The organism is Jatrophihabitans fulvus (assembly GCF_054781375.1).
On record NZ_BAAGUN010000004.1, the window covers coordinates 188,096 to 245,059 of the forward strand.

The 56,964-nt window shown below is 73.2% G+C and carries 52 protein-coding genes and 2 tRNA genes (2 of these 54 only partly in view); 39 read left to right on the forward strand and 15 right to left on the reverse strand.

All coding sequences use genetic code 11. The features are described 5' to 3' along the window. The 7 genes from ACYVP9_RS15105 to ACYVP9_RS15135 all read left to right on the forward strand — a co-directional run. Positions 1-139, forward strand: partial view of a ferredoxin reductase gene (locus ACYVP9_RS15105; protein WP_460605728.1) — the 3' end only. 971 nt of this gene lie to the left of the window's left edge; 139 of the gene's 1,110 nt are visible here — the last part of the coding sequence; its start codon lies off the left edge, out of view; the stop codon is at positions 137-139. A gap of 32 nt (positions 140-171) precedes the next feature. Then, on the forward strand, positions 172-1,320 hold the full coding sequence (locus ACYVP9_RS15110) for a fatty acid desaturase family protein (RefSeq protein ID WP_460605729.1): 1,149 nt from the start codon (positions 172-174) through the stop codon (positions 1,318-1,320). 41 nt (positions 1,321-1,361) lie between these two features. After that, positions 1,362-1,598, forward strand: coding sequence for a hypothetical protein (locus ACYVP9_RS15115; RefSeq protein ID WP_460605730.1), 237 nt, complete (start codon positions 1,362-1,364; stop codon positions 1,596-1,598). 87 nt (positions 1,599-1,685) lie between these two features. Further along, positions 1,686-3,218 (forward strand): catalase, encoded by a 1,533-nt coding sequence (locus ACYVP9_RS15120; protein WP_460605731.1) that lies wholly within the window; start codon positions 1,686-1,688, stop codon positions 3,216-3,218. 225 nt (positions 3,219-3,443) lie between these two features. After that, positions 3,444-4,112, forward strand: coding sequence for a hypothetical protein (locus tag ACYVP9_RS15125; RefSeq protein ID WP_460605732.1), 669 nt, complete (start codon positions 3,444-3,446; stop codon positions 4,110-4,112). A gap of 56 nt (positions 4,113-4,168) precedes the next feature. Next, entirely contained in the window at positions 4,169-4,684 is a 516-nt protein-coding gene (locus ACYVP9_RS15130; protein ID WP_460605733.1) for a CinA family protein, read from the forward strand. After that, positions 4,681-6,735, forward strand: a complete 2,055-nt coding sequence (locus ACYVP9_RS15135) for a glutamine-dependent NAD(+) synthetase (RefSeq protein ID WP_460605734.1) — start codon at positions 4,681-4,683, stop codon at positions 6,733-6,735. Before ACYVP9_RS15130 ends, ACYVP9_RS15135 begins: the two co-directional genes overlap by 4 nt. Positions 6,736-6,749: 14 nt before the next feature. Here ACYVP9_RS15135 and ACYVP9_RS15140 read toward each other — a convergent pair. Beyond that, a tRNA-Arg gene (locus tag ACYVP9_RS15140) sits at positions 6,750-6,822 on the reverse strand. 181 nt (positions 6,823-7,003) lie between these two features. Here ACYVP9_RS15140 and ACYVP9_RS15145 point away from each other — a divergent pair. Both ACYVP9_RS15145 and ACYVP9_RS15150 read left to right on the forward strand, forming a co-directional pair. Continuing rightward, the gene (locus tag ACYVP9_RS15145; RefSeq protein WP_460605735.1) at positions 7,004-7,519 is read left to right on the forward strand and encodes a single stranded DNA-binding domain-containing protein; all 516 of its coding nucleotides are present in this window, start codon (positions 7,004-7,006) and stop codon (positions 7,517-7,519) included. A gap of 486 nt (positions 7,520-8,005) precedes the next feature. Beyond that, positions 8,006-8,725 (forward strand): transglycosylase family protein, encoded by a 720-nt coding sequence (locus ACYVP9_RS15150; protein ID WP_460605736.1) that lies wholly within the window; start codon positions 8,006-8,008, stop codon positions 8,723-8,725. Positions 8,726-9,139: 414 nt separating this feature from the next. On the opposite strand, the gene ACYVP9_RS15155 is transcribed toward ACYVP9_RS15150, so the two are convergent. Further along, the gene (locus ACYVP9_RS15155; protein ID WP_460605737.1) at positions 9,140-9,526 is read right to left on the reverse strand and encodes a VOC family protein; all 387 of its coding nucleotides are present in this window, start codon (positions 9,524-9,526) and stop codon (positions 9,140-9,142) included. Position 9,527: 1 nt separating this feature from the next. Further along, positions 9,528-10,112, reverse strand: coding sequence for a DinB family protein (locus ACYVP9_RS15160; protein WP_460605738.1), 585 nt, complete (start codon positions 10,110-10,112; stop codon positions 9,528-9,530). Between the two features lie 70 nt (positions 10,113-10,182). Here ACYVP9_RS15160 and ACYVP9_RS15165 point away from each other — a divergent pair, with 70 nt between their 5' ends. The 7 genes from ACYVP9_RS15165 to ACYVP9_RS15195 all read left to right on the forward strand — a co-directional run bounded on the left by ACYVP9_RS15165 (position 10,183) and on the right by ACYVP9_RS15195 (position 17,430). After that, positions 10,183-10,833: a TetR/AcrR family transcriptional regulator gene (locus tag ACYVP9_RS15165; protein ID WP_460605739.1), complete on the forward strand. Its 651-nt coding sequence runs from the start codon at positions 10,183-10,185 to the stop codon at positions 10,831-10,833. 30 nt (positions 10,834-10,863) lie between these two features. After that, a complete protein-coding gene (locus ACYVP9_RS15170) occupies positions 10,864-12,027 on the forward strand; it encodes a MalY/PatB family protein (protein ID WP_460605740.1) in 1,164 nt (387 codons plus the stop codon). Positions 12,028-12,086: 59 nt separating this feature from the next. Further along, positions 12,087-13,769: an ABC transporter ATP-binding protein gene (gene ettA / locus ACYVP9_RS15175; RefSeq protein ID WP_460605741.1), complete on the forward strand. Its 1,683-nt coding sequence runs from the start codon at positions 12,087-12,089 to the stop codon at positions 13,767-13,769. Between the two features lies 1 nt (position 13,770). Further along, complete coding sequence (locus tag ACYVP9_RS15180; protein ID WP_460605742.1) at positions 13,771-14,175, forward strand: acyl-CoA thioesterase; 405 nt, start codon at positions 13,771-13,773, stop codon at positions 14,173-14,175. Then, positions 14,172-14,807, forward strand: coding sequence for a hypothetical protein (locus tag ACYVP9_RS15185; protein ID WP_460605743.1), 636 nt, complete (start codon positions 14,172-14,174; stop codon positions 14,805-14,807). Before ACYVP9_RS15180 ends, ACYVP9_RS15185 begins: the two co-directional genes overlap by 4 nt. 62 nt (positions 14,808-14,869) lie before the next feature. Next, entirely contained in the window at positions 14,870-15,451 is a 582-nt protein-coding gene (locus ACYVP9_RS15190; protein WP_460605744.1) for an RNA polymerase sigma factor, read from the forward strand. Next, positions 15,448-17,430: a beta-propeller domain-containing protein gene (locus tag ACYVP9_RS15195; protein WP_460605745.1), complete on the forward strand. Its 1,983-nt coding sequence runs from the start codon at positions 15,448-15,450 to the stop codon at positions 17,428-17,430. Before ACYVP9_RS15190 ends, ACYVP9_RS15195 begins: the two co-directional genes overlap by 4 nt. On the opposite strand, the gene ACYVP9_RS15200 is transcribed toward ACYVP9_RS15195, so the two are convergent. Further along, complete coding sequence (locus ACYVP9_RS15200; protein WP_460605746.1) at positions 17,431-19,011, reverse strand: glycoside hydrolase family 13 protein; 1,581 nt, start codon at positions 19,009-19,011, stop codon at positions 17,431-17,433. It lies immediately after the preceding gene. A gap of 47 nt (positions 19,012-19,058) precedes the next feature. Between ACYVP9_RS15200 and ACYVP9_RS15205 the strand changes: the two genes are divergently transcribed. Continuing rightward, a complete protein-coding gene (locus ACYVP9_RS15205; RefSeq protein WP_460605747.1) occupies positions 19,059-20,351 on the forward strand; it encodes a hydroxyacid-oxoacid transhydrogenase in 1,293 nt (430 codons plus the stop codon). Positions 20,352-20,355: 4 nt separating this feature from the next. On the opposite strand, the gene ACYVP9_RS15210 is transcribed toward ACYVP9_RS15205, so the two are convergent. Beyond that, positions 20,356-21,231 (reverse strand): hypothetical protein, encoded by an 876-nt coding sequence (locus tag ACYVP9_RS15210; protein ID WP_460605748.1) that lies wholly within the window; start codon positions 21,229-21,231, stop codon positions 20,356-20,358. 90 nt (positions 21,232-21,321) lie between these two features. Further along, positions 21,322-21,735, reverse strand: a complete 414-nt coding sequence (locus tag ACYVP9_RS15215; RefSeq protein WP_460605749.1) for a globin — start codon at positions 21,733-21,735, stop codon at positions 21,322-21,324. Positions 21,736-21,757: 22 nt separating this feature from the next. Here ACYVP9_RS15215 and ACYVP9_RS15220 point away from each other — a divergent pair, with 22 nt between their 5' ends. Next, positions 21,758-23,161, forward strand: coding sequence for a dihydrolipoyl dehydrogenase family protein (locus ACYVP9_RS15220; RefSeq protein WP_460605750.1), 1,404 nt, complete (start codon positions 21,758-21,760; stop codon positions 23,159-23,161). Between the two features lie 17 nt (positions 23,162-23,178). Here the strand turns inward: ACYVP9_RS15220 and ACYVP9_RS15225 are convergent, their stop codons facing one another. Further along, positions 23,179-24,162 carry a mechanosensitive ion channel family protein gene (locus ACYVP9_RS15225; protein WP_460605751.1) on the reverse strand — a complete coding sequence of 328 codons (984 nt, stop codon included), beginning with the start codon at positions 24,160-24,162 and terminating at the stop codon, positions 23,179-23,181. Positions 24,163-24,260: 98 nt separating this feature from the next. Between ACYVP9_RS15225 and ACYVP9_RS15230 the strand changes: the two genes are divergently transcribed. The 3 genes from ACYVP9_RS15230 to ACYVP9_RS15240 are packed head-to-tail and all read left to right on the forward strand — an operon-like array spanning position 24,261 to position 25,494. Continuing rightward, positions 24,261-24,815 carry an HNH endonuclease gene (locus ACYVP9_RS15230; protein ID WP_460605752.1) on the forward strand — a complete coding sequence of 185 codons (555 nt, stop codon included), beginning with the start codon at positions 24,261-24,263 and terminating at the stop codon, positions 24,813-24,815. Positions 24,816-24,833: 18 nt separating this feature from the next. Continuing rightward, positions 24,834-25,076 (forward strand): aa3-type cytochrome oxidase subunit CtaJ, encoded by a 243-nt coding sequence (ctaJ, locus tag ACYVP9_RS15235; protein ID WP_460605753.1) that lies wholly within the window; start codon positions 24,834-24,836, stop codon positions 25,074-25,076. Continuing rightward, on the forward strand, positions 25,066-25,494 hold the full coding sequence (locus ACYVP9_RS15240; RefSeq protein WP_460605754.1) for a DUF5130 family protein: 429 nt from the start codon (positions 25,066-25,068) through the stop codon (positions 25,492-25,494). The genes ctaJ and ACYVP9_RS15240 overlap by 11 nt, the downstream gene beginning before the upstream one ends. Before the next feature lie 161 nt (positions 25,495-25,655). On the opposite strand, the gene ACYVP9_RS15245 is transcribed toward ACYVP9_RS15240, so the two are convergent. Next, positions 25,656-27,167 (reverse strand): lytic transglycosylase domain-containing protein, encoded by a 1,512-nt coding sequence (locus ACYVP9_RS15245; RefSeq protein ID WP_460605755.1) that lies wholly within the window; start codon positions 27,165-27,167, stop codon positions 25,656-25,658. A gap of 120 nt (positions 27,168-27,287) precedes the next feature. Further along, on the reverse strand, positions 27,288-29,858 hold the full coding sequence (gene pepN, locus ACYVP9_RS15250) for a M1 family aminopeptidase (RefSeq protein ID WP_460605756.1): 2,571 nt from the start codon (positions 29,856-29,858) through the stop codon (positions 27,288-27,290). Positions 29,859-29,991: 133 nt separating this feature from the next. On the opposite strand from pepN, the gene ACYVP9_RS15255 reads away from it, so the two are divergent. Both ACYVP9_RS15255 and ACYVP9_RS15260 read left to right on the forward strand, forming a co-directional pair. Next, complete coding sequence (locus ACYVP9_RS15255) at positions 29,992-30,444, forward strand: peroxiredoxin (protein WP_460605757.1); 453 nt, start codon at positions 29,992-29,994, stop codon at positions 30,442-30,444. A 26-nt stretch (positions 30,445-30,470) separates the two neighbouring features. Next, positions 30,471-31,106, forward strand: coding sequence for a thioredoxin domain-containing protein (locus ACYVP9_RS15260; RefSeq protein WP_460605758.1), 636 nt, complete (start codon positions 30,471-30,473; stop codon positions 31,104-31,106). Here the strand turns inward: ACYVP9_RS15260 and ACYVP9_RS15265 are convergent, their stop codons facing one another. After that, positions 31,107-32,024 carry a Rossmann-fold NAD(P)-binding domain-containing protein gene (locus ACYVP9_RS15265; RefSeq protein WP_460605759.1) on the reverse strand — a complete coding sequence of 306 codons (918 nt, stop codon included), beginning with the start codon at positions 32,022-32,024 and terminating at the stop codon, positions 31,107-31,109. It lies immediately after the preceding gene. Positions 32,025-32,132: 108 nt separating this feature from the next. Between ACYVP9_RS15265 and ACYVP9_RS15270 the strand changes: the two genes are divergently transcribed. Together ACYVP9_RS15270 and ACYVP9_RS15275 are read left to right on the forward strand one after the other, a co-directional pair. Continuing rightward, on the forward strand, positions 32,133-32,819 hold the full coding sequence (locus ACYVP9_RS15270) for a TetR/AcrR family transcriptional regulator (protein ID WP_460605760.1): 687 nt from the start codon (positions 32,133-32,135) through the stop codon (positions 32,817-32,819). Then, positions 32,816-33,154: a DUF952 domain-containing protein gene (locus ACYVP9_RS15275; RefSeq protein ID WP_460605761.1), complete on the forward strand. Its 339-nt coding sequence runs from the start codon at positions 32,816-32,818 to the stop codon at positions 33,152-33,154. Before ACYVP9_RS15270 ends, ACYVP9_RS15275 begins: the two co-directional genes overlap by 4 nt. Here the strand turns inward: ACYVP9_RS15275 and ACYVP9_RS15280 are convergent. Then, on the reverse strand, positions 33,138-34,064 hold the full coding sequence (locus tag ACYVP9_RS15280) for a cytochrome c oxidase assembly protein (RefSeq protein WP_460605762.1): 927 nt from the start codon (positions 34,062-34,064) through the stop codon (positions 33,138-33,140). The two genes, ACYVP9_RS15275 and ACYVP9_RS15280, sit on opposite strands and share 17 nt — an antisense overlap. 33 nt (positions 34,065-34,097) lie before the next feature. Here ACYVP9_RS15280 and ACYVP9_RS15285 point away from each other — a divergent pair, with 33 nt between their 5' ends. The 11 genes from ACYVP9_RS15285 to ACYVP9_RS15335 all read left to right on the forward strand — a co-directional run bounded on the left by ACYVP9_RS15285 (position 34,098) and on the right by ACYVP9_RS15335 (position 49,848). After that, positions 34,098-34,571 carry an RpiB/LacA/LacB family sugar-phosphate isomerase gene (locus ACYVP9_RS15285; protein WP_460605763.1) on the forward strand — a complete coding sequence of 158 codons (474 nt, stop codon included), beginning with the start codon at positions 34,098-34,100 and terminating at the stop codon, positions 34,569-34,571. Positions 34,572-34,584: 13 nt separating this feature from the next. Continuing rightward, positions 34,585-35,412 (forward strand): hypothetical protein, encoded by an 828-nt coding sequence (locus tag ACYVP9_RS15290; protein ID WP_460605764.1) that lies wholly within the window; start codon positions 34,585-34,587, stop codon positions 35,410-35,412. A 105-nt stretch (positions 35,413-35,517) separates the two neighbouring features. After that, positions 35,518-35,790 (forward strand): hypothetical protein, encoded by a 273-nt coding sequence (locus ACYVP9_RS15295; protein ID WP_460605765.1) that lies wholly within the window; start codon positions 35,518-35,520, stop codon positions 35,788-35,790. Next, entirely contained in the window at positions 35,787-37,325 is a 1,539-nt protein-coding gene (locus ACYVP9_RS15300) for a RodZ family helix-turn-helix domain-containing protein (RefSeq protein ID WP_460605766.1), read from the forward strand. Before ACYVP9_RS15295 ends, ACYVP9_RS15300 begins: the two co-directional genes overlap by 4 nt. Positions 37,326-37,405: 80 nt before the next feature. Continuing rightward, a complete protein-coding gene (locus ACYVP9_RS15305; RefSeq protein WP_460605767.1) occupies positions 37,406-37,672 on the forward strand; it encodes a hypothetical protein in 267 nt (88 codons plus the stop codon). Between the two features lie 40 nt (positions 37,673-37,712). Further along, positions 37,713-38,669: a hypothetical protein gene (locus ACYVP9_RS15310; RefSeq protein ID WP_460605768.1), complete on the forward strand. Its 957-nt coding sequence runs from the start codon at positions 37,713-37,715 to the stop codon at positions 38,667-38,669. 3 nt (positions 38,670-38,672) lie between these two features. After that, positions 38,673-43,070: an FtsK/SpoIIIE domain-containing protein gene (locus tag ACYVP9_RS15315; protein WP_460605769.1), complete on the forward strand. Its 4,398-nt coding sequence runs from the start codon at positions 38,673-38,675 to the stop codon at positions 43,068-43,070. Next, a complete protein-coding gene (locus ACYVP9_RS15320) occupies positions 43,067-45,586 on the forward strand; it encodes an NHL repeat-containing protein (protein WP_460605770.1) in 2,520 nt (839 codons plus the stop codon). Before ACYVP9_RS15315 ends, ACYVP9_RS15320 begins: the two co-directional genes overlap by 4 nt. A gap of 5 nt (positions 45,587-45,591) precedes the next feature. Continuing rightward, complete coding sequence (locus ACYVP9_RS15325) at positions 45,592-46,575, forward strand: AAA family ATPase (protein ID WP_460605921.1); 984 nt, start codon at positions 45,592-45,594, stop codon at positions 46,573-46,575. A gap of 7 nt (positions 46,576-46,582) precedes the next feature. Beyond that, entirely contained in the window at positions 46,583-47,728 is a 1,146-nt protein-coding gene (locus ACYVP9_RS15330) for a DUF58 domain-containing protein (protein ID WP_460605771.1), read from the forward strand. Further along, positions 47,725-49,848 (forward strand): transglutaminase TgpA family protein, encoded by a 2,124-nt coding sequence (locus tag ACYVP9_RS15335; RefSeq protein WP_460605772.1) that lies wholly within the window; start codon positions 47,725-47,727, stop codon positions 49,846-49,848. Before ACYVP9_RS15330 ends, ACYVP9_RS15335 begins: the two co-directional genes overlap by 4 nt. Before the next feature lies 1 nt (position 49,849). Here ACYVP9_RS15335 and ACYVP9_RS15340 read toward each other — a convergent pair whose 3' ends face one another. The 4 genes from ACYVP9_RS15340 to ACYVP9_RS15355 form a co-directional block, all read right to left on the reverse strand. Next, entirely contained in the window at positions 49,850-51,508 is a 1,659-nt protein-coding gene (locus tag ACYVP9_RS15340; protein ID WP_460605773.1) for a serine/threonine-protein kinase, read from the reverse strand. After that, positions 51,505-51,798: a hypothetical protein gene (locus ACYVP9_RS15345; RefSeq protein WP_460605774.1), complete on the reverse strand. Its 294-nt coding sequence runs from the start codon at positions 51,796-51,798 to the stop codon at positions 51,505-51,507. The genes ACYVP9_RS15340 and ACYVP9_RS15345 overlap by 4 nt, the downstream gene beginning before the upstream one ends. A gap of 58 nt (positions 51,799-51,856) precedes the next feature. Then, positions 51,857-52,696, reverse strand: a complete 840-nt coding sequence (locus tag ACYVP9_RS15350) for an aldo/keto reductase (protein WP_460605775.1) — start codon at positions 52,694-52,696, stop codon at positions 51,857-51,859. Positions 52,697-52,771: 75 nt separating this feature from the next. Then, complete coding sequence (locus ACYVP9_RS15355) at positions 52,772-53,902, reverse strand: cysteine--tRNA ligase (RefSeq protein WP_460605776.1); 1,131 nt, start codon at positions 53,900-53,902, stop codon at positions 52,772-52,774. 39 nt (positions 53,903-53,941) lie between these two features. Here ACYVP9_RS15355 and ACYVP9_RS15360 point away from each other — a divergent pair. The 3 genes from ACYVP9_RS15360 to ACYVP9_RS15370 form a co-directional block, all read left to right on the forward strand. Beyond that, positions 53,942-54,015: transfer RNA gene (locus tag ACYVP9_RS15360), tRNA-Gly, on the forward strand. A 112-nt stretch (positions 54,016-54,127) separates the two neighbouring features. Then, positions 54,128-56,884, forward strand: coding sequence for an alpha/beta hydrolase (locus ACYVP9_RS15365; RefSeq protein ID WP_460605777.1), 2,757 nt, complete (start codon positions 54,128-54,130; stop codon positions 56,882-56,884). Positions 56,885-56,955: 71 nt separating this feature from the next. Continuing rightward, positions 56,956-56,964 carry the beginning of a methylenetetrahydrofolate reductase gene (locus ACYVP9_RS15370; protein ID WP_460605922.1) on the forward strand. It continues 933 nt past the right edge of the window, so only the first 9 of its 942 coding nucleotides appear in the window; the start codon lies at positions 56,956-56,958; the stop codon falls past the right edge of the window.

The window sequence follows — 56,964 nt, forward strand, 5'->3', positions numbered from 1 at the left end:
CATCTGTTTCACCTGCACGTCCCGCAAGGTCAGCGGCAGCGTCCGCAACGTGAACACCGGTGACGTCGACAGCGACCCCGACACCGAGGTGCAGCTGTGCATCAACGTGCCGTGCGGCGACGTCGAACTGGACATCTGATCTCCCACCATCCGATCACCGGAGGAACTCCCATGGCAGAGAAGACCATCAAGCTCGACCCCGAGCAGATCGAGGAACTCGGCCGCGAGCTCGACGCCCTGCGCAAGCGCGTCGTAGACGACCTCGGTGCCGAGGACCGCGAGTACATCTACAAGATCGTCAAGGCGCAGCGAGCCTTCGAGGCCGGCGGGCGCGCGTCGCTGATGCTCAGCGCCCTGCCGCCGTTCTGGCTGCTCGGCACCGCCGCGCTCTCGCTGTCGAAGATCCTCGACAACATGGAGATCGGCCACAACGTCATGCACGGCCAGTACGACTGGATGCGTGACCCGGCCCTGAACTCGAAGATGTTCGAGTGGGACACCGCGTGCCCGTCCGACCAGTGGCGCCACTCGCACAACTACATGCACCACACCTTCACGAACATCGTCGACAAGGACCGTGACATCGGTTACGGCATCCTGCGCATGGACGAGTCGCAGAAGTGGAACCCCTACTACCTGCTCAACCCGGTGTGGGCGTTCCTGCTGATGACCTTCTTCCAGTACGGCGTGGCGCTGCACGACCTCGAGGTCGAGAACGTGATCACGGGCAAACGCAAGCCGTCCGAGAACAAGAAGCTGCTCAAGGGCATCTGGCGCAAGGTCGGCAAGCAGTCGCTGAAGGACTACGTGCTGTGGCCGCTGCTGAGCGGCCCGCAGGCGCCGTTCACGATCGCCGCGAACGGCACTGCCAACCTCGTCCGCAACCTGTGGGCGTACTCGATCATCTTCTGCGGTCACTTCCCGTCCGGGGTCGCGACCTTCAGTGAGGAGGAGACCGAGAACGAGACCCGCGGTGAGTGGTACGTGCGCCAGATGATGGGCTCGGCCAACATCACCGGCAGCACGCTGTTCCACATCCTGTCGGGCAACCTGAGCCACCAGATCGAGCACCACCTCTTCCCGGACATCCCGGCCCGCCGGTACCCGGAGATCGCCGCCGAGGTGCAGGCGCTGTGCGAGAAGTACGGGCTCGACTACAACACCGGCCGGTTCTCGAAGCAGATCGGCTCGACCTGGGCGAAGATCTTCCGTCTCGCGCTCCCGACCACCGGCCGGGGCGACTCGGGCGAGACCGGCCCGTCCGAGCCGGCCGAGCCGGCCGAGTCGACCGGGAGCGACCGGGAGGCCGTCGCCGTCTGACGCGCCGCCCACGGCCCGCCACCGCGACGGAGAGAGAACTCATGGTCAGCAAGCTGGAGATCGGCAAGGACACCGCGCAGGTCGTCGTCGAGTCCGCCGCCACGCACGTCGGGCGCATCGCCTCGATCATCACCGGGGCGGTGCGGGAGGTCACCCAGGAGCTGGGTGACTGGGCGTCCGACGTCTTCGAGATGCGCGAGGCCGCGGGCCGCGCGGCCGACGACGCCCGCCGCGTCGACGTCGGCGTGGCCGAACGCCGGGAGGCGGCCGGTCTCTGACCGTCCGAAGGTCGGGCAATCGGGGTACCTCGTCGGCAGGGACGGTGACAAGCACCGTTCCTGCCGCCGACCCGAGGGGACGAGCGCATGACCACAGCGCGGGACAAGTACACGACCACGAATGCCGGTGCTCCGGTCGAGAGCGACGAGCACTCGCTCACGCAGGGCGAGGCGGGCGGCATCCTGCTGCACGACCACTACCTGATCGAGAAGATGGCGCAGTTCAACCGCGAACGCGTCCCGGAGCGCGTGGTGCACGCGAAGGGCGGCGGCGCGTTCGGCGAGTTCGTCGTCACCAACCCGGAGATCGCGCGGTACACCAAGGCCGCGTTCCTGCAGCCGGGGGTCACCACCGAGATGGTGGCGCGCTTCTCGACCGTCGCCGGTGAGCAGGGATCGCCCGACACCTGGCGCGACCCGCGCGGGTTCGCGCTGAAGTTCTACACGACCGAGGGCAATTACGACCTGGTCGGCAACAACACCCCCGTCTTCTTCGTGAAGGATCCGATGAAGTTCCAGGACTTCATCCGCTCCCAGAAGCGCTTGCCGGCGTCCGGCCTGCGTGACAACGACATGCAGTGGGATTTCTGGACCCTCTCGCCCGAGTCGGCGCACCAGGTCACCTGGCTCATGGGCGACCGCGGCATCCCACGCACGTGGCGGCACATGGACGGTTTCGGCAGCCACACGTTCCAGTGGATCGCCGCCGACGGCACGCGCAGCTGGGTGAAGTACCACTTCAAGACCGACCAGGGCGTCGAGTTCCTGACGCAGGACAAGGCGGACGAGCTCGCCGGCACGTCCCCGGACAACCACCGCCAGGACCTGTACGGCTCCATCGAGAACGGCGACTTCCCGTCCTGGACGTTGAAGGTGCAGATCATGCCGTTCGAGGAGGCGGAGACCTACCGCTTCAACCCCTTCGACCTGACGAAGGTGTGGTCGCAGCGCGACTACCCGCTCATCGAGGTCGGAAAGATGACGCTGAACCGCAACCCGCAGAACTTCTTCGCCGAGATCGAGCAGAGCTCGTTCGAGCCGTCGAACTTCGTGCCGGGCATCGACACGTCCCCGGACAAGATGCTGCTCGGCCGCATCTTCAGCTACGCCGACGCCCACCGCTACCGCATCGGCACGAACTACGCGCAGCTGCCGGTCAACCAGCCGAAGGCCGCCGAGCAGGTGAACTCCTACTCCAAGGAGGGTGCGATGAACTACCGGTTCAACGCACCGTCCGAACCGGTGTACGCGCCGAACAGTTACGGCGGTGCCCACGCCGACACCTCGCAGCAGGACGGCAAGGGCTGGGAGGCCGGCGGCCCGATGGTGCGTGCGGCCTACACGCAGCACGCCGAGGACGACGACTGGGGCCAGGCGGGCACGCTCGTCCGCGAGGTCATGGACGACGCGGCCCGCGAGCGGCTGGTGTCCAACGCCAGCGGTCACCTGCTCAACGGCGTGTCCGAGCCGGTACTGACCCGTGCCTTCGAGTACTGGCGCAACGTCGACGCCGAGCTCGGCAAGAAGATCGAGGAGTCGGTGCGCGCGCAGCAGTCCGACAGCGCTCCCACCACCGCGGCCGGCCCGACCACGCCGGGTGACGAGGCCGAGAAGGTCTGACCACCCGCACCACGGAACGCGACGCCCCGGCCGGGACCCGGCCGGGGCGTCCGCGCGTCGCGACTCGTGCGCAGCGGTGGGCCGAAGGTCCCACATGTTGCCCGTCCCGGCGGGCACAAGCGCACGAGTCGGGCGTATCGCACTGCCTCGTGCGTGAGATGCCCGCCCGGTCGGTGCGAGCTGAACTATCTTCGTGCCCAGGCCACCGCACGGGACGAGAGAGCGATGACGACGATCTTCACGGCGACGTCGAACCGCCCCTATCTCGCGGACGTGCTCAAGACCCACCGGCTCTACCGGCGCATCTTCGGCGACCTGCCGTTCATCGTCGACGCGGTCCTCGCCGGTGACCACGAGCGCACCCGCACCGTCGGCCGCATCTTCGAGACCTACACCGGTCAGTTCGGGCACCGCATGCAGGCCGCGGACGAACTGCTGTGGCCGGTGCTGGCGCTGCGCGCGCCCGGTTCGGCCGACTTCACCCGCCGCGTCCGGGACCGGCGCGTCGCCGTGCTCGAGCAGATGCACCATGCGCGCGAGCCGCTGGCCCGCTGGCAGGCCGTCGCGGACACCGGCACCCGCGGCGAGGTGTCCGCTGCGTTCGCCGCCGTCGACGCGGCCCTGTCCGACAGCCTCGACGACGAGGTCGCGAACCTGGTGCCGCTCATCGAGCAGCACCTCTCGCCGACCGAGTGGCGCCGGCTGTGCCGTGCAACCCGCGCCTCGGCGAGCCAGCGCGGCTTCGTGATCCAGATGGGGTGGGTCATGGACGGCCTCGACACCGGCGACCGCGCGGAATTCCTGCGCAGCCTGACTCCCTCCCAGCGGGCGTCGTGGCGCATGGGTGGGCGCCGGGCCTGGGAACGGCAGCGGGACCGGCTCTACGACCTCTGACAGACGGCGTCCGAGGCGCGCTGATCACCGATGCCGCGTCGGGGTAGGACCGCTGCATGGACGCCACCACGTTGCAGGCCGCCCAGCGGCACGCCGACCGGGCGCACAGTCGCCTCGTCGAGCTCGGCGCGACGATCGCCACGGCCGAGTCGCTGACCGGCGGCATGCTCGGCGTGCTGCTGACCGAGGCGCCGGCCACGAGCGTCACCTACCGCGGCGGGCTGATCGTCTACGGCACCGACACCAAGAACCACATGGCCGGCGTGGACGACGACCTGTTGCGCGAGCACGGACCGGTGCACCCCGAGGTGGCGGGTCAGTTGGCCGAGGGCGCCCGCGAGCGCGTCGACGCCGACTTCGGCATCGGCATCACCGGGGTGGCCGGTCCCGGCGCGCAGGGAGGCCGTCCGGTCGGAGAGGTGCATGTGGGCATCGCGTCGCGGGCCCGCACAATGACACGGGAGTTTCACTTCGAGGGCGCGCGCGGCGAGATCCGCGACGCCGCGGCAGCCGCCGCGCTCGCCTTCCTCGTCGAGGAACTCGAACAGCACACGGGAGAGGCGGTCGGGTGAGCGAGCACGACTTCGCAGCGCTGCACGCGCACGGGATGGTGCGCGTCGCGGCCGCGACGCCGCAGGTGGCCACGGCCGACCCGGCCCGCAACGCCGGGGCGACCGTCGAACTGGCCCGCCGCGCCGACGCCGAGGGTGTCGACCTGGTCGTGTTCCCGGAATTGGGGCTCTCCTCCTACGCCATCGACGACCTGCTGCTGCAGGACGCGCTGCTCGACGCCGTCGAGGACGCTCTCGCGACGGTGCGTGACGCCACCCGTGACCTGTCGCCGGTGCTGCTGGTCGGCGCCCCGCTGCGGCGCGAGGGACGGCTCTACAACTGTGCGGTCGCGATCGGGCGCGGCGAGGTGTTGGCGGTCGTGCCGAAGACGTTCCTGCCGAACTACCGCGAGTACTACGAGAAGCGATGGTTCGCCTCGGGCGGTCGTACGTCCGGGCTGTCGATCACCGTCGCGGGAGCGTCCGTCCCGTTCGGCGACGACATCCTGCTCGCCGCCACCGACGTGCCCGACCTCGTGATCGGCGTCGAGATCTGCGAGGACTACTGGTCCGTCGTGCCGCCGTCGTCGTACGCGGCGATGGCGGGCGCGACCGTGCTGGCGAACCTGTCGGCATCGAACATCACCGTGGGCAAGTCGGCCGACCGCGCCGCGCTGTCGTCCGCCCACTCGGCGCGCACGGTCTCGGCGTACGTCTACTCGGCGGCGGGGACCGGCGAGAGCAGCACCGACCTGTCGTGGGACGGGCAGGGCACCGTCCACGAGCTGGGGGCGCTGCTCGCCGCGTCCGAACGGTTCGCCGACGACGCGCAGTTGCTCGTGGCCGACGTCGACCTCGAACGCATCCGGCTCGAACGCATGCGCACCCCCACCTTCTCCGATTCCGCCGCGCTGGCCGACGAACCGGCCCGGCGCTACCGGCGGGTCGCGTTCACGCACCGTCCGCACGGCAGGGACGTCGGGTTGCGCCGTCCGCTGCGCCGCTTCCCGTTCGTCCCCGACGAGCAGGCGGACCTCGACCAGGACTGCTACGAGGCGTTCAACATCCAGGTCGTCGCCCTGGCGCGCCGGTTCAGGACCGCCGGCGACCGCATGGTCATCGGCGTCTCGGGCGGTCTCGACTCGACGCACGCGTTGATCGTCGCGGCGAAGGCGTGCGACAGGCTCGGGCTAGACCGCAGGACCATCCTCGGCGTCACGATGCCCGGCTTCGCCACCGGCGACGCGACGAAGTCGAACGCGTGGGCACTCATGCGTGCGCTCGGCGTCGAGGGCACCGAGATCGACATCCGCCCCGCGGCCACGCAGATGCTCACCGACATGGGCCACCCCTACGGGCGCGGCGAGCCGGTCTACGACGTGACGTTCGAGAACGTGCAGGCCGGGCTGCGGACGGACTACCTGTTCCGGCTCGCCAACCAGCGCGGTGGGTTCGTCGTCGGCACCGGCGACCTCAGCGAGCTCGCGCTGGGCTGGTGCACGTACGGCGTCGGCGATCAGATGAGCCACTACGCCGTCAACGCCGGCGTGCCCAAGACCCTGATCCAGTACCTCATCCGCTGGACGGTCACGTCGGGGCAGTTCGACGACGAGACCGGACGGCTGCTCACGTCGATCCTCGACACCGAGATCTCGCCCGAACTCGTGCCCGCGGACGAGGAGACCGGCGCCATGCAGAGCACCGAGGACCGCATCGGTCCCTACGAGTTGCACGACTTCTTCCTGTTCCACGTGCTGCGGTACGGGCTCGCCCCGTCGAAGGTCGCGTTTCTCGCGTGGCACGCCTGGCGCGACGCGGAGGCAGGACGGTGGCCGGCCGGTTTCCCCGACGACGGGCGGCACGCCTACGACCTGCCCACGATCACCCGCTGGTTGCGGGACTTCCTGCAGCGCTACTTCGCCTTCGCGCAGTTCAAGCGTTCGGCGCTGCCCAACGGCCCCAAGGTCAGCGCGGGCGGCTCGCTCTCGCCGCGGGGCGACTGGCGTGCGCCGTCGGACGCGAGCGCCGCCGCGTGGCTGGCCGAGCTGGAGCGCAACGGACCGCGGGCCTGAGCGACGCGGTGGGGCGCCCCCGGCAGGGATCGAACCTGCGACCAACCGCTTAGAAGGCGGCTGCTCTATCCGCTGAGCTACGAGGGCGGGCGCGGCCGAGGTTACCGGCCGGCCACTACCACACGGGGGCGACGGGACCGGTCGTGCGCGTCCACAGGCCCGCGGTGCGTCCACAGCCCGCGCCGACGGCGCCCGCGGACGGCGTTCGCGCTGGTGTGCTCCTCCCGGGCCTCGATCGGGGCCCGCGACGGAACACGAGGGGGACGATATGAACGAGACGACGATGACGGTGCGCGGCAACGTGGTCGACGCGCCGACGCTGCGGCGCACCAAGAGCGGGCACCTGGTGGCCAACTTCCGGGTGGCGTCCACGCAGCGGCGCTTCGACCGCGAGGCGGCGCAGTGGGTCGACGGCACCACCCTGTTCGTGTCGGTCACGGCGTGGCGCGCGCTCGCCGACAACGTCGCCGCGTCGCTGCTGCGCGGTCAACCGGTGATCGTGCACGGGCGCTACTACCAGCGCGACTACACGAAGGACGACCAGCCGCGCACCGCCTACGAGCTCGAGGCGGTCTCCGTGGGTCACGACATGAGTCGCGGCACCAGCGAGTTCCGGCGTGGCCAGCGCACCGAGGCGGCGGGCGTCGAGACCGACGAGTCGGGCGCGCCGATCGACGTGGCGGCCTCGGCGTTCGCCGAGTTCGAGGGTGCCGAGATCGTCGCCGGGCCGGGCGTCACCGTCGATCCCGACACCGGCGAGCTGCACGAATTGACCGCGGTCTGAGCGGTCGTCGCCGAGCCGGGTCGGGCACGCTCCGGCGCCGAATATCTCGAATCGGTAACGTGAGCCTGGTCACGATCATGTGCGCCTGCCATGGATCGGGCAGGAATGCGACCGCAGGCCGGTCTCGCGTCGGCGATCAGTGTTTCCGGGGGTTGCGGGCAGGTGGGTCGCGTTCGGCCTGTTCGCAACGTCCGGTATGCGGTGTGACGGCGGCGACGAGAGCGCGAGCACAGCTGTTTGATCCTGCGCCTGACAGCCACCTACTTTCGTCCGAGCCGCGCGGCCCCGATGGCCGCGCCGCACCGGGGAGGGACCGGTGCGTCCGGCCGGGGGTCCCGATTCGGGATGTCGGCCGGGGGAGCCCGAGGGATTCCCCGCGTACGTCCGGCCACCGCAGCGTGGCCCGGGTGGCCGACAGGTGCCGCCTTCCGACGGGGACCGAGTCGTGCGGGCGCGCGGAGTTGCGCGCCCGTGGGAAGGCAGTTCATGAACCCCAGTTCCACCACGTCCGACGTGGCGCATACCGACGCGTCCGCGAAGGGCAGCGCCGGTTCGCTCGGCCGCCGTGCCGCGACGACCGTCGCCGCCACGGTCAGCGCCGCCGCCGCGATCTCCGCCCTGGCGGCGCCGGCCGCCCAGGCGAAGAAGCCGTACGAGCCCGTGTGGGACCGCGTCGCGAAGTGCGAGAGCGGCAACCGCTGGCACATCAACACCGGCAACGGCTTCTACGGGGGCCTGCAGTTCACCCGCAGCACCTGGAGTTCCTACGGCGGCGGCAAGTACGCCGGCCGCGCCGACTGGGCGAGCCGCATGGAGCAGATCCAGGTCGCCCGTCGCGTCCTGCACGCGCAGGGCCCCGGCGCCTGGCCGGTCTGCAGCCAGCAGGCCGGGCTGAACCGCTCGAACGGCCGCGCCACCGCCGCGAAGCTGCCGGCGAACGCCAACGGCACGTCGGTCGCGCACAAGGCCAAGAAGGCGCACAAGGCGAAGCACCGTCACGCAGGCAACCAGCACGCGAAGGGCGGCCAGCACCACGCCCGCCACGCCGCGCACGGCACCTATCGCGTGCACTCCGGTGACACGCTCGCCAAGATCGCCCGCAAGAAGCACGTCGACGGCGGCTGGCGTGCGCTCTACCGCGCGAACCGCGACAAGATGAACAACCCCAACGTGATCCACGTCGGGCAGGTGCTCCGCCTGCCCTGATCGGCAGCGCACGGCACGTCACGGCGGGCCCGGACCGGTTTCGGTCCGGGCCCGCCGTCGTGCGTTCGAGCACGGGTGCGACTGTCGCGCGGTCGTTCCCGGCCCGCCGGGTTCGCGCCGGTCGCGGCCGGAAAGAGCGAGCGGCCACCCCCCCGGTGCGAAGTCCGGGTTGCCGGGCGGTGATTGCCGTGTCAACCTCGACCCCGGTTCGACACGCAGCCGCCGCCCACCGCCGACGCCACGTCGCGGTCGCGTCCCGAGGCCCGTCGTATGACCACTTTCGAGCTCGCTCTCCCGGTGGTCCCCTCGTGCGCCCTGCCGGTCGGGGAGGGCACCGGACCCCGGTGACGCCGGTCGAGGCTGGTTGTCCGGGGGGAGCCAGCACGTCGACCGGCGTCGCCGGCCGGACGCGTCTCACCCGGTCCGGCGGATCTCCTGCAGCGACCAGCCGTTGCCGTCGGGGTCGCTGAAGAAGGCGAAGCGCGAGCCCGGCGTGCCCTCGGGGCCCATCTGGCGCACGTCGCTGATGGCGACTCCCCGTCCGGCGAGTTCGGCTCGCGCCGCATCGATGTCCTCGACGACCAGCTGCAGGCCCTTCGTGGTGCCGGGGTCGCCGATCGGCAGGCCCTCGCCCACCACGATCGACGTGGGTGACCCGGGCGGGGTCAGCTGGGCGACGCGCAGGCCCGGCGCCGGACGGGCGTCGTGGTCGAGGTGGAACCCGACCTGCTCGACGTAGAACTGCAGCGCGGCGTCGACATCGGCGACGGGAACGGCGACGACCTCGAGGCGGTAGTCCATGTCAGGCGCTCCACCGCGGGTTGCGACCGAGGAAGCGCAGCAGCGAGTCGGCGGCACCGCCGTCGCCGCCCGGCACCGGGGCGCCGATCGCGCCGTACGCCCGCAGCGGCTCGACGATCGCGTGCGCCGTCGGCGCCAGCAGCGATGCCAGGTCGTCCTCGAGAGGCGACGGCCGGCCCAGGGCCACGGCGACGTCCCAGGCGTGGACGGCCGCGTCGAGGGCGCACGCCGCGGCGGCCGCGTCGCCGTCCAGCGGCCCCTGCGGCAACGGGGTGCCGAGCGGGCCGGCGGCGTCCGTCCGCGACCACGTGTCGAAGGCCGTGGCGACGGCGGCCCGGACCTGCGCCACGACGTCCGACGGACCGGTGGGCGCGAACGGATCGGTGGCCGGCCCGTCCGTCCGCCCGTCGGACACGGCGTGCGCCCACGCCAGCTGGTCGAGCGCGGCGTGCTCCAGTACCTGCGCGACGGTCCACGCCGAGCAGGGTGTCGGGCGGGCGAGATCGTCCGCCGTGAGTTCGTCGGCGGCGCGGGTCAGGGCGTGCAGGGCGCTGGTCAGGACGGGCCAGCGGGTGGTGTCGGTCATCGGCTCTCCTCGGTTGGTGTGCCGGCGACGCTATCAGAACGGAACGATCCATTCCAGATACGATCGTGGTGTGACCACGCCGATGAACGGACGCCGCAAGCAGGCCGCGCGCAACGACGAGCGGATCCTCGCCGCCGCCCGTGAGGTCTTCCTCGCCGATCCGGGTGCGCCCATCTCGGCGGTGTCGGCGCACGCGCAGGTCGGCATCAGTGCCCTCTACAGCCGCTACGCCAACAAGGAGGGATTGCTGCGTGCGCTGGCCGGAGCGGCGCTCGAGGACCTGCTCGCCGACGTCACCGCCGCACTCGACGACCTCGCGGCCGGACCGCCCGACCCGGAGCGCGCGTGGACGGTCTACTGCGAGTGCCTCGGACGCATCGTCGACGGCCGCAGCCAGGCGCTCGCGCAGCGGCTGGCCGGCACCTTCCGCCCGACCCCCGAGCTGGGCGAGCTCGCCGCACGGGCGGGGACGGCGGTGACGACCCTGCACCGCCGCGTCACCCGGGCGGGCGCGCTGCGCCGCGACGTCAGCGCCGCGGACGTCACCCTGCTGCTCGAAGCGGTGATGACCATCGACGTGCCGGACGAGTCGCTGCGCCGCCGCTACCTCGCGGTGGTGACGCAGTCGCTGCGCGCACCCGGCGGCGGAGCGCTGCCCGGCCGCCCGGCCGAGGAGTCCGATCTCGCCGAACGCTGGCGCCGGGGTGCCGACCGCGCGTGACCGTCCGACCCCGCAGCTAGCGTCGGGGCAGTGATCCACGTCGACCCGTTGCCCCAGCTGCGCCGCCGCACCAGCGAGAAGTGGTCGACGTACCCCGACGACGTGCTGCCGATGTTCGTGGCCGAGATGGACTTCGACCTCGCGCCCGCGATCAGGCAGGCGCTGGCCGCGGCGCTCGAGCGCGGTGACACCGGGTACGTGCGCGACCACGACACCTCCGCCGCCGAGGCGTTCGCCGACTACGCGGCGGGGGCGTGGGGCTGGCGTCCCGAGGTCGAGCGCATGGCCACGACCACCGACGTCAGCGTCGTGATCGTCGAGACGCTGCGCCGTCTCGTCCGTCCGGGCGAGGGTGTCGTGATCATGCCGCCGGTCTATCCACCGTTCTTCGACCTGCTGCCCGAGGCCGGTGCCTCGGTCGTCGAGGTGCCGCTGGCCGACGACGGCGCGACGTACGCGATCGACCTCGCCGGAGTCGACCGTGCCCTGAGCACCGGGGCGCGCGGCGTGCTGCTCTGCCACCCGCACAACCCGCTCGGTCACGTGCACCCGCGCGAGGAGTTGGTCGAGCTGTCCCGCATCGTGCAGCGGCACGGCGGCTTCGTCCTCAGCGACGAGATCCATGCGCCGCTCGTCCACCACGGGCAGTCGTTCGCGCCCTACCTCTCGGTCTCGGACGAGGCACGCGAGCACGGTGTGGCCGCCGAGTCGGGGAGCAAGGCGTTCAACCTCGCCGGGCTCAAGACCGCGTTCTTCGTGGCGGCGGGGCAACGGATGACGACCCTGGTGCGCTCCCTGCCGGACGAGGTCCGCTTCCGCACCGGGCTGTTCGGCCTGCTCGCCACGCGCGCCGGCTTCGCCGAGGGGCTCGGCTGGTTGGACGACGCCGTCACCGCGATCGAGGCGAACCTCGACCTGCTGGACGAGCGGCTGCGCACCGAGCTGCCGGACGTCCGGTGGCGCCGGCCGCGGGCGGGGTACCTCGCCTGGCTCGACATGACGGCACTCGGATGGGGCGACGACCCGGCGGCCGTCGCGCTGCGCGAGGCGCGGGTCGCGCTGGTCAGCGGGCCGACGTTCGGCGGGCCCGGCGCGGGCCACGCGCGCATGAATATCGCCTGCGCCCCGGACACCGTCGTCGAGGCCGTCGCCCGTCTGTCCCGCGCCGCCCGGAACGGCCCCGCGGCGGGCTGACTACGCTCGACTGCGGACAAGACGGGATTCGAGCCGCCGCCGGCGGCAAGGGAGACGACGTGGCCCAGTTCATCTACACCATGCAGAAGGTGCGCAAGGCGCACGGCGACAAGGTCATCCTCGACGACGTCACCCTGGCCTTCCTTCCGGGCGCCAAGATCGGTGTCGTCGGCCCGAACGGCGCGGGCAAGTCCAGCGTCCTCAAGATCATGGCCGGCCTCGACCAGGCGTCCAACGGTGACGCCAGGCTCAGCGAGGGGTTCAGCGTCGGGCTGCTGCAGCAGGAGCCGCCGCTCGACGAGAACAAGACGGTGCGGGAGAACGTCGAGGACGCCGTCGCCGACCTCCGCGCGACGATGGCGCGCTTCGAGGAGATCGGCACCGAGATGGGCGAGCCGGACGCCGACTTCGACAAGCTCATGGCCGAGATGGGCGAGCTGCAGGAGAAGATCGACCACGCCGAGGGCTGGGAGCTCGACAGCCGCATCGAGCAGGCGATGGACGCGCTGCGCTGCCCGCCCGGCGACGAGTCGGTGACGCACCTGTCCGGCGGTGAGCGGCGCCGCGTCGCGCTGTGCAAGCTGCTGCTCGAAGCCCCCGACCTGCTGCTGCTCGACGAGCCCACCAACCACCTCGACGCCGAGAGCGTGAACTGGCTCGAGCAGCACCTCGCGAAGTACCCCGGCGCCGTGCTGGCCGTGACCCACGACCGGTATTTCCTCGACAACGTCGCCGAGTGGATCCTCGAGCTCGACCGCGGCCGCGCCTACCCCTACGAGGGCAACTACTCGACGTACCTCGAGAAGAAGGCCGAGCGCCTCGCGGTTCAGGGCAAGAAGGACCAGAAGCTGCAGAAGCGGCTGCGCGACGAGCTCGAGTGGGTGCGCCAGAACGCGAAGGGACGCCAGACCAAGTCGAAGTCGCGACTGGCTCGCTACGAGGAGATGGCGGCGGAGGCCGAGAAGACCCGCAAGCTCGACTTCGAGGAGATCCAGATCCCGCCGGGCCCGCGCCTGGGCAACCTGGTCATGGAGGCCAAGGGCCTGACGAAGGGCTTCGGCGACCAGCTGCTCTGGGACGACATCTCGTTCTCGCTGCCCCGCGGCGGCATCGTCGGCGTCATCGGGCCGAACGGCGTCGGCAAGACCACGCTGTTCAAGATGATGGTCGGTCAGGAGACCCCCGACAGCGGCGAGCTGCAGATCGGCGACACCGTCAAGATCAGCTATGTCGACCAGAACCGCGGCGGCCTCGACCCCGAGAAGAACGTGTGGGAGCTCGTCTCGGACGGCCTCGACTACATCCACGTCGGCCAGGTCGAGATGCCCTCGCGCGCCTACGTCGGCGCGTTCGGGTTCAAGGGACCCGACCAGCAGAAGCCGTCCCGCGTGCTGTCGGGTGGCGAGCGCAACCGCCTGAACCTGGCGCTCACGCTCAAGGAGGGCGGCAACCTGCTGATGCTGGACGAGCCGACCAACGACCTCGACGTCGAAACCCTCGGCTCGCTCGAGAACGCGCTGCTGAACTTCCCCGGCTGCGCCGTGATCACGTCCCACGACCGGTGGTTCCTCGACCGCATCGCCACGCACATCCTCGCGTGGGAGGGCACCGCCGAGAAGCCGGGCAACTGGTTCTGGTTCGAGGGCAACTTCGACTCGTACGAGAAGAACAAGGTCGAGCGGCTCGGCCCCGACGCCGCCCGTCCGCACGCGGTGACGCACCGCAAGCTGACGCGCGACTGACATGGCGCGCTTCGTCCACGAGGTGGCGATGCGCTGGTCGGACATGGACGCCTACCGGCACATCAACAACACCGCCTACCTGCAGTACCTCGAGGACGCCCGCGTCGCGATGTTCTTCCACCGCAACGAGGGTTTCTCGAGCGGCACGGTCATCGCCAGGCACGAGATCGAGTACAAGCGGCCGATCGTCTACCACCCCGAGCCGTTGCGCATCGAGGTGTGGATCGGCGTGATCCGCGCTGCCTCGTTCGTCGTGCACTACGAGGTGATCGACAACGGTGTCGTCGCCGCGCGGGCGTCGACCACGTGCGTCACGGTCGACTTCGACGGCGACCATCCGCGCCGGCTCACCGACGAGGAGCGCAGCATCCTGCGCGGGTTCGCCGACGAGCCCGCCGGGGCGTGAGCGACCCGTCCGGGGCCGACCGCGAGGGGTTGCGCACGCTCGAGCCCCTGCTGCGGCGGGCGGTCGATCTCGACCCGCGCATCCTGGCGCGCCTGCGCATGGACGGGATGCGGGCGGTGCTGCTCGTCCGCCTGCCGTTCGAGATCCTCGTGTCGCAGGCGACGCCCGCGTCGCGCTCCGAGCCGCTGGACGTCGTGATGCGGGCGGCGGACGCGCTCGCCTGGCTGGACGGCACCGCAGAGCGCCCCGAACCCCGCGACCACGAGTGGCGCTGGGGCGCGCCTCCCGATGCCGGCTGGCAGCGGCTCGAGACGGTGCCGGACGACGTGATCCGTCCGCTCGTGCGGCAGGGCGCCCTCACCCTCAAGGAGGCGGCCGCGCGCGAGGGCGTGCCCGGCGCGCAGCCCCGCGCCGAGGTCGCCGACGCGCTGCTCGACTCGACCGTGCTCACCGTCGAACGTGACGGCGTCGAGGCGCAGGTGAACCTGCGCGCGCTCAGCGCCCTCACGCGCATGGGGTTCCTGCCGCGCGGCGGCGCGGCCCACGTCGAGCTGCGCGGGCGGTGGATCCGCGTCGTCGCCCTCTACGGTTCGGTCTACCTGGAACGTCCCGGGGGGCTCTCACTCGTCTGAGGTGTAACGCCCGCGGCTCGTCCGGACATCTACCGGACGTCGGGCGGTGCCGGGGAGGACGAGTGGGCGACACACCAGCCGCGGCGCGGGACGCAAGGCTCGAGGCCTGGTTCCGCGCGTACGGCGACCGCGTGCTCGCGTACCTGCTGCACCGCACCGACGCCCACACGGCGCAGGACGTGCTGCAGGAGGTGTTCGTGACCGCGTTCCGCAGACACGACGAGGTGCCCGACCCACCGCTCGGCTGGCTGTTCGGCACCGCCCGGCGGTTGCTCGCCAACGCGGTGCGCGCCGAACGCCGCCGGACCCGGCTCGGCGACCGCATCGCCGACGAGGTGCGGGCGCACGACCTGCCCGGCCCGGACGACGACCCCGTGGGCGATCTCGTCGCCGCGCCCCACGGCGACGACCGGCTGGCCGAGGCGCTGGCGTCGCTGTCGGGCGCCGATCGCGAGGTGCTGACCCTGGGCACGTGGTACGGGTTGGACGCCGACGAGGCGGCCACCGCCCTGCGCTGCAGCCGCGCCGCCTACCGCGTGCGCGCCCACCGGGCCCGCCGCCGGCTGGCCGAGGCACTGGTCGCCGCCGGCCACCCGCGCGCGACCGGCTCCAAGACCGGACCCGTGATCGAGGGAGTGTCATGAGCGAGCCCACCGACGACGACCTGGACGCCCGCTTGCGGGCGGGCCGTCCGACGACGGACGCCGACGCCGGGTGGGCGGCGTCCGCCGAGGGCGTGGCGATGCTGCGGCGCATCGGCGGACGCGTCAGCGCCCGTCGCCACCGCCGGCGCTACACCGACGCGATCGTCGGCGGGTTCGCCGCCGCCGCGTCCGCCGTGCTGCTCGTGCTCGCCGGCACCTCCGGCGGCCCGGCCCCGGACCGGGTGGACGGATCGGGCCCCGGCAACCCGCCGCGCACCTCCGGGCTGCGTCCGCCCGACCTGGCACTCGTCGGCTACGACACGTGCACGTCCGCGCTCGCCGGGCTGCGCCAGGCTGCGGCCACCCACCGCAACGCCTACCGCCAGCGCTACTACGGCTACCCACTGCCCGCGATCGCGGCCAACGGCGGCGCGGCGCGGGCGGACGCGCTGCAGAAGGAGGCCGCGCCGGAGCACTCGACCACGAACAACCAGGAGGCGGGCGTCGACGAGCCCGACGTCGTGAAGACCGACGGCCGCCGCATCCTGTCGGTGACCGACGGCGTGCTGCGCGTGACGGACGTGTCGACGCGGAAGATCACCGGCCAGCTCGACCTCACGATGTACGCCGGGGCCCAGGGGGCGTCGCTGCTGCTGGCCGGCGACCGCGCGGTGGTGCTGCTCGGCGACACGTACCGGTACGGACCGATGATCGACTACGACCACGGACAGCCTCGGGAGGGCCGCGGCACGGTCCTGCTCGTCGACCTCGCCGGGTCCCAGCCGCGGGTGACGTCCACGTTCCGTCCGGACGGCGGCACCGTCGACGCCCGCATGACCGACGGGGTCGTCCGTCTCGTGGTGGGGTCACGGGCGAAGGTGCAGCTGCCGAGCGACATGGACGCCGCCGCCTGGCGCTCCCGGCTGGCGAGCACACCGCTGACCTCCTGGTTGCCGACCTGGACGGTCACCACCGGCGACCGGTCGCAGACGCGGACGCTGCCGTGCTCGGACCTCCGGCATCCGGTGAGCTACACGGGCGCCGACCTGCTCACGGTCTACTCGCTCGACCCAGCCGCCGGTTTCGCGCAGGTGCACCCGGTCTCGATCGCCGCCGACGGCGCGACGGTGTACGGCAGCGGTACCGACCTGTACGTGACCGACCAGGAGGCCGACCGCGCGCGGATCCACCGCTTCGACGTCACCGGCGCCACGCCGCAGTACCTGGGCTCCGGTTCGGTGCGCGGGTGGGTCAAGGATTCCTACTCACTGTCGGAGTACGACGGCACGCTGCGGGTCGTGACGACCAGTGGTCGGCGGCAGAGCTCGACGTCGGTCGTGACGCTCGACGCGGACACACTGCGCGAGCGCGGGCGTGTCGACGGGCTGGGTGTGGGCGAGCAGGTCTACGGCGTCCGCTTCGCCGGCCCGGTCGGTTACGTCGTGACGTTCCGCCAGGTCGATCCGCTGTACGTCCTGGACCTGCGCGATCCGGACCGTCCGCGCCGCGCCGGCGAACTGAAGATCACCGGCTACTCGTCCTACCTGCACGTCGTCGGCGACGGACGCCTGCTGGGGGTCGGGGCGGGCGCCACGGGGGCCGGGCGCGTGACCGGCGGGCAGGTGTCGCTGTTCGGCGTCGGACGCGGCGACGCGACACGCCTGCTCGACCGGGTCGACCGGCCGCGTGAGGGCGTCGACCAGCTCGACCCGCACGCCTTCCTGTGGTGGCAGGCGTCGGCCACCGCGTTCGTGCCGCTGAGCTCGTGGCGGTCGGGGGTGGCGCGGGTTCTCGCCGTGCGCGTGTCGGCGAACGGGTTGACCGAGCGGGGTGAGATCACCAACCCGGCCGGGTCGTCCGACCGCAGCATCGTGCGCACGGCGGTGGTGGGCGACGACGTCTGGACGCTGTCGGCCTCCGGCCTGCAGGCGAGCTCGCTCGCGACGCTCGACCGCGTGGCGTGGCTCCCGTTCGACTGATCAGCCGGTGCGCACCCACACGGTGGTGTCGGGCGGCACCTGCCCGCCGTCCGCAGCCTTCGGTGTGGAGGCGTGCAGCAGCTCGCCGGCGGGCAGCGGGACGGGTTCGGAGCCGCCGTTCATGAGCACGGTGACGTCGCCGCGCCGGAACGCCAGGCAGTCGGTTGGAGCGTCCAACCAAGCGAAGTCTCCGTGCACCAGGTCGTCGATCTCGCGCCGCAGCCGTGTCGCGGTGCGGAATACGTGCAACGTCGAGGCGGGGTCCGACTCCTGCGCCGCGACGGTGAGGGGGCCCCAGCCGTCCGGCATCGGCAGCCAGCTCGTCGAACCGGTGCCGAACCCGTAGGGCGGCTCGTCCCCGGACCACGGCAGCGGCACGCGCTCGCCGTCGCGTCCGCGGTCGGTGTGCCCGGACCGCTCCCACGTCGGGTCCTGCAGCACCTCGTCGGGCAGCTCGACGTTCTCGAGCCCGAGCTCGTCGCCGTTGAACAGGTAGACGGCACCGGGCAGGGACAGCTGCACCAGCGCGGCGGCGCGCGCCCGTGCCACGCCGACGGGTCCACCGCCGTAGCGCGTCGCGGCACGGTCGACGTCGTGGTTCGACAGCACCCACGTGCAGGGCGCCCCGACCTCGCTCATCGCATCGAGCGACCGCTCGATCGCGCTGCGGAACGACGCGCCGCCCCACACCGCCTCGACGAGCTGGAAGTTGAAGGTCAGGTTCAGCTCGTCCGGACGCACGTAGTGCGCGAGTCGGCGGGGGTCGGCCACCCACGCCTCACCCACCGCCATGCGGTCACCCGGGTACGAGTCGAGCACGCGCCGGAACAGCCGGTGCATGTCGTGCACCTCGTCGCGGTCCCAGCGGACGTCCTCGGCCAGCGGCATGCCGCCGCCGACCTGCAGCAGGATGTCCGGGTCGAGGTCGGGCAGGCCCTCGGGCTTGGCCATCGAATGGGCGACGTCGACGCGGAAGCCGTCGACGCCGCGGTCCATCCAGAACCGCATGATGCGCTCGAACTCGGCGGGCACCGCCGGGTCGAGCCAGTTGAGGTCGGGCTGCTCGGGCGCGAACAGGTGCAGGTACCACTCGCCGTCGGGCAGGCGGTGCCACGCCGGGCCGCCGAACACCGACGGCCAGTTGTTCGGCGGCAGCGAGCCGTCCGCGCCCTTGCCGGGGCGGATGACGAAGCGGGAACGCATCTCCTGGTCGCCTGCCAGCACGGCCTGGAACCACGGGTGCTGGTCGCTGAAGTGGTTGGGGACGATGTCGATCGTCACCTTGATGTCGCGAGCGTGCGCCTCGGCGAGCATGGCGTCGAAGTCGTCGATGGTCCCGAACATCGGGTCGGGGTCGCACGGATCGGCCACGTCGTAGCCGCCGTCGGCCATGGGGGAGCGGTAGAACGGCGACAGCCACACCGCGTCGACGCCCAGGTCGACCAGGTGGTCGAGGCGCTCGCGGATGCCGATCAGGTCGCCCGTGCCGTCGCCGTTGCCGTCGGCGAAGCTGCGCGGGTAGATCTGGTAGAACACCGCGGACGCCCACCACGGAACCGAACCGGAAGCGCTTTTGGTCATGCCGGCGACTCTATCGCCGCAGCGTGGGGGCGGGCAGAGTGGAGGCCATGAGCGACGACGGACGGACCGAGGAAACGATCTTCACCTGGGGGGCCGCGCCGCTGAAGTTCGGCGCCGGGGCGCTCGACGAGATCGGCTTCGAACTCGGCCAGTACGAGGACGTCCGCCGGGCGCTCGTCGTCACCGACAGCACCATCGCCGGCCTCGGCATCCCGCAGCGCATCCAGGACCGGCTCGCCGAGCACTCGATCTCGTCCGAGGTGTTCGACGGCGTGCACGTCGAGCCCACCGACGACAGCATCGACAAGGCCGCCGGGTACGCCCGGGCGCAGGGCCCGTGGGACGCGTTCGTCGCGGTCGGCGGCGGCTCGGCCATCGACACCGCGAAGGCCGTCAACCTCATGACGACCGACGGCGGCGAGCTCACCGACTACCTCAACAAGCCCATCGGCGAGGCGCGCGCGCCGCGCGGTCAGCTCAAGCCGCTGATCGCCGTGCCCACGACCGCGGGCACCGGCTCGGAGTCGACGGCCATGTGCGTGCTCGACGTGCTGTCGATGCGGGTCAAGACCGGCATCAGCCACTGGCGGTTGCGTCCGACCCTGGCGATCGTCGACCCCGAGCTGACGCTGACGCTGCCGCCCGAGGTCACCGCGGCCGCCGGCATGGACATCGTCTGCCACGCGCTCGAGTCGTACACCGCGCGGTGGTTCGCCAGCGGGCCGCGCAAGCGTCCGGAGGAGCGGGTGACCTATTGCGGCTCGAATCCCGTGTCGGACCTGTGGTGCGAGAAGGCGATGACGCTGCTCGCCCGGGCGTTCCGCAGCGCGGTGCACGAGGGCGCGTCCGATCTCTCCGTCCGCACCGACATGATGCTGGCCGCGACGTTCGCCGGCATGGGCTTCGGCAACTCGGGGGTGCACATCCCGCACGCCAACGCCTACCCGATCGCCGGACGGGTCGACACGTTCCGGCCGGGCGGCTACCCGCAGGACGAGGCGCTCGTGCCCCACGGCATGGCCGTCTCGCTCACCGCCCCCGAGGCGTTCCGCTTCACCTTCGACACCGCCCCCGAACGGCACCTGACCGCGGCGCGACTGCTGGGTCCCGACACCGACCGGCAGGACGACGCGTCCGAGCAGTTGCCCGCCGTCCTCACGTCGTTGATGCGCGACATCGGCATCCCGAACGGCATCGGCGCGGTGGGCTACACCGAGGACGACATCGCCGACCTCGTGCCCGGCACGATGAAGCAGCAGCGCCTGCTCGCCACCTGCCCGCGCACGCCCGACGAGGACGACATCGCCGCCATCTTCCGGGGCTCGCTGCAGAACTGGTGAGCGGTCAGTAGGTGCTGTCGTAGCTCTCGCGGCTCAGCCGGAACGCGTCGCCGGTCGTCATGTCCGCGCAGGTGATGCCGTCGGACCTGCTGACGCAGGCCATGTCACCGTTCACCACCGAGTAGCCGTAGGGCAGGGCCCGGTCGCCGGAGTAGGTGTAGCCGACGCAGTCGATGCTCGGGCTCGACGCCTCGTACATCAGAACCCCGGCGCCGTTGTCGCAGTCGTACCCCGGCTCGGAGAACAGGTAGTCGGTGATCGTGCACTCGACGCGTGACCCGTACCCGACGATGCGGCACCCGATGTTGCCGCTGGGGCTGCTGAAGTAGACGGTGCCGCCGCTGGAGTAGGCGGAGGCGTCGACCTGGCGGGACGAGACGAACTCGTCGCTGAAGGAGCCGTTCACGCTCGGGCCGGAGCCGTAGTCCGGGACGACCACCTTGGTGACGGTGCGCGTCTGCGGCGGGACGACGGTCACGGTGCTGTTCTGCGGCGGCGCGACCGTGGTCGTGGCGGGCGGGGCGGACGTGCTCGCCGCCAACGGCGAGTTGGCCGCGGACGTGCGGCCGCCCGCCTGGGGTGCGGACTTCCCGTCCCCCGAGGTGACGATGACCGCGGCGACGATCAACCCGGCGACGACGATGACCGCGGCGGCGATGGACCAGGTGGCGGGATGCCGCTTCCAGTCCGTGCGCGCGGGCGACCCGGCGGGCGATGCCGCGGCGGCCGCCCAGGTGGCGTCGTGACGCAGCGACGTCGTGGCGTCGATCGGTGGGACCGCCGTGGCGAACGGTGTGCCGCAAGTCGTGCAGAACCGGGTGTCGCCGTGCGGCGGGTGCCAGGTACCGCAGTAGGAACAGTTCATCGTCAGGCCCTCCACCGCGCGATGATCGAATTCCCCGACCGTAGGTGTTCACGCCGGCGTGTCAGATCCGCGTAAGTCCGCGGCGGGAGGGCCGAACGGCCCGGATCAGCCCGGGGTGTTGCGCAGCGAGTCGGCGGCCCGGACGAAGTACTCCCACAGCGCCTGCTTGTGCACGTCCGCTGCGTCGATCGAGTCGAGCGCGTCGTGCATGTGCTTCAGCCACGCGTCCCGGGCGGCGAGGTCGACGGCGAACGGGGCGTGCCGCATGCGCAACCGGGGATGGCCCCGCTCGGCGGAGTAGGTGGTCGGGCCGCCCCAGTACTGGATCAGGAACATTCGCAACCGGACCTCGGCCGGACCGAGGTCCTCCTCGGGGTAGAGCGGCCGCAGCACGGGGTCGTCCCGGACGCCCTCGTAGAACCGGGACACGAGCGCGCGGAACGTCTCCTCGCCGCCGACCGCCTCGAAGAGGGTGTCGGCGCGGCCGTCCGCATCAGGCTGCTCGCTCATCGGACCCATTCTGCCGACTAGCGTGGGAGCCGTGGACTACGACCTGATCGTGCTGGGGCTGGGACCGGGCGGCGAGGCGGTGGCCGAGGCCGTCGCGGCCGGCGACAAGGGCCTGTCGGTGCTCGCGGTGGACGAACGGCTGGTCGGCGGCGAGTGCCCGTATTTCGGCTGCATCCCGTCGAAGATGATCCTGCGCGGCGCGGAGGTGCTCGCCGAATCGCGCCGGGTCGACCAGCTCGCCGGGTCCGCCCGGGACACCCCCGACTTCGGCGTGGTGGCGAAGCGCATCCGCGAGGAGGCCACCGACGACTGGGACGACCGCGTCGCCGTCGAACGCCTCGAAGGCACCGGCGCGACCTTCGCCCGCGGTCACGGCCGGCTCGCCGGACGCGACGGCGGACGGATCACCGTCGAGGTCGAGACGTCCGGCGGCACCGAGACCCATACCGGCGCTCACGTCGTCATCGCGACGGGCACCCGTCCGGCCGTCCCGCCGATTCCCGGGCTGCGTGACCTCGAGATCGCCGTCGACGGCCCGGTCTGGACCAACCGCGAGATCCTCATGGCCCGCGAGGCGCCCGAGTCGCTCGTCGTCATCGGCGGCGGCGTCATCAGCTGCGAGCTCGCGCAGGGCATGGCGCGCTTCGGCACGACCGTCACCCTCGTCGAGGGCGGGCCGCGCCTGCTCGGCCGCGAGGAGCCCGAGGCCGGCGACCTGCTGAAGGACGTCTTCGAGCGCGAGGGCATCACCGTGAAGCTCGGGTCGTCGGTGGCCGGCGTGAGCGCGGAGGGCGACGGCGTGCGCGTCACCCTCGACAGCGGCGACACCGTGGTCGCGGCCAAGGTGCTCGTCGCCGCGGGACGCACGCCCAACCTGGACGGCCTCGGCCTCGACACCGTCGGGCTCGACCCCCGGGCGCGCACGCTGGACATCGACGAGCACATGGCCGTGCCCGGCGTCGACGGGCTGTACGCGATCGGCGACGTCACCGGCAAGGGTCCGTTCACGCACGTGTCGGTGTGGCAGGGACGCATCCTCGCCGACCACCTGCTCGGCCGGCCGGAGGGTTTCGGCGGCTACGACGCGATGGCCTGGGCGACCTTCACCGACCCCGAGGTCGGACGGGTGGGCCTGAGCGAGAAGGACGCGCGCGACGCCGGCCTGAACGTCCGTGTCGGCATGCAGCAGCTGTCGTCGAACAGCCGCGGCTGGATCCACGGCCCCGGCAATGACGGCTTCGTCAAGGTCGTCGAGGACGCCGATCGCGGCGTGCTCGTGGGCGCGACCGTCATGGGCCCGTCCGGCGGCGAGCTCATCGGCATGCTGACCGTCGCCGTTCACGCCGAGGTGCCGGTGGCGAAGCTGCTGACGATGCACTACGTGTTCCCGACGCTGCACCGCGCCGTGCTCGAGGCGCTGCAGGCGCTCGCGTAGCTGTTCCGACCCCGCGGTCAGTTCTCGCGCTCGGCCCGCACCTCGGGCGGGTCGGGACGCGGCCCGCCGCTCTGGCCGGGGGTCTCGGGCGCCGCGTCGATGTCGAGCCGGTCGAGCGCCTCGCGGATGCGGCGGCGCAGCTCGCGGGCCGTCCGCCACTGCTCGAGGGGACGGACGCGGGCGGTGAGCCGGATGACGGTCTCGTCGCGGTTGATGTCCTCGACGCCCAGCAGTTCCGGCTCCTTGAGGAAGACCGGCTTCCAGTCCTCCTCCTCGCTCATCGCGCGGGCGACCGACAGCATCGCCGCGCCGGCGGTGTCGACGTCCGCCCAGGCGTCGATGGGCACGTCGAGCACGACGGTCGCGAAGCCCTGGCTCTTGTTGCCGACGCGGACGACCTCACCGTTGCGGACGTACCAGACGGTGCCGTTGATGTCGCGCAGCCGCGTGCTGCGCAGGCCGACCGCCTCGACCGTGCCGCTGGCCTTCTCGAAGTCGATGACGTCGCCGACGCCGTACTGGTCCTCCATGAGCATGAACATGCCGGTGAGGAAGTCCTTGACGATGTTCTGCGCGCCGAAGCCCAGCGCGACGCCGACGATCGACGTGCCCGCGATGAACGGGGCCAGGTTGATGCGCAGCTCCGACAGGATCAGCAGGAAGCAGATGACGAAGATGATCGCGGTCGCCGCCGACTTGAGCACCGAACCGAGGGTTGCGGCCCGCAGCGCCCGCCGTTCGGACACCAGGCCGGACGACTCGAGCAGCGACGACTGCTGCAACCGTTCGCGGAAGGGTCGCAGGATGCGCGGCGCCTGGCCGTGCACCGGGCGCACCGCGCGGTCGATCACGCGACGGGCCACGGCCCGGATGACGAAACCCACCAGGATGATCACGACGATGCGGATCGGGGTCTCGATCAGGACCTGCTGGTGGTCCTCCCAGAACTTGGGGAGGGCGATCAAGGTGTCTGCGCCGCCGGCGCTCGCTGGAAGAGACATTGCGGCCCACCTTGCCACGCCCGGCCTCTGCCGCGAATGGGCGTGCATCCTCCTGCGTGGTCGGGTTCACTACTGTCAGGTAGTGGAGAGGTCGTGCCATGGGCGCAGCGCTGGTGCTCAACGCGACGTACGAGCCGTTGTGCGTCGTGCCGCTGCGGCGCGCCGTCGTCCTCGTCCTGGCCGAGAAGGCGCTCGTTGTCGAGACCGGTCCGCTGGTCATGCACTCCGAGCGCCTCGTCATGCCGATCCCGACCGTCGTCCGGCTGGCCCGCTTCGTCCGCGTGCCCTACCGGCACGGCGTCCCCCTCACCCGGCGGGCAGTGCTCGAACGCGACCGGCACCGGTGCGCCTACTGCCCGGCGCGGGCCGACACGGTCGACCACGTGCGGCCGCGGTCGCGCGGGGGGCCGCACGTGTGGACGAACGTCGTCGCCGCCTGCGCCCGCTGCAACCACCGCAAGGGTGACCGCCTGCTGTCCGAGATCGGCTGGACGCTGCCGAAACCGCCGGTCGAGCCGCCCGCGAGCGTCGCGGTCGTCATGGGCTGGACGGGCCGCGACCCGTCGTGGGCGCCCTACCTCGGCCTGCCCGGTTCCGGCGCGGACGACGCGGACGACGCGGACGACGCCCCGGCCATCGCACCTGCCGTCTGAAGGGCTATTTTCGACAGCGTGAGCGTCATCGAGACCCTGCTGGTCTTCGTCGCCATCCCGATCGGCATCATCGCCCTCGTCTTCGCGATGGTGTACGGCCGGTCGATGGTGCGGCAGCCCAACCGGTACCGGCCCGGCAAGAGCTGGGACTACCCGCCCGCGTGGTACGTCCCGCACCCGGACGCCGTGACCAATGCGGTCGACCCGTCCCAGGAGAAGGCGCAGACGACCGCGGTGGGAGGTGCCAGCGGTGAGTGGTGAAGTCGAGGTCATCAAGCCCAAGACCGTCACCCGCGAGCTGCAGTACGGGCCGCAGGGTGCGCTCGGCGGCGACGGTCCGTTCACGACCACGCAGCTCACCCGCCTCGACGAGGCGCTGACGCTGTCCAGCCGCGAGACCGGGCTGACGTTCTCGGTCTACGTGGGCCGGTTCGAGACCCCGACCCGCGCGCACGCCGAGGCGCTGTTCGAGACCCTCGTCGACTCGGCCGTGCTGATCGCGGTCTCGCCGGAACAGCGGGCCCTGCACATCGTCACCGGCCCGGCGTCGGCGAAGCGGCTGCCGAACCGGTCGTGCGCCCTCGCCGCGCTCGCCATGCGGGCGTCGTTCTCCAACGGCGACCTCACCGGCGGCATCGTCACCGGACTGCGCATGCTGGCGGACGCCGCGTCCGCCTGAGACTCCGAACGTCGCGAAGGGCCGCCCCGACCGGGGCGGCCCTTCGTCGTCTGCGCGGTGGTCCTCGATGCCGATGCGCATCGATCCTGCTCGTGTCAAGAGGACGAAGCGCACGCTACGGCGTGAACATCGTCCTCTTGATCAACGGCGGACGGGGTGGCTCAGAAGCACGGGATGGGCACACCGGGGACGAGGTAGCAGGTCTTCGACGGAGACGGGTCCGGCTCGGACGGCGAGCTGCTCCCGCTGCCGCCGCCGCTGCTCGATCCGCCGCCCGGCGTGGAGCTGCCCGACGTCGGGGCCGGCGTGGGCTTCGGGGTCGACCCCGTGCCGCCACCGGTGCTGCCGCCGCCTCCGGCGCCGGTGCCGCCACCCGAGGTGCCGCCGGAGCCACCCGAGCCGCCCGTGCCCTTCGACCCGCCGGACCCCTTCGACCCGCCGGACCCCTTCGATCCGCCGGTGCCCGTCGACCCGCCGGAGCCCTTCGATCCGCCGGAGCCCTTCGAGCCCTTCGATCCCTTCGGTCCCTTGGAGCCCGCCGATCCCGTGCCCTTGTCCTTCGACGACCCCGGCGGGTCGACGGCGGTCGGGGCGCCCGGGTTGGCCGGGGGGATCGAACCCGTCCGTCCGACCGGGGGGAGCGAGCCGGTGGTGTTGCCGACCGGGATGCCCGACACGGGGACGCCGGTGCGGTAGGCGTTCGCGAGCGCGAGCACCTGGGCGAGGTACTGGTCGTTGTGGTTGTACGTCAGCACCGCCCGGACCTGGCCGGCCTGGGTGGTGAGGTCGCCGCCGGCGGCGCAGAGATAGCGCGCGGACGCGAGAGCGGCGTCGTTGATGTCGAAGATGTCGGCCTTGCCGTCGCCGTCCGCATCGGCGCCGTACCCGTCCCAGGTGCTCGGGATGAACTGCATCGGTCCGAGGGCGTGGGCGTACTTCGTGTCGCCGGTGACACCGATGTAGGCGGGGTCGGCGGCGAAGTAGTCCCAGGTCGAGCCGGTGAGCGCGGGACCCACGATGGGCGGGCTGGACGTGCCGTTGCTGCGCAGCACCGACCCGGCGAAGCGTCCGTGGTCGGACTCGACGCGACCGATGCCGGCCAGCAGCGACCAGTGGATGCCACAGCCGGGGTTCACGTGGCCCAGGCGGGCGGCGGCGACGCGGTAGGCGTTGAGCGCGACCTTCGGGATGCCGTTGGCGGCGAGGCCGCTGATGGTGCCGGGGTCGGTGGGCGCCTTCTTCTTCGCGCGCACGGGCTTGGTGTCGGCCTCACGCACCTCGGGCACCGAGCGGGCCGGGGTCGGCAGGACCGGACGGACGCTCGTGCTCGAGCTGCTGCTCGGCGCAGCCGGGGCGGCGACCGGGCGCCGGTCGTTCTCGTCCGCCCCGGCGAGCGGCGTCGTGAGGCTGGCCACGACGAACAACGCGGCGCCGACGGCGATCGCGCCGACCGACACCCCGCGCCCGTCGACGCGGCCCCACGGCAGGCGGGCGGCGGTGCGGGCGCTGGCCAGCAGGCTGGGCACCCGGATGACCGGCGCCGCCGTGCCCCGGTCCGCCAGCCCGGGGGCACCGTCCGCCCGTCCGGCCCGGTCGATCGTCGTCCCGGGCATCGGGCGGACGGCCGGGGACGGGGTCGGGCGCGGGCGGGGCGCAGGGGACGGCGAGGTCATGCGGACTCCTGGGACGGACACGGACCGGCGTTACGTGTTATCGCCTGTGGCTACCTGCTGGTAACGACGATCACAGGAGTTTGGTAACGCGTGAAGTCCGTGTGAGTCAAGCCCCGTCGGTCAGGCTCCGGCGTCGGCGGACCTCGCCTTCAGGGCACGCAGGACGTCGGCGCGACCCTCGCCGACCAGGCGGGCCAGGGATCGCGGCACGTCGTCGCCGGCCAGGAACGCGTCAGCGGCCTCGACGGTCGCCTGGTCGATGGTGGACGACCATGTCGGAAACAGGCCGACGACGACGTTCTGCGCGAGCTCGCTCGTGCGGCGGTCCCAGACGTCGCGGATGTCGGCGAAGTACCGCTCGACGTACGGCGCGACGAGCTCGCCCTGGCTGGCGGGGGCGAACCCGCCGATGACGGCCTCCTGCACGGCGTTGGGCAGCGTGTCGTCGTGGACGGCCAGCTGCCAGGCCCGCTCCTTGGCCTCGGCGGTCGGTCGGGCGGCCCGGGCAGTGGCCGCGTGCCGGCGTCCGGCCGCGGACGGGTCACGCTGCAGCTCGGCCTCGATCTCGTCCTCGCCGGCGAGCCCGCGCACGACCAGCGAGATGAGCACCGACCAGCGAAGCTCGTCGTCGACGGCCAGGCCCTCGGGCACGGACGTGCCGTCGTACAGACCGCGGACGACGGCGTTGTGCTCGTCGCTGCGGGCCGCCGACAGCAGGGTGTGCACCCATGCGAGCTGGTGGTCCGAGCCCGGCGCGCAGCGCGAGAGGGCGGCCACGGCGGCGTCGGCGAGCTGGGCGTAGCCCTGCGGGGCCCACTGCGGGTCGGCGTAGATCTCGAGGGCGCGCAGGGCCTGCCGCGTGAGCGACTGCATGACGCCGATGTCGGTCTCGTTCTCGGCGCCGGCCGCGACCAGGGCGACGTAGTCACGGGTGCGCAGCTCGCCGTCACGGGTCATGTCCCATGCCGCCGACCAGCACAGCGCGCGGGCCAGTGGCGACTCGAGCTCACCGATGCCGCCGCCGAGCAGGGTCTGCAGGCTGGCCTCGGTGAGGCGCTGCTTGCAGTACGTGAGGTCGTCGTCGTTGACCAGCAGCAGTCCGCGCTGCGGCGGGGTCTGGCCGATCAGCTCGGGCACGGGCGTGCGCTCGCCGGCGACGTCCATCTCGATGCGCGCGGTGCGGACGAGCCGTCCGCCCTGGTCCTCGTAGCAGCCGACGGCCAGGCGGTGCGGACGCAGCGTGTTCGAGGTCGCGACCTCGGTCGGGGCCGACTGCACGATGTCGAACGTGGCGTAGCGACCCTGGTCGTCGAGCGTGAACTCCGGACGCAGCGTGCTGATGCCGGTGGTCTCGAGCCACAGCTTCGACCACTCGCCCAGGTCGCGTCCGGACGACTTCTCCAGCGCCCGCAGCAGGTCGGCGAGCGTGGTGTTGCCGTACGCGTGCTCCTGGAAGTAGTCGCGCAGGCCGGCGAGGAACGCCTCGACGCCGACGTACGCGCCGAGCTGCTTGAGCACGGACGCGCCCTTGGCGTAGGTGATGCCGTCGAAGTTGACCTCGGCGGTCTGCACGTCGGGGGCGTCGGTGGCGATGGGGTGCGTCGAGGGCAGCTGGTCCTGACGGTAGGCCCAGGTCTTCTCGGCGTTGGCGAACGTCGCCCACGCCTCGGTCCAGCGGGTGGCGCTGGTCTGGCAGAGGATGGAGGCGTAGGTCGCGAACGACTCGTTGAGCCAGAGGTCGTCCCACCAGCGCATGGTCACGAGGTCGCCGAACCACATGTGCGCCATCTCGTGCAGCAGCGTCTCGGCGCGGCGCTCGTAGCGGGCGTCGGTCACCTTGCTGCGGAAGACGTAGTCCTCGCGGAAGGTCACGCAGCCGGCGTTCTCCATCGCCCCGGCGTTGAACTCGGGGACGAACAACTGGTCGTACTTGTCGAACGGGTACCGCACGCCGAAGTTGGCGTGGTACCAGTCGAAGCCCTGCTTGGTCAGCAGGAACAGCTCGTCGGAGTCGAGGTGGTCGGCCAGCGTCTTGCGGCACCACAGCCCGAGGTCGATGCCGTCGTGGTGGTCGGTGACCACGTGGTACGGCCCCGCGACCAGCGCGGTGATGTACGGGCTGATGCGCGCGGTGGTCGCGAAGTGCAGCAGCTTGCCGGCGGGCAGGTCCTCGGTGCGCTCGAGGCGCCCGTTGGTCGCGACCTGCCAGTGGTCGGGCGCGGTGACCCGGACGGTGAACGTGGCCTTCAGGTCGGGCTGGTCGAAGCAGGCGTACATGCGCTTGGCGTCGGCCGTCTCGAACTGCGAGTAGAGGTAGGTCTCGCCGTCGAGCGGGTCGACGAAGCGGTGCAGACCCTCACCGGTGTTCGTGTAGAGCAGGTCGGCGTCGACCACGAGGGTGTTGTGCTCGGCGAGGCCCTCGAGCCGGATGCCGTCCTCGGGCCGGTAACCGCTGACGTCGACGTCCGCGCCGTTGAGCGTCACCGAGTGGAAGCGGTCGGCGATGACGTCGATGAAGGTCGACTCACCGGCGCGGGCGGCGCCGAAGGTGACGGTCGTCGTCGAGCGGAAGGTGCGGTCGCCGGGCTTGCCGCCGCCGTCGGTGAGGTCGAGCGTGATGTCGTACGACTCGACGGTCAGCAGGTCTGCACGGGCACGCGCGTCGTCGCGCGTGAGGTTCGGTACGGCCACTGGTGAGAGGCTCCCTGTCCATCGTGGGCATGGCTGTTCGCAAGCGTCGGGCCCGGCGGATCCACGCCGGCCCGTAGTGGGACAAGTCTGTCACGCGGCTGCGGCCCCGCGCCGCGCCGTTTACGGTGAGGACATGCGTGAAGGTGACACCGTCCCCGATTTCGAACTGCCCGACCAGACCGGTACGCCCCGCCGGTTGTCGACGCTGCTGGCGGACGGCCCGGTGGTGCTGTTCTTCTACCCGGCCGCGATGACGGGTGGCTGCACCAAGGAGGCCTGCCACTTCCGCGACCTCGCGTCGGAGTTCGCCGCGGTCGGCGCGCAGCGCGTCGGCATCAGCGCCGACGCCGTCGACAAGCAGAAGCAGTTCTCCGACACGCACACCTTCGACTACCCGTTGCTCGCCGACACCGAGCGCGCCGTCGCCGACACCTTCGGCGTCAAGCGCGGCGGCCTGCTCGGCAAGCTGGGCCCGGTCAAGCGGCACACCTTCGTCATCGGTCAGGACTCGAAGGTCAAGAAGGTCATCGCCTCCGAGACCAAGTTCGAGTACCACGCGGACGAGGCGCTCGCCGCGCTCAAGTAGTACCCGAAGTGGGTACGGTTGTTGACATGTCATCCGATGTCACCGAAGCCTCAGAAGAGCGCCCCACCGTCGACTTCTACTTCGACCCGCTCTGCCCCTTCGCGTGGGTCTCGTCCCGCTGGATCCTCGAGGTCGAGAAGCACCGTCCGATGGACCTGACGTTCCGCGTCATGTCCCTGTCGGTGCTGAACTCCGACAAGGAGGGCCTGCCCGAGCAGTACCGCGAGATGCTCGAGCGGGGCTGGGGCCCCGTTCGCATCTGCATCGCCGCCGAGCAGAAGCACGGCACCGCGGTGCTGCGCGACCTCTACACGGCGCTCGGCACCAAGCGGCACAACGAGAAGCGCGAGTTCGGCCGGGAGCTGTACGTCGAGGCGCTGCGCGAGGTCGGGCTGCCCGAGGATCTCGCCGACGCCGCCGACTCGACCGAGTACGACGAGGCGCTGAAGGAGTCGCACCACCGCGGCATGGACCCGGTCGGGTCCGAGGTCGGCACCCCGACCCTCCACATCGACGGCGTGGCGTTCTTCGGGCCGGTGCTCACCCGCATCCCGCGCGGCGACGACGCGCTCAAGCTCTGGGACGGGTCGCGGCTGGTCGCCTCGTACCCGTACTTCTTCGAGCTCAAGCGCACCCGTACCGAGGACCCGCGCTTCGACTGATCACGAACCCACTGCGCGCTTGTCGGTCTCGAGGTCGAAACGGACCGACTCCTCGAGCGCGTGGGGCTTCAACCCGAACGTCTCCTGCGCGAGCGTGCTGTCGAGCACGTAGGGCTTGCGGAACTGGTGCTGCGTCTCGCGCAGCTCGCGCAGGAACGGGTTGAACACGCCGGCCAGCCACACCGCCGCGTACGGCAGCGCGCGCACCTTCGGCTCGACCCCGAGCTGCGCGGCGGCCATGCTCGCCAGTTCGCGCATGGTCACCGGGTCGTTGCTGGGAACGTGCCACGCGCGCCCCCACGCGCGCTCGTCGAACACGCCGGTGACGAGCAGTGACGCGACGTCGCGCACGTCGGTGAACGTGTGCGGCACGTCGAGGTCGGCCGGCACCATCGCCGTCCGCCCCTTCTTCCACGCCGGCGTCAGGACGGTCGACAGGTACGAATTGCCGCCGAGGTAGTCGCTGCCCCGGACCTCGAACATCCGGATGCGCCCCTCCTCGTGCGCGGCCAGGGCCTCGGCCCACATCTCGTTGCGGACGCGGCCCTTGGTGCCCGTCGCCGCGAGCGGCGTGCTCTCCGTCATCGGGCCGTCGACCTCGCCGTAGCCGTAGAGGTTGCCGGTGACCGCGAGCACGGCGCCCGACGTCTCTGCCGCGTGCAGCAGCGCGTGCGCGACCGGCGGCCACATCTCCGCCCACCGGTGGTACGGCGGGTTGACGCAGTTGTAGATCGCCGTCGCGCCCTCGGCCAGGGCGGCGAGCCGGGCCGCGTCGCCGGCGTCGGCAGCGACGCGCTCGGTGCCGTCCGGCCCGCTGCCGCTGCGGGTGACGACGCGGACGTCCTCCCCGCGGTTCATCAGTTCGTGCGCGACCGCCGTCCCGACCGGTCCGGCGCCGACCACCACGTGAGTTCCCATGATTTCTCCAAAGTGTGAGCACTGCTCTCTCTTCTGACAAGGGAGAGCATTGCTCTCGCTTTCCGAGAAGTCAAGAGCAGTGCTCTCTGTTTGTGGTTGACTCTCACCATGGCTGCCGACACCCCCCGCGCACGAGCCCGCGCCGAGACGATCGACCAGATCAAGGCGATCGCCCGCGCGCACCTGGCCAGCGACGGTCCCGACCTGTCGCTGCGGGCGGTGGCCCGTGAACTCGGCGTCGTGTCGTCGGCGGTCTACCGCTACTTCGCGAGCCGCGACGAGTTGCTCACGGCGTTGATCGTCGACGGGTACGGGGCGCTCGCCGATGCCGTCGACGCCGCCGAGGCGGCCGTGCCGCGGCGTGACCTGGCCGGACGGTGGGCGGCGATCTGGCACGCCGTCCGCGACTGGGCGCGCGAGCGTCCGAGCGAGTACGCGCTCCTGTACGGCAGTCCCGTCCCGGGATACGCCGCGCCGCAGGACACCATCGTGGTGGCGCAGCGTCCGGTCGTGCTCGCCGTCGGGCTGCTGCGCGAGGCGGTCGAGCGCGGGCTCGAGGTGCCGCGCGAACGGGTGTCCCGCCCGGTGCGGGCCGACCTCGCCGGCATCGCGCAGTACCCGGGGCTCGAGGGAGTGCCACCGGCCCTGCTCGCCCGTGGCATGACCATGTGGGCGCTGCTGTTCGGCGCCGTCAGCTTCGAGCTGTTCGGACGCTACGGTGACGCCTTCGCGCATCCGGACGAGTACTTCGACCACCAGATCCGGCTGTCGCTCGACTACCTGGGGATGTCATGAACCTGTTCCACCTCGTGACCCCGTCCGACTGGGAAGCGGCCGTCGCGCAGGGTTCGTACGCACCGCCGTCGCTCGGGACCGAGGGGTTCGTGCACTTCTCGTACGCCGACCAGGTGACCGGCACGGCGAACCGCTTCTACCGCGAGCTGCCCGAGCTCGTCGTCGTCGAGGTCGACACCGACGCGTGGGACGCCGACCTGCGCGTCGAGGACAGCTACGGCAGCGGCACCGAGTTCCCGCACGTGTACGGGCCGGTGCCGACGTCGGCGGCGGTCGCCGTCCACCCGATCGAACGCACGGCGGACGGCGACTGGTCGTTCACCGCTGCTTCTTGAGCCGTTCCCGCATCGCCGGGTCGCTGAGCCACCACGGCTCGTCCGTCTCGGCACCACGCGCGGCGCGCTCGGCCTCGAGCACGGCGTCGATGTGCGCGGCGTCCTTGGCGTCGATACGGCGCCAGCGGCGGTAGGCGAGCACGAGGAACGGCAGGTCGATCAGCTCGGCGATGAACCACAGCACGGCGCCGGCGCGGCGCTGGTCGCTCAGCGCGTCCGGCTGACCGGCGAACGGGCTGCGCTCGTCGAAGAACGTCGTGACCAGGTTGTCCTTGAGGCGCATGACGATGCCGGGGACGGCGTCGACGACCAGCTCGAACATGCCCAGGCCGAGCGCGAACCCGGCCGACAGCGTGGTGACACGGTCCTCGTCGATGCCCACGAGCCACAGCGCCATCGCGGCGCCGAGCGCGACCAGCACCAGTTGCAGCACCCACCCGAACACCGGGACGCCGACGGCCCACCCGGGCACGGGACCGAAGAAGACGACGAACGAGAGGATCGGCACGAGGGCGGGGGAGACCAGCGGCTTCGAGATCACCCGGATCGGGGCGGAATCGAGCACGCGGTCGGGCCACCGTCCGGGACCGGTGACGGCGCGAGCCAGCTGCACCGGGTGGCCGAACAGCAGCAGGAACGGCACGACCAGCCACAGCACGAGCCCCTGCGCCATCCACACCCAGAACAGCGCCGGTCCGTAGACGCCGGGGGCGCCGCAGGTCGTGTACAGCAGCAGTGCGAGGCCGAGCGCGAACGTCGCCGTGCGCCCGCGCGGCCACGGCCGGTCGAGGCGGCGGACGCCGTAGGCGTAGGTCAGCGCGAGGGCGGCGACGGCGGCCAGCGCGAGGGGTTGCGGTGTCCACGCGGTGAACACCGAGGCCACCGTGGGGCGGTCGAGCGCTGCCGTCACTCCTCCATGGTGACACCCTGCAATGATCGGACGATGCGCGTCTACCTCGGCAGTGATCACGCCGGTTTCGAGCTCAAGGCCCGCCTGGTCGAGCACGTCCGCTCGCTCGGGCACGAGGCGGTCGACTGCGGCGCCCACACCTTCGACCCCGAGGACGACTACCCGGCGCCCTGCATCGCCGCCGCGCACCGCGCGGTCGCCGACGAGGGCAGCCTCGCCGTCGTCATCGGCGGGTCCGGCAACGGCGAGCAGATCGCGGCCAACAAGGTGACCGGCACCCGCGCGGCGCTCGTCTGGAGCGACGAGACCGCCCGCCTGGCCCGAGAGCACAACGACGCCAACGTGATCAGCATCGGCGCGCGCAACCACCCCGAGGCCGACGCGCTGCGCTTCGTCGAGATCTTCCTCGCCACCCCGTTCTCGCAGGCCGAGCGGCACCAGCGGCGCATCGACGAGCTGCACGAGTACGAGGCCACCGGCGGCATCGCCGGCCAGCAGACCACCTGACGCCGTGCTCCGGGTGACGCTGCGCTCGCGCGGCGAACCGGCCGCCGTGCTGGGATCGGGCGAGACGCTGCTGTTCGGGCGCGCGCCGGCCGTGCCCGATCTCGGCGCGGACGAACAGCTCCGGGTCACCGCGCTCGCCCTGCCCGGGTGCACCCCGCACGTGTCGCGGCTGCTCGGCGAACTCGTCGTCGGCGAGGAGATGGTGCGGCTGCGCTGGCGCGGTGCCGCCGAGGCCCAGCTGTCGTCGCTGTTCGACGCCCCCGGCGGCGCGCGCCGCGTGACGCTGGGGGAGGGCATGTCCGCGCTGCTCGACGAGGGCGAGAACCGGCTGACCGTCCTGCGCGGGCGCGAGCTCGACGACGGCACGTTCGCCGACCTCACGCTCGAGATCGACATCGCGGTGCCGTCCGATGCCGCGGTGCCCTCGCCGGAACGTCCGCCGACCACAGGCGAGGGAGCCGACGGCGACGCCACCGCCACCGCGCCCGGACTCGTCCGCGGCACCCGGGAGTGGTTCGTCGCGCTCGCCCTCGCCGAGCCGTGGCTGTCGGGGGCGGACGACTACCCGCGGCCGCCGTCCAACCGCGAGATCTTCGAACGGGTCCGCCACTGGCACGGCTACACCTGGAACCTCGAACGTCCGCAACGCGTCGACGACGCCATCCGCGCCATCGCCGGCGTCGCCTTCGGCGTCCAGGACGACCCGTTCCGCCGCTCGTCCGGCGGCCGGGTGCAGAACGTCCGCTTCGCCGTCGGACGGCGCGCCGCCGAGGTCCGGCTCGTCACCGCCGACGACCTCGCCTGGGCCGAGCGCCAGGCCGCGACCCGCCCGTCCGCCTGACCCACCTCGGTCCGGCCGGGCACAAAGCGGAAGTTTCCATCTCGACCGCACGTCCCCGCTCTTCTTGACTCTCTCCTGACAGACCGGACGAGCGGGAGATGCGGCATGAGCAACGGCATGTGGGGCATGGACACGGCGGAGGTCCGCGACCACGCGGCGAAGATGGACGGCGGGGTGTCCGCGGTGCACGGCGCGATGGGCCGGGTCGAGGCCGCGCTCAGCAGCACCGAGTGGTTCGGCCGCTACGCCGACGAGTTCGTGCAGGAGTGGCACGGCGCGTTCAAGCAACAGCTGAACGGCGTCACCAACGCACTCACCGACAACGCGACCGTGCTGCGCCGCCGCGCCGACATGCAGGACGAGGCCAGCTCCTCATGACCGGCACCGGCCTCGCCACCACCGGCGGCTTCCTCGGCGCGGACGTCGAGAAACTCGACGGCCTCGCCCAGGACTTCACCGTCGCCGCCGAGATCGTCGACGGCGTCAAGACGGCCTGCGAGGTCATCGTCGCGGCCGCCTCGATCTTCGGCCCGTTCGGCGCCGCCTTCGTGGCCTACCTGAAGACCACAGTGATCCCGTGGCTGACGAAGATCAGCGAAGCGCTGAAGATCATGAGCAAGGTGCTGGCCGGGCACTCCCAGGCGCAGAAGGAGACGTCGTCGAGCGCGACGTCGACGGCGAACGTCACCGTCAACCTGCCCTCGTACCGGTCGCCGGGCAACCTGCCGTCGGGCGACACCAACAACTACCCGACGCTGCCCGCGTCGGTCCCGGCCTCGGGTCCCGCGACGCCGGCGCCGTCGAGCACGGACGGCGCGACCGTCACCACGCCGCCGTCCCTCGGCGGCACGACGGACGGGACGACCGCGCCGACGGACGGCGCCACCCCGACCGGCAGCGACCTCGCCGGCGCCGTGACGCCGGTCGTCCAGACGATCACCGCGCTCACCGGGCTCGTGAAGGCCGTCGACCACCTGATCCACCCGGACTCGGGCACGGACGGCGGCGACGTCCCGACGGACCCGGGCACGACGCCGACCGATCCGGGCACGACGCCGACGGACCCGGGCACGACGCCGACGGACCCGGGCACGACGCCGACGGACCCGGGCACGACGCCGACGGACCCGGGCACGACGCCGACGGATCCGGGCACGACGCCGTCCGACCCGGGCACGACGCCGACCGACCCGGGCACGACGCCGACGGACCCGGGCACGACGCCGTCCGACCCGGGCACGAGTCCCGTCGGCACCACCGGCGGACTCGACCTGAGCCACTTCACGCCGCTGCATCCCGGCGACACGGTGGGCGTGCTGAGCATCCCGGTCGACATCGCGCCGGACGGCACGGTCACGCCGCTCATCCACCTGCCCGGTGACAGCCCGTCGCTGCCGACCGCCGGCGCCGGAGGCACCGTCCCCGACATCAGCAGCCTGCCGCCGCAGATGGCGCCGCCGGTGCACGACGCCGCGCTGCCGGGCAACACCATGTCCGACCCCGCCCTCCACGGCGGCGGTGGCAGCGGCGACAGCGGCGGCGGAGCCGCGGGCGGTGGCGGTGTCCCGAGCGGCGGCGGTGGCGGGGGAGTGCCGGCCGTGACGCCGGCCAACCCGATCCCGGCCATCCACACCCCGGACCCGGCGCCGGCGGTCACCACCGCCACGACGACCCCGGTGGGCGCGGCCGCCCATCACGCCGCCCCGCTCGCCGCACCGGGAAGTGACCACTCCGGCATCTACACCGGCGTCGGGACGGCCACCGGGCTCGGTGCAGGGGCCGCCGCCCTCGCGCGGGCCGTGCTGCACGAGGCGAGACAGCGGGTCGAGGCCGGCGCCGCCGGGGCGATCCCGGCCGACGGCGACAGCGACGGCGCCGTCCGCGTCCGCGTGCTCGACGGCGAGCTGGGCTGACCCGTCCGAAGACGTCCGCGCCGTCCGACACGGCGCGGCAGCACCACCCTTCACCACCCGGAATCACAGGAGGAACCGCCATGACCGTGCTGGGAATGGACATCGAGCAGGTCCAGACGCTCGCTGCCTCGATGCAGCAGAACTCGGACGCCATCGCCCAGGCGACGGCGCAGCTCACCAGCCAGATCGACTCCACGCAGTGGACCGGCCAGGACCAGATGAAGTTCCGCAGCGACTGGGACTCCATCTACTCCGTGCAGCTGCGCAACGTCGTCGAGCAGCTGCAGGAGCGCTACACCCACCTGCGCGCCGAGGCCGACCAGCAGGCCCAGGCGTCGGGCAACTGACCGCACGCACGATCACGAGGACGGGACGGAAGGTGGCGGCATGACCAGCCCGCAGTTCACGCAGGAGTCCTGGGCGCGCGACCTGCTCACGCGCATGGGCTACCCGGTCACGACGAACAACATGACGTCGGTGATGGCCTGGGAGTACGCCGAGGGCGGGCACTTCAACAACGCCGCCACCTTCAACCCCCTCAACAGCACCCGCGCGCACGGCACGTACGGGTCGATGAACAGCGTCGGCGTCGCGACCTACCCCGACTACGAGACGGGCATGACGCAGACCATCAAGACACTCAACCTGCCGTATTACGCAAAAGTGCGCGAAAGCCTGGCGGCCGACGCGTCACCCGCCACGACCACGGCTGCCGTCTCCGCGTCACCGTGGGGCACGTGGCACGGTGACGCCCACCCGCGGACGTCCATCGGCCGCGCCGAGAAGTACCTGCAGACCCACCCGGTCACCCCCGTGACCCCCGCCCCGGACGCGGGCGCCGGCAGCCACCCACTGCCGGTGCCCGCCCCGACGGCGACACCCACGCCGGCGACGAGCGGCACCGGCGGCACCTCGGGGAGCTTCCGCGGCGCCGACGTCGAAGGACTCGACGGTCTCAGCCGCGACTTCACGCAGGCCGCCGAGATCGTCGACGGCGTCAGGACGGCCTGCGAGGCGATCGTCGCCGCGGCCTCGATCTTCGGACCGTTCGGCGCCGCCTTCGTCGCCTACCTGAAGGGGACGGTCATCCCGTGGCTGACGAAGATCGAGCAGGCGCTGCGCTCGATGAGCCAGGTGCTGGCCACGCACTCGCAGGCGCAGAAGGACGCGTCGTCCGCGGGCACGTCGCTGCCGACCTACACCTCGACCGGCAGCCTGCCGGTCGGCAACACCGCCGACTACCCGCTGCTGGGCCAGGGCGGCGCCGCCGCGACCGGCGCCCCGGTCACGAGCGGGACGCCGGCAGCGACGATCGGCAGCGCGCCGCTCATCGGCGCGCTCTGAGCCATGACCGCCGGCACGCTCGCCCGCACCTGGACGGTGACGGTCAACCCGTCACCCGACAGCGGCCACGCCCCCGCGGACGTCACCATCGACGCCCGCGCGGGCGCCACGGTCGGCGACCTCGCCGCCGCCCTCGGCGAACACCTCGCCGAGGGTCGGCGGGTGCTCGTCGCCCCCGTCGAGGACGGTCGGCCGTGGCCGGCCGCCCGTCCGCTGCTCGAGTGCGGCATCCGCACCGGCGACGTGCTCGACGTCGTCACCGTCCCCGCCGCCTGGGCCGACCAGCCCGCCCGGCCGTCGCGACGGCGCGCCACGCTGCGCATCGTGTCCGGTCCCGACACCGGCCGCACCGTGGCGCTCTCGACGACGAGCGTGACGATCGGGCGCGACGCCGACTGCACCGTCACCCTCACCGATCCGCTCGTCTCGCGGCGGCACGCGACGGTCGTGTTCGGGCACGTCCGCCCGACGATCACGGACGACGGGTCGGCGCACGGGACGCTCGTCGACGGCAGCGCCGTCACCGGTCCCACCGCGCTCGAGTGGGGACGGCCCGTCCGCCTCGGCGACACCGCGCTGGTGCTCGAACCCGTCGACGACACCCACGACCGTCCGGTCGCGGTGCTGCGTCCGCCGCGCTTCGGGGAACCGCTGGCCGAAGGGACGGTCGACGTCCCCGCCCCGCCCGCCAAGCCGCGGCCGTACCCGCTGCAGTGGGCGATGTTCGCGATGCCGCTGGTGTTCGGCGGCGCGCTGCTCATGCAGTCGCGCAGCAGCTTCAGCCTCGCCTACGTCTGCGGCTACCCGGTGATCATGCTGGCGACCTGGTGGCAGCAACGCCGCCGGGCCCGCAAGGAGCACCGCGAGGCGTTGCGGCTGTGGCGCGAGGACGTCGACGAGACGCTGGCGACGATCGACCGGGCCGGCGCAGCCCAGCGCGAACGCAGCCAGGAGGACCACCCCGAGTTCGCGACGCTGACCACCCGCGTGCAGGTGCGCGGCCGCGCCCTGTGGACCCGGCGGGTCGGCGACCCCGACTTCCTCGCCTGCCGCGCCGGGCTCGGGCCGGTGCCCGCGCTGCTCACCGCCGGGGTCCGCGACGGCGGCGACCGCGAGCCGCAGAAGCAGGCGCGCGAGGACGCCGCGTTGCGCGCCACGCTGGACGGGCTGGCCGTGCCCGTCGGCATCGCCGACTCACCGGTGTTCGCGGTGACCGGCCCCGGCGACGACGTGGACGCCGCCGTCCGCGCGTTCGTGGCGCGCCTCGCCGTCGACCACTCACCGGCCGAACTGACGCTCGCCGCCGTGCTCGGCCGCGGTCGCGCCCACCACGAGACCTGGCTGCGGTGGCTGCCGCACACCGCCCGGCGGCCCAGCGGCTTCGCGCCCGTCGCGGTCGGCGCGCCGGACGGGGCCGTGCTGCTCGACGCGCTCGCCGGCGAGGAGCGTGACCGCGGCGTGGTGCTGTGCCTCGTCGACGCCGACGCCGGCATCCCGCGGCGCCTCGTCGAGGCCGTCGCCGCCGGCGAGCACGCGGCCGAGGGACGGCTGCGCCTGCTGTGGCTCGGATCCGACCCCGACACCGTGCCCGCCGCGACGACCGTCCTGCTGGACCTCACCGCGTCGCTCCCCGCCCCGGACGCGACCCGCGCCGCCACCCGTCCGGGCCGTGCCGAACCGCGCCCCGCCGCGGTGCTGGCCACCCGCGACCGCCGCGGCATCCAGCTGCTGACCGACGTCGACCGGGTGGGGCTCGACGACGTGTGGCGGCTGGCCCGCGCGATGGCGGCGTGCACGGACGACGCCGCCGTGGTGCCCGCCGACACGGCCCTGCCGGACGTCACCCGGCTGCCCGACCTGGTTCCCGACCTCGTCGACCCGGACGACGCCGCGGGCATCCGCGCCCGGTGGGCGGCCCGCCGCGGGCTGCGGGCGCAGCTCGGCGTCGGCGCCGGTGGCGTCGTCTCGCTCGACCTGCGCGAGGACGGCCCGCACGGTCTCGTCGCCGGCACCACCGGCTCCGGCAAGAGCGAGCTGTTGCAGACGCTGATCTGCTCGCTGGCCCTGAACAACCCGCCGCAGCGCATCACCTTCCTGCTCGTCGACTACAAGGGCGGCGCCGCGTTCCGCGAGTGCGCCGACCTGCCGCACACCGTCGGCTACATCACCGACCTGTCGCCCGCGCTCGTGCAGCGCGCGCTCACCAGCCTGGCCGCCGAGGTGCACGCCCGGGAGCGGCTGCTCGAGCGGTACGCCGCCAAGGACCTCGTCGCGCTCGAGGCCGCGCACCCCGAGGTGGCACCGCCCAGCCTGCTCATCTGCGTCGACGAGTTCGCCGCGCTGACCGCCGAGGTGCCGGAGTTCGTCGACGGCGTCGTCAACATCGCCCAGCGCGGACGCTCGCTCGGCATGCACCTGCTGCTCGCGACGCAGCGTCCGGCCGGTGTCGTCACACCGCACGTGCGCGCCAACACCGACCTGCGCATCGCCCTGCGCGTCTCGTCGCCGGACGACTCGTCCGACGTCATCGACAGCCAGGACGCCGCCCGCATCAGCCGTCGCACCCCCGGCCGCGCCTGGGTGCGGCGTACCGGCCACGGCACCGCCGAGCTCGTGCAGACCGGGTGGGTGGGCGCCCGCGCCCCGCTCGCCGGCGCGGAACCGCCGGTCAGCGTCCACGGCTTCTCGGCCGCGGTGGCGCAGGCGTCCGTCCCGCTGGGTCAGGTGGACACCCGAACCGACCTGGAGCGGTTGGTGAGCGCCGTCCGCACCGCCTTCGACACGAGCGGGTCGCCCCTGCCGTCGAAGCCGTGGCTGCGCGCCCTCGAGGACGAGGTGCGCCTCGAGAGCGCGCAGCGCGGCACGCTCACCGTCGGCGGCGAGCCGGTCGCCCCCGGCCCCGGGCGGGTCGTCGTCGGACGCCTCGACGACCCCGCCGAGCAGGCGCAGCGGCCCGCGGTGCTCGACTTCGCGCACGCCGGCAACGTCCTGGCGTTCGGCGCGTCGGGTAGCGGCAAGACCGAGCTGCTGCGCACGGTCGCGGTGTCGGCGATGCTGACCGAGACCGCGCCGCCCGCCGTCTACGCGATCGACTTCGGCGGCGGCGCGCTCGGCGCGCTGCAGGCGCTGCCGGTCGTCGGCGCCGTCATCGGTGAGAGCGAGCCCGAGCGCGTCATGCGGCTGCTGCGGATGCTGCGGGCGGCCGTCGCCGACCGCAACCGGCTGCTCGCGAGCCGCGGCGCCGCCGACGTCGGCGCGCTCGCCGCCGCGGGTGTCACGCTGCCGCGCATCCACGTGCTGATCGACAACCTGCCGAGCCTGCTCGAGACGCTCGAGTCGGGCGGGGCCGCCCGGCGCGTGCACGCCGACATGCTCGCCGGCATCCTGCAGGACGGCCGCCGGGTCGGCGTGCACGTCACCGCGACGTCGCCGCGGCGCACCGGCATCACCAGCGGCATGCTGTCCGCCTTCGGACAGCGGCTCGTGCTGCGCATGCCGGTCGACGACGACTACCAGATGCTGGGGGTGCCCGGCGGGCTGCTCGGCGCCGACTCGGCACCGGGACGCGCGCTGCTGGGCCGGCACGAACTGCAGGTCGCGACGATCGGTGGCGCCGGTACCCCGGCGCAGGCCGAGGCGCTGGCCAAGGTCGCGGCCCTCGTGAGCGACGCCCCTCCCGCCGTTGCCGTGCCGCCGATGCCCGCGCGGCTGCCGCAGCAGGCGATGCCGCAGCCGCGGCGCGACGCCCTGCCGTTCGCGGTCGACTCCGACTTCGTCGCCGCGGTGACGCTGCCGCTGCTGCGGGCGCCGCTGCTCGTCACCGGACGCGCCGGCAGCGGCCGCACCGGCATGCTGCACGGGCTGGCCCAGCTCGCACGCCGCTCGTCCGAACCGCCGGCCGAGATCGTCCTGGTCGGACCGCGGGCGGCCGAGGCGCCGGCGGGTCTCGCCGATCTCGCCCTGAACGACCCGGCCGCGGTCGTCGAGTGGGCCACCCGCCCCGCCCCGGCGGACGGCTGGCGCCTGGTGCTCGTCGACGACGCCCACGCCTGGGAGCGGGAGTGGGAGCGCAACGGTCCGGCCCGCGAGGCCGTCGAGGCGCTGGCCGGCGTCGTCTCGGCCGCCGCCGTCGCCTCACACACCGCGGTGGTCGTCGCGACCGACACCGACGACGCCCGCACCCGCCAGCACGTGGCGGGCCCGACACAGGCCGCGAAGCGCGGTCGCGTCGGCGTGCTGCTCTCGCCCGACCTGCCGGACGGATCGCTGCTCGGCGTCACCGTGCCGACCCAGACGGCGGAGGCCCTCGGCGGGCCGGGCCGCGGACTGTTCTGCGAGGGAGGACGAACCCGCGTCGTGCAGGTAATCTGCACCGGTCTGTCCGGTGAGGGTGGGGGATGAGGCACATGTCCGGTCGCGCCGGAAATGGAGATCGGGGTCGGCTGCGCGCCGTCCTCGCGCTGCGCCCGCCCGCCCTCGGTGGCCGCCGGGGAACCGTCCTCGCACTCGTGCTCGCGGCCGCGGCCGTCGCCGCCGGCATGACACTCGGCAGCGGGGTGGCCGACAGCCGCACCCGCTCCGGCTACGACCTGGCCTGGCTCGCCGACGGCAAGCGCGGGCAGCTCGTGCAGGTCGATCCGGTGCTGGGCCGGGCCAACGTCCGCCTGCAGGTCGCCGACCCGGGCAGCACGCTGTCGGTGCAGCAGGGCAACGGCCAGCTGATCGTCACCGACCGCACCACCGGCCGCATCACCAGCATCGACCTCGGCACCCTGCTCGTCGGCGGCAGCCGCAGCGCGCGCCCCGGCGACTCGGTCAAGGTGCTGCTCGCCGGCTCCCGGCTCTACGTCGCCGACCTCGCCCGCGGCACCGTGCAGGCCGTCGACCCCGCCACCCAGGCCGACATCGGCACGCCGTGGTCGGCGGGCCGTCCGCTCGTCGACGTGGGGGTCGACGGCACGAACGCCGTGTGGGCGCTCGACAGCACCAAGCTGTTGCGGACGCTGCGCTGGGACGGCGGCACCCTGCGACCCGTCACCACCCGGTCGGTCGCCGGTGCCGGTCCCGGGTCGGTGATCGTCGGGCACGACCGCGGCGTCACCGTCGTCGGCTCCGGCGGCGCCGTCGTCACCGTCGGCACCGGACGCGACCGCCGCCTCGACGCGCCCCGCATCGACGGCACCCTGCACGGTCCCGGCCGCAGCCCCGACGACCTCGTCCCCGTCAGCAGTCCCGGCACCTCGTCGGTGATCATCGTCGGTCCCGGCGACGCCGTCGTCGACGACGTCGGTGGCTACGGCTGCGACCGTCCGGCCGCCCCGACCGTGTTCGACGGCAAGGTGTACGTGCCCTGCTCCGGCGCCGGCAAGGTGATCGTGCTGGGCCCGGACGGCCGCCAGGTCGGCGCCGCGATCCCCACTCCCGGCGGCGGCGACCCGCAGCTGACGGTCAGCGGCGGACGCCTCGTCATCGACGTCCCCGGTTCCGGCAGCGCCACCGTCGTCGACGGCTCGGGCAACCGCCACGACTTCCCGACCGTGGCTCCCGGCGTCGGGGTGCAGAACCCCAACGACCCGCCGCCCGACCCGCCCGCGCCGCCGACGCCGAAGCCCTCGCCGCCCCGTGCGGGTCACCAGGACGACGGCGACGACGGCGACAACGGCGACAACGGCGGCAACGGCGACAACGGCAACGGGCACGGCGGCTTCGGCAGCGGCACCGGCCACGGCAACCGTCCCGGCGGCCTCGGCGGCGACCCGTCCGGCGGCCCGTCCAGTCCCGGCGGGTCGGGCTCGAACGGGCCTGGCAGCAGCAGCGGCGCCGCCCACGCCGAGGCCCGTCCCGACGGCTCCGTGGTCGTGACCTGGAGCGGGGGATCCGGCAGCACCGTGATCACCGCGACGGCCACCGGCGACGAGGTCGCCACCGTGCCCTCGGGCGCGCAGTCGGCGACGGTCACCGTGCTCGCGCCGGGCACGACGACCGCGTTCACCGTCCGCAACTCCGCGATGACGGCGACGACCAACTCGGTCACCACCACGACCGCACCGGGCGCGGCGAGCGCCGTGACCGTCACGCCCCAGGGCGTGGCGGACGGGTTCGCGACGCTGGTCGTCACCTGGCGCGCCGCGAGTGCCAACGGCACCCGGGTCAGCTACGCCGTCGGCCCGAAGGGCGGCGCCCTCACCACGACGACGTCGGCGCTGACCGCGACCGTCCGCGTGCCGTGCAGCAACGGCTGCACGGGGACGATCGTCGTCACGCCGCGCAATGCGGCCGGCGCGGGGGCGGCGGCGAGCGCCGCCTACTCCGTCGCGGGCAGCGCACCCGCCCCGGCGCCGACGACGGCGGTGCCCGCGCCGCAGCCGCAGCCCGAACCGACGACCGCAGCTCCGGCGCCCGCTCCGCAACCGGTCGCGATGCCCGCCGGTGGCGAGGCGCTGATCACGACCTCGGCGAGCGTCGGCAGCGACACCGCCGGCACGGCGGCGGTGGCCCATGTGACGATCACGTCCCCGGGCGACTGGGCGGCCTTCGGCGGCACCTGCACGCTCTACGCCGACGGCATCGCGCAGACCGGCACGCTGTCGAGCTGCAACGTGAGCGGCCAGGTCGTCGACTTCCCCTACGGCGAGTCGGGCACCCACGAGTTCTGGGTGGTCGCGACCGACCCCGCCACCGGGCGCACGTCGGAATCGGCCCACGCCAGCCAGTCGGTGGTCTACCGGCAGATGTGCCTGAACTCGGCCGGTGAACGGCAGCTCGCGGGGCCGGGCGGCGCGCCGCTGCAGCGTCCGATCTGCGACGAGCCGCCGACCTGCCCCGGGTGCCAGATCCCGCTGATGCAGCCGCTGCAGCCCAGCACGGAGCCCGCGGCGCTGCCCGCCCTGTTCGAGTACACGCGGAGGATGTGGTGACGTCGGTGACCGACCTGTCGGCCGGGCTGAGCGAGACCGAGGTCGCGGAGTTCCGCAACCTGCACGCCGCAGTGGCCGAGGCCGTCGAGGTGGCGGTGCAGGGCAAGCGGGTCACCGTCGAGCTGGTGCTGACGGCGTTGTTCGCCGGCGGCCACGTGCTGCTCGAGGACGTCCCCGGCACCGGCAAGACCACGCTGGCCCGTTCGCTCGCCGCGGCGCTGGGCGGACGCTCGCGCCGGGTGCAGTTCACGCCCGACCTGCTGCCCTCCGACGTCACCGGCACCGCCGTCTACGACCCGGCGAGTGGCGAGATCGCCTTCCGGGCCGGTCCGGTGTTCGCGAACGTCGTGCTGGCGGACGAGATCAACCGGGCGGCGGCCAAGACGCAGTCGGCGCTGCTCGAGGTCATGGAGGAGCGCACCGTCACCGTCGACGGGGTGCCGCACGCGGTGCCGGACCCGTTCCTCGTCGTCGCCACGCAGAACCCGGTCGACCTCGACGGCACCTACCGGCTGCCCGAGGCGCAACTCGACCGGTTCGCGCTGCGCACCGCGCTCGGCTACCCGGACGTCGAGGACGAGATCGCGGTGCTGCGTCCCGGCGCGCCCGCCGGTTCCGTCGACAAGGTGCCGACCGTGACGTCCCCGGAGGACGTCGCCGCCCACACCGCGCGACTGACCCGGGTGCACGTCGCCGAACCGATCCTGCGCTACGTGCGGGCGCTCGGCGCGGGCACCCGCAGCGACGAGCGGTTGCGGCTCGGCGTGAGCACCCGCGGCCTGCGGACGCTCGTGCGTTGCGCGCAGGTGCACGCGGCCGCCGCCGGTCGCCACTACGTGGTGCCGAGCGACGTGCAGCAGCTCGCGCAGCCCGTGCTCGGCCACCGGCTGCAGCTCAGCCGGGCCGCCGCCGTGGGTGGCACGACCACGACCGAGGTGCTGGCGGACGTGCTCGCGGGCACGCCGGTGCCCCGCCCCACCGCAGACTGAGCCGACCGTGTCAGTCAGGCCGACCTCGCGGGGTGTGGTGGCGTTCGTCCTCGGCCTGCTCGCCCTCGCGGGCGGGCTGGTGTGGCGCTACCCGGGGCTCGTCGCCCTCGGCGCCGGCCTGCTCGTGCTCTGCGCCGTCGCGGTCGTCGGGGTGTCGCTGCCCGTCGCACTCGTGCCCGACCGTCGCGTCGCGCCGGTGCGGGTGGCCCGCAACGGGGCGTGCCGGGGCACGCTGCGGGTCACCAGCGCACGCGGCCGCGTCGCGGTGAGCCTGGACGCCGACGAGCGCATCGGCGCCCGGCGGGTGCCGGTCGTCGTGCCGCGGCTGGCGCCCGGCGCGACCGTCGAGGCCGGGTACGACGTCCCGACGTCGCGCCGGGGCGTGGTCGAGGTCGGCCCGCTGCGCCTGCGCCGCGTCGGTGTCGCGGGCCTCGCCGTCGCGCAGGGCGAGGTGGGCGACACCGTCGCGGTGCACGTGCTGCCGCGGGTGCTGCCGGTGCTCGGGCTGCCGGCGGGCGTGCGACGCGGTCACGTCGGGGCCGACGAGCGGGTCGAGCGCGGCGGCACCGACCTGGTCGCGCTGCGCGAGTACCTGCCGGGCGACGACCTGCGCCGCGTGCACTGGGCGACCAGTGCCCGTAGCGGCACGCTGATGGTGCGCGAGGACGCCGACCCCGCCCGTCCGCACCTGACGCTGGTGCTCGACGACCGCGCGCAGCGCTACACCGGCGACCAGTTCGAGGACGCCGTCGAGGCGGCAGCGTCCCTGGCGACCACGGTGGTCGAGGCGGGGCACCCGATCCGGCTGCTCACCACCACCGGCGGGCTGGACGTCGAGGTGCCCGCTGCCGCTCCCGGCATGCTCGCCCCCGGTGCCGACGACCTGCTGCGGGCGCTCGCCGAGGTACGCCCGTCCGACGTCACCGAGGCCGCGCCGCCCGTGCTGCGCGACCTGGACGTCCTCGTGGTCGTGACCGGTGCCGCCGCCGAGCCGGTCGCCGACCTCGTCGCCGAGGCCGCGCGGGCCTCGCTCGGCCTGGTGCTGGTGCTCGACGCCCACGACGTCGACGTGCACGCCCACGGCAGCGTGCTCGCGCTGCACGGTCCCCGCGCCGAGGACCTGCTGCACGCCTGGGACGCGATGGTGGCATGAGCGCGCCGTCCGTCGTCCGTGCCCGCACCGGGTGGGCCCTCGTCCTGCTGTTGCTCGGGGCATTCGGCTTCGTGGCCGGTTTTCGCGGCGTCCTGCCCCCGCTGCTGCTGGCGGTCGCCTGCTCGCTGCCGTTCGGGATCGTCCGCCTCGGCCAGAAGCTACGCCTCGGCACCGCCGTTCCCGCGCTGGTGTGCGTCGTGCTCGCCGCGCTGGGCGCCTGGCTCGCCCTGCGGTCGGACGGTCGCGGGGTCGGGGACGCGCTGCCGCGGCTGCTCACGACGGCGCGGCCCGCGGACCCGTCCGCGGCCCTGCTCGCGGCGCCGCTGCTGCTCGTCGTTCTCGTCGCCACCGTGGTGGCCGCCGCGGTCCTCGCCGACCCGCGACACACGGCGGCACCGGACGACATCGCGCGCACGGCGGACGGCCGGTTCGCGGGCCTGCTCGCCCCCGTGCTCGGCGCGGCCTTGCTCTACGGCGCGGCGCAACTCCTCGCCGCGGGTGCTGCCGACCCGTACGGCGTCGTCGCCGTCTGCCTGCTCGCGGTCGTCGTGGCCGGCTGGACCTACCCCTACGCCCGGGGCGGGCGTGCCGCGTGGCGCCCGCTGGCGGTGCTGCCGCTCGTGCTCGCGATCGCCGTGGGGCTCGGCGCCGCGGCGCTCACGAGCACGTCGGACCGCTTCGACCCGCGCGAGCACGTCACGCCGCCGACGGTGCAGTTCCGCCAGACCAGCCCGCTGACACAGCTGCGGGCATGGGCGGCCAACCCGGACGTGCGCATCCTGCGCGCCGACGTCACCGGCACCGACCGGCTGCGGCTCGCCGTGCTCGACACCTTCACCGGCGCGAGCTGGCAGGTCGACTCGCGCTACCGCGAGCTCGGCCTCGGGGCGGCGCGGCTGCCCGCGGGTGCCCGGCAGCAGGACGTGCGGGCGACCGTCCGCCTCGAACGCCTGGGCGGGCTGCAGCTGCCGACCCCCGGCACGGCGACCGGCTCGTCGCTGCCCGACGTGCTCGGCGACCCGGACGACGGCAGCCTCGCGCTGCCCGGCGAGGTGCGCCCTGGCCTCACGTACTCCGTCTCCGGACGGGTCGACGCGCCGACGCGGCAGGAGCTGTCGGTGGCGGCGGTGCCGCCTGCGGTGCCGCCGGTCTACCTCGACCTCGCGAACGCGCCGATCGGCTTCGCGCAGTACGCCCGCAACGCCGTCCGGGGCGCGTCTACCCCGCTGGAGGAGGCGGTCGCGCTCGAGAACGCGGTGGCCAGCGGCCGTCGCGTCGACCCGAAGGCGGCGAGCGGCTCGTCGTTCGGACGGCTGTCGACGTTCCTGTTCGCGAAGCGCGGCACGGCCGGCGCCGCCGTCGGCAGCGCCGAGCAGTTCGCGGCCGCCTTCGCCGTGCTCGGCCGCGAGGTCGGCCTGCCGACCCGGCTCGTCGTCGGCTTCGAGCTGGACGGCACCGGGACCGTGGTCGTCCGCGGTCGGGACGCCACCGTGTGGCCCGAGGTCTACCTCGACGGACCCGGCTGGACGCGCTTCTCGCCCACGCCGGGTGCGGGCGGTGACGGTCCGGGGGACGGGCTGCGCGATCAGGTGCTCAAGCGGGTGTCCGAACGGGCCAAGGACCTGCCGCCGCTGCCGCCGCCGGCCTCGACGGCGCCGAAGGGGACGACGACGCAGCCGTCCGCGTCGGCGACCCGGCAGCAGCCGGGAGCGCCGGACGGCCTGCCCGGCTGGGTGGTGGCGGTGCTCGTGGTCGGCGGTGTGCTCGTGCTGCTCGTCGGCGCGGTGGCCGTGTTGCGGGCGCGCCGCACCCGCCGCCACCGGCGCCTCGGCGCCCGCGGTGCGTGGTCGGAACTCGAGGACCTGCTCGTTCTCGTCGGGCGCGCGCCGGGCCGTGACCGTCCGGCGCCCGAGGTGGCCGCCGACGCCGCCGACCTGCTCGGCGAGCGCGGTGCCGTCATCGCGGCCGCCGCCGACCGCGAGGCGTTCGCGCCCGCGCCGGGACCGTCCGCCCCGGTGTGGGGACACCTGCGCACGGTGCGGCGCGACTGCGTGCGGACGCTGCCGCGCTACCGGCGGCCGCTGTCGCGGGTCGACCCTCGACCGCTGCTGCGCCGCTGACTCAGCCCAGGCACCGCGGGGACGAGACCCCGGCGACGACCCGTCCGCCGAACCGGCCGTAGCTGGTGACGCGCACGCAGTGGCGTCCGGTGGGGAACGCGTTCATGACGAGGTAGGTGCGGCCCTGCTGCACCTGATAGATCTGCGACGCGAGCGCGGGCTCGTCGACGAAGTTGACGATGAACTGCGCGCTGCCGCGGGTCGGGTCGCTCCAGCGCAGCACCGCCGCCGTGCCGCGGCGCTTCAGGCTGGTGATGCGCGGCGCGCGGGACGGCTCGATCGGGATGCTCGCGCTCGGCGTCACCGATCGCGAGTCGACCGACGGCACCACGACCACGCCGCCGCGGGTGTCGGACGACGAGGGCGCCGACGTGGTCGGGCCCGTCGACGGCCGTGGTCGTGCGGCGGGCTCGTCCGACCCGCCGCGCAGCACCCCGACGAGCACGCCGGCGGCGAGGGCGACGACGACGATCGCCGCGAGCAGGAACCAGCGGCGACGCGACGGGGGTTCGGCGGTGTCGCCGTCGTCGGCAGGAACCTCGGCCGGCCGCAGGCCGGTCGCGTCGCCGTCGGGCGGGTCCGGCGGTCGCTCGCCCGAGTGCGCGGGCGTCGCCAGATGCGCCAGGGCCGAGACGGCGACCGGCTCCCGCTCGTCCGCGAAGGACGGCGGCGGCGGGGCCGGGGCGGCCGGGGCGGCCGGGGCGGCCGGTGGCGGAGTCGGCGGAGCCGGCGGTGCGACCGCCGGCGGGGCGGGAGCCGGCTCGGGCGCCCAGCTGCGGGTCTCGGTCGGCACCGCCTCGAGCGCGGCGCGCAGCTCGGCCGCGCCGGCGAACCGGTCGTCGCGCTCGCGGGCAAGGCACCGGGTGACCACGTCGCGCAGCGCGGGCGGCAGGTCGTCGCGCTCGAGCGGACGAGGGGATCCGGTGCGCGCCCGGCGCAGGTAGGCCAGGGCGGAGTCCTCGTCCGGGTCGTCGGCGGCGAACGGGGCGCGCCCGTCCAGCAGCGTGTGCAGCGTCGAACCGAGCGACCAGATGTCGTCGGCGACGGTGGGCGGCAGCCCGTCCAGGATCTGCGGCGACGCGTGCCGGTAGGAGAAGCGTTCCAGCGAGGCGGAGTGACCGGCGTCGACGGCGCGGGCGAGGCCGAAGTCGGCGAGCACGTACGACGTCGGCAGCACGAGCACGTTCTGCGGCTTCACGTCACGGTGCAGGACGCCCTGGCCGTGCGCGAAGTCGAGCGCGTCGGCGACGACCGAGCCCGCCGCCACCACCTCGCTCACCGGCAGCGGCCCGCGGGCGGCCAGCCGGTCGTGCAACGAGCCCAGCTCGAAGTAGTCCATCACCAGGCACGGCGAGCCGGCCGAGGTCGTCGCCACGGCGAGCACGGTGACGATGTGGGGGTGCTGGCGGCCCAGCCGGACCGTGATCTCCAGCTCGCGCCGGAACCGGGCCGCGGCGGTGGGGTCGGAGTCGTCGAGCTCGACGACCTTGATGGCCACCTCCCGGCCCACGGACGTCTGCCGGGCGCGGTAGACGACGCTGTCGCCGCCGCGGGCGACGGCAACGGCGTCGGTGTAGCCGGGCAGCAGTTCGGGTGTCGTGGGCGACGCGGCGGGCGCCCGCGGCGCCCAGACGTCGTCGGGTGGTTCCGGCTCGGTCACGACGGCGGCCGCCAGTCGCGGCGCACGATCACGACGTCGCGCTCGGCAGCGGCGAGATCGTCGTCGGACGGACGGTTCACGTCCCGGGCCCGCAACGCCCGCTCGACGCCCAGCTGCGACGGCCCGCCGCCGACCAGGTCGCGCAGCGCACCGTCGGACGGGGCGTCCCGACGACGTCGGCGGGGAGCCGGCGCCGGAGAAGGCGCATCGGCCACCGGACGCGCCGACGGCGCGGCATCGCTGCCGCGCCGTCGGCGACGTCGCCGGTGTGTTGCCGAGTCGTCACCCACGGTGAGGATCTTCGCGCATGCGGCGGCGCGCGTCCTGCCGTGGGGGACGACGGCCGGGTTACGGGATGTAGTCGAACGTGTCCGGGTCGGGACCGGTGCGCTCGTCGCGGTTGACCGACGCGATCGTCTCGATGTCGTCGCCGTCGAGCTCGAAGTCGAAGACCGCGAAGTTCTCGACGATGCGCTCGGGGGTGGTCGACTTCGGGAACACGATGTCGCCGCGCTCGAGGTGCCAGCGCAGCACGACCTGCGCGGGCGTCTTGCCGTACTTCTCGGCGACGGACGTGATGATCGGGTCGTCGAGCACCTTGCCCTGCGCGATGGGCGACCACGCCTCGACGGCGATCTGGTGCTCGGCGCAGTAACCGCGCAGCTCGCTCTGCGTGAGGTAGGGGTGCACCTCGATCTGGTTCACGGCGGGGACGACGTTCGCCTCGGCCGCGAGGCGTCCGAGGTGGGAGGCCTGGAAGTTCGAGACGCCGATCGAGCGGGCCCGTCCGTCGCGGTAGAACTCCTCGAGCGTCTTCCACGTCTGGACGAAGTCGCCGCCGTAGCGGGTCGGCAGCGGCCAGTGGATGAGGAACAGGTCGACGTAGTCGGTGTCGAGCTTGGCCAGCGTCTCGTCGAACGAGCGCCGCGCGTCGTCGGGCTCGTGGTTGCCGTTGTTGAGCTTGCTGGTGATGAACACGTCGGACCGGTCGATGGCGTACTTCGACACGGCCTCGCCGACCTCGGCCTCGTTGCCGTACATCTGGGCGGTGTCGATGTGGCGGTAGCCGGCGTCGAGGGCCCGGGTCACGGCCTCGGCGGTGTCCTTCGGCTCGATCTGGTAGGTGCCGAAGCCGAACTGCGGGATCCGCTGTCCGTTGTTGAGCAGGATGTCGGGCACTGCACTCACAGGGAGTTGCTCCTTCGTTGTCGATGGCTCACGAAGGAGGTACCCGAACCGCCCGCCGCCGACACCGCGGGTCGCTCAGCCCAGCGCCAACATCTCGATGAACGTGCGCGCCGCCTGGCCGCCGTCGTCCAGCGCGATCGCCAGCGCGCCGGGGACGTCGAGGTCGTCGAGCAGGGCGGCGGGCACGGCTGCCGCGCCGGGGGCCGCCCCCGGACGGGCCGCCGCGGCGTAGAGCTGTTCGAGCGTCGCCTCGGCGTCGTCCAGCAGCGAGGGGCTGTAGGTCCACCCGTCGGACCAGCGCCGGTTCAGGCACATCAGCCGGACGGCGCCGGGGGAGTGGTCCTTCAGCAGGTCGTCGACGAGCACGAGGTTGCCCGACGACTTCGCCATCTTGTTGCCGCCCTCGACCGAGACGATGCCGGCGCGCAACCAGCTGCGCGCGAACGGCGCGACGCCGGTCGCGGCCTCACCGAGCGCGGCCTCGCACGCGTGGTGCGGAAAGGCCAGATCGCCGCCACCGCAGTGGATGTCGACGGTGGGGCCGAACAGCGCGAGCACCATGGCGGCGCACTCGGCGTGCCAGCCCGGACGTCCCTCGCCCCACGGGCTGGGCCAGCTGACCTCGTCGTCCGCGCCGGACGCCACCCACACCGCGGTGTCGAGCGGGTCGTCCTTGTCGGGGTCGCCCGGACGGTCGTGGAACTCCTCGGCCCGCGCCAGCGCGGTCTCGTGGTCGAGACCGACGTGCGCGTACGCACCGGAGGTGCGCGCGTACACGGTGCCGTTGCGCTCGTAGGCCGCGTCGCGGTCGAGCAGCGCCGCCGCGAGCTGCACGACGTGGCCGATGTGCTGCGCCGCGGACGGTGCGAGATCGGGCGGACGGACCTGCAGCGTCGCCATCGTGCCTTCGAAGGACGCCCGCTGCAGCGTCGCCAGCATGGTGTGCGACTCGCCGCGGCGGCGGGCCTCGGCGAACAGCACGTCGTCGACGTCGGTGACGTTGCGCGCGACGGTGACGTGGTGGCCGTGCCAGCGCAGGATGCGCTCGCACGCGTCGGCCCAGACGTAGGTCGCGGCGTGGCCGAGGTGCGTGACGTCGTAGGGCGTGATGCCGCAGACGTACATGCGCACCCGTCCGACCATCGGCAGGCTCGCACCGGCGAGCCGCAGGCGCATCGGGGGACCGGTGAGGCGGGTCGGGTTCACCCCCGCAAGCTATCCTGTCGTCGCGGCGTCGAGCCGCACGCGGGCGTAGCTCAATGGCAGAGCCTCAGTCTTCCAAACTGATTACGCGAGTTCGATTCTCGTCGCCCGCTCCACCCCGATCGGCGTCCGGCGCCAGGGCACATCGGCCGGTGCGCGGGCGCGTCCGCAGTGACAGACTGCGACGGCTCCGCGGTGTGCGGACGTGACGCCTGGAGGGCACCGCACATGCACCCGATCCCGCGACGCACCCTGCTCGGCCTCGTCACCGGTGCCCTCGTCGTCTCCGGTGCGGGTGCGACGGGCGCGAGCACCGCGGCGGCCGCTCCTGCGGCGACGACGGCATCCTCCTCGTCGACCGCGCCGAAGCCCGTCGGCAGCTGGCGCGTGCAGCGCCTCACGGCCGGCCGCTGGCAGGTCAGCTGGACCGCGCCGCGGCGGCTGCCCGTCCGCTCCGACCGTCCCGAGATCGTGACGCGCTCGGGCGCGGCGATCGGCGTGCCGGTGACGGCGGGACGCACCGTCCGCACGGTCGTGGCCGCGCGGACGCGTCCCGACGCGCGCGCCCTGCAGGTCGTGCTGTCGGGCCGGCGCCTCGACCGGACGACGACCTCCCGCCCGGCGATGACCCCGGCGGCCGTGCCCCGGGCGGCGGCTGCGCCGGTGCCGGACATCGGCCTCGACCCCGGTGTGCCGGGGCCGTACGCGACGACGAGCAGCGACTACGTGCGTCCGTCGGTCAAGGTTGCGGGCATGGCCGCGCCGATCGAGATGGTCGGCCACGTGGTCGAGCCGGTGGCGGGCGCCGCCACCGGACCCCGTCCGCTCGTGCTGTTCCTGCACGGCCGGCACGAGTACTGCTACCAGGCGCGCAAGGGCGAGCCCGACTACGACTGGCCGTGCCGCGGCGTGATGCGCGAGGTGCCGAGCCAGCTCGGCTACGTGTACGCGCAGCAGCTGCTCGCCTCGCAGGGATACACGACGGTGTCGATCCGGACGAACGGCATCAACGCGCAGGACGGCGACCTGGCCGACGGCGGCGCGTCCGCCCGCGCCACGATCGTGCAGCGGCACCTCGACTACTGGGCGACGATCGCCACGGCGCACCAGGTCGACCTGAGCCGGGTCGTGCTCGTCGGTCACAGCCGCGGTGGCGAGGGCGTCGACCGGGCGGCCATCCGCATCCCGACCTCCGCGCCGTACCGCGTCGTCGGACAGGTGCTGATCGCCCCCACCGACTTCGCGAGCCAGACGGCGTCGGACGTGCCGACGGTGACCCTGCTGCCCTACTGCGACGGCGACGTCAGCGACCTGCAGGGCCAGCGCTTCACCGACATCGCGCGCGACCAAAGCGCCGGTCCCGCGCTGCACAGCTCGGTGCTGGTGATGGGCGCGAACCACAACTACTTCAACAGCGAGTGGACGCCCGGCGTCTCGGTCGCGCCGTCCAGCGACGACTGGGGCGGCGACCCGAGCCTGCTGTGCGGCACGAAGACGTCGGCCCGGCTGTCCGCGGCCGCGCAACGATCGGTGGGCAAGGCCTACGTCGCCGGCGCGGTGCGCATGTTCACCGACGCGGCCGAGTCGGCCGACCTGCTGCCGTTGTTCGACGGGTCGCAGGTCGCGGTCCCCTCGGCGGGCCGCGCCCTGGTGTACAGCCACGCGGTCGGTGGTGACCGCGACGTGCGGCGTCCCGGTCGGGACACCACCCTGACCCTGCCCTTCGGCGCCGACAGCTCGTTCTGCACCGGCGCGACGTCCGACGACTACCGGCCCGACCTCTGCGGGTCGGAGCTCTCCGGCATCACCACGCCCCTCTGGCCGGCCCGGGACGAACAGCCGGTCGCGAAGCGCACGTTCTGGCAGGTGCGCTGGACGGCGGCGCACCGGACGGCCGGGCTGCACCTCGCCCGGGAACTCGACCTGCGGTCGCGGGTGCTGGACCTGCGCACGATCGTCGACCCGCGGTACGGGCCGGTGCGGCTGCGCGTCACCGTCGTCGACGCGGACGGGCACACCGCCGCGGTCGTCCCCGAGGGCGGCGGCACCGTCGACCCGCTCCCCGCGTCGCCGCCGGGCGACTACGACCAGGCCGAGAAGCTGTGGGCGCAGACCGTCCGCATCGACCCGCAGTCGGTCGCGGGCTCGGTCGACCTCGCGCACGTGGCCGCGGTCGGCATCGTCGGCGACAGCAGCCGCGGGCAGGTCTGGGTGGCCGATCTCGCGGCGAGCGTGGGCACGGTGCCGGCGGCGTCCGGCACGCGCCTGCCGACGCTGTCCGTCGGGTCGGTGTCCGTTCCCGAGGGCAACGCCGGCGGCACCCGGATCGCGCGGGTGCCCTTCACGCTGTCGCGCCCGATGGACCGGGCCGGGCGGTTCGTCGTCTCGACCCAGGGCGACGACGCGATCAGCAACCGCGTGTTCGCCGTCGACCTCGCCCCTGGCCAGCAGTCGGGCACCATCCCGGTCGGCTACCTCTCCGACCGGCTCGACAGCCCGTCCCGTCTCGCGACGGTGGTGCTCGTCGGCGCGACGACGAACGTCGTCACCGACCGGTACGTCGGCGCGCTCACCGTGCTCGACGACGACCCCGCGCCGACGGTCACGCTGACGCCGGTGAGGTCGGTGGTCCGGGAGGGTTCGAGCGCGCAGTGGCGGCTGACGCTGAGCAGCCCCGTCGCCTACGAGACGTACGTGGCGGCCCGTGTCGTGTTCGGCCCGGGACGCGATCTGCGCGGCGCCGACGTGCCGGCGGCGTGGTTGCGCGAGCACGCCTACGAACCGGGGACGGCTGCGGCGCTCGCCGCGCTCGACACCGAGCTGTTCGTCGACCTGCCGGCCGGCCGGCGCAGTGCGGTGCTGGCGATCCCGACCGTCCGCGACCGCGTGAAGGAGGGCACCGAGGCGGTGACGCTGCGCGCGTCCGTCGCCGGGTTGTCGGTGCGGCAAGCGCCGGTCACCCGCACCGTCCGGGTGCTGTCCTGACGGTGGTGCACGCCGGGTAGGCACGCCGTGTGACCGCGGCCCCCTCCGTCCGACCCGACTGTCCGAAGCGGATGGTGTTC

Coding starts and splice junctions, on each gene's coding strand:
- ACYVP9_RS15245 (WP_460605755.1), bottom strand. CDS start 27,167: ATGACCTCGCCGTCCCCTGCGCCCCGCCCGCGCCCGACCCCGTCCCCG.
- ACYVP9_RS15160 (WP_460605738.1), bottom strand. CDS start 10,112: ATGACCGACACCACCCGCTGGCCCGTCCTGACCAGCGCCCTGCACGCC.
- ACYVP9_RS15205 (WP_460605747.1), top strand. CDS start 19,059: ATGAGCGACGACGGACGGACCGAGGAAACGATCTTCACCTGGGGGGCC.
- ACYVP9_RS15195 (WP_460605745.1), top strand. CDS start 15,448: ATGAGCGAGCCCACCGACGACGACCTGGACGCCCGCTTGCGGGCGGGC.
- ACYVP9_RS15125 (WP_460605732.1), top strand. CDS start 3,444: ATGACGACGATCTTCACGGCGACGTCGAACCGCCCCTATCTCGCGGAC.
- ACYVP9_RS15150 (WP_460605736.1), top strand. CDS start 8,006: ATGAACCCCAGTTCCACCACGTCCGACGTGGCGCATACCGACGCGTCC.
- ACYVP9_RS15225 (WP_460605751.1), bottom strand. CDS start 24,162: ATGTCTCTTCCAGCGAGCGCCGGCGGCGCAGACACCTTGATCGCCCTC.
- ACYVP9_RS15285 (WP_460605763.1), top strand. CDS start 34,098: ATGCGCGTCTACCTCGGCAGTGATCACGCCGGTTTCGAGCTCAAGGCC.
- ACYVP9_RS15320 (WP_460605770.1), top strand. CDS start 43,067: ATGAGGCACATGTCCGGTCGCGCCGGAAATGGAGATCGGGGTCGGCTG.
- ACYVP9_RS15130 (WP_460605733.1), top strand. CDS start 4,169: ATGGACGCCACCACGTTGCAGGCCGCCCAGCGGCACGCCGACCGGGCG.
- ACYVP9_RS15145 (WP_460605735.1), top strand. CDS start 7,004: ATGAACGAGACGACGATGACGGTGCGCGGCAACGTGGTCGACGCGCCG.
- ACYVP9_RS15200 (WP_460605746.1), bottom strand. CDS start 19,011: ATGACCAAAAGCGCTTCCGGTTCGGTTCCGTGGTGGGCGTCCGCGGTG.
- ACYVP9_RS15270 (WP_460605760.1), top strand. CDS start 32,133: ATGGCTGCCGACACCCCCCGCGCACGAGCCCGCGCCGAGACGATCGAC.
- ACYVP9_RS15365 (WP_460605777.1), top strand. CDS start 54,128: ATGCACCCGATCCCGCGACGCACCCTGCTCGGCCTCGTCACCGGTGCC.
- ACYVP9_RS15110 (WP_460605729.1), top strand. CDS start 172: ATGGCAGAGAAGACCATCAAGCTCGACCCCGAGCAGATCGAGGAACTC.
- ACYVP9_RS15260 (WP_460605758.1), top strand. CDS start 30,471: ATGTCATCCGATGTCACCGAAGCCTCAGAAGAGCGCCCCACCGTCGAC.
- ACYVP9_RS15115 (WP_460605730.1), top strand. CDS start 1,362: ATGGTCAGCAAGCTGGAGATCGGCAAGGACACCGCGCAGGTCGTCGTC.
- ACYVP9_RS15295 (WP_460605765.1), top strand. CDS start 35,518: ATGAGCAACGGCATGTGGGGCATGGACACGGCGGAGGTCCGCGACCAC.
- ACYVP9_RS15315 (WP_460605769.1), top strand. CDS start 38,673: ATGACCGCCGGCACGCTCGCCCGCACCTGGACGGTGACGGTCAACCCG.
- ACYVP9_RS15120 (WP_460605731.1), top strand. CDS start 1,686: ATGACCACAGCGCGGGACAAGTACACGACCACGAATGCCGGTGCTCCG.
- ACYVP9_RS15180 (WP_460605742.1), top strand. CDS start 13,771: ATGGCGCGCTTCGTCCACGAGGTGGCGATGCGCTGGTCGGACATGGAC.
- ACYVP9_RS15305 (WP_460605767.1), top strand. CDS start 37,406: ATGACCGTGCTGGGAATGGACATCGAGCAGGTCCAGACGCTCGCTGCC.
- ACYVP9_RS15335 (WP_460605772.1), top strand. CDS start 47,725: ATGAGCGCGCCGTCCGTCGTCCGTGCCCGCACCGGGTGGGCCCTCGTC.
- ACYVP9_RS15275 (WP_460605761.1), top strand. CDS start 32,816: ATGAACCTGTTCCACCTCGTGACCCCGTCCGACTGGGAAGCGGCCGTC.
- ACYVP9_RS15230 (WP_460605752.1), top strand. CDS start 24,261: ATGGGCGCAGCGCTGGTGCTCAACGCGACGTACGAGCCGTTGTGCGTC.
- ACYVP9_RS15265 (WP_460605759.1), bottom strand. CDS start 32,024: ATGGGAACTCACGTGGTGGTCGGCGCCGGACCGGTCGGGACGGCGGTC.
- ACYVP9_RS15310 (WP_460605768.1), top strand. CDS start 37,713: ATGACCAGCCCGCAGTTCACGCAGGAGTCCTGGGCGCGCGACCTGCTC.
- ACYVP9_RS15155 (WP_460605737.1), bottom strand. CDS start 9,526: ATGGACTACCGCCTCGAGGTCGTCGCCGTTCCCGTCGCCGATGTCGAC.
- ACYVP9_RS15255 (WP_460605757.1), top strand. CDS start 29,992: ATGCGTGAAGGTGACACCGTCCCCGATTTCGAACTGCCCGACCAGACC.
- ACYVP9_RS15215 (WP_460605749.1), bottom strand. CDS start 21,735: ATGGGTCCGATGAGCGAGCAGCCTGATGCGGACGGCCGCGCCGACACC.
- ACYVP9_RS15300 (WP_460605766.1), top strand. CDS start 35,787: ATGACCGGCACCGGCCTCGCCACCACCGGCGGCTTCCTCGGCGCGGAC.